Source organism: Alteromonas sp. KUL106 (assembly GCF_009811415.1).
Taxonomy (GTDB): Bacteria; Pseudomonadota; Gammaproteobacteria; order Enterobacterales; family Alteromonadaceae; genus Alteromonas.
Genome location: NZ_BLIG01000019.1, coordinates 113,696 through 171,366 on the forward strand (window position 1 = coordinate 113,696; position 57,671 = coordinate 171,366).

The following is a 57,671-nucleotide window of genomic DNA, read 5'->3' on the forward strand; positions in this document are numbered from 1 at the left end:
TCTTCCAGCGTCCATCAGAACGTTATCATTTCTACGCGAAAGGCGACTATGAACTAGCTGACAACCTAGAAGCCTATGCAGATTTTTCATACATCAACAACACCAGTGATGCCCAGATTGCACCAAGTGCTTCGTTTGGTATCGGCGCCTATGACATTAACTGTGGAAACCCGTTAATTCAAGGCAACAGCGGCATCGCATTTACTGATATTTTTGGTTGCTCGGCTGACGATATTGCGAACGATGTAATTGTGAGCGGAATCACAGCATCTCACCGTAACGTAGAAGGTGGTTCGCGTAATTCACGTCTTGAAAACAGCGCTTGGCGCTTTGTTGGTGGATTAAACGGTTTCATCGACGACATTTGGGCGTGGAATGTATTTGGTCAAGTGTCTGAAACCCGTGACCAGAGTTCGGCAACTAACGATTTCGTTGTAGCAAACCTTCAACAGGCCCTACTAGCAACAACGGATGCTAATGGCAATGTAGTATGTATTGATCAGTCAGGAGGCTGTGTACCCTACAATATTTTCCAACGCCCTGGCGGTGAAAGCTCTGTTACCCAAGCTCAGTTAGACTTCATTCAAGGCATTGGTATAGTAAACGGTGAAACTTCGCAAAAAGTTTTCGGTGCTGATATTCAAGCTAACCTAGGCGATTACGGTATTAAGATCCCTACGGCGAGTGATGGTATTGGCGTGTTGTTCGGTATCGAATACCGCAAAGACGAGCTTGCCTCTTCTCCAGATGAAATTAGCCAAATACAAGGTGGCGGTTTTACCGGTGTCGGCGGCGCTACGCTCGCTGTTGCTGGCAAGATTGAAGTGCGTGAATTCTTTACCGAGGTTCAGGTGCCACTTGTCTCGGGTGCAGAATTTGCTGAAGAACTCGTGTTGAGTGCACAGTATCGTTTCTCTGACTATGACGCAGACGGAAATGGCACTACAAACAGCTTTGACACCAATGCGTATGGCTACCAATTATCGTGGACACCAATAGACGACATTAAACTGCGTGCTCAATACCAACGTGCGGTTCGTGCGCCTAACGTTATCGACTTATTCACCGGTCAAAACACAGGACTACCTAATCTAAGCCCTGCGGGAACCGACGCTAGCGGCGAGCAGTTGTATGATCCATGTGCAGGTGCAAACCCAATTGCTTCACTTGAAACCTGTGCAAGAACAGGGGTTACAGCAGCTCAATACGGTAACATCCTAGACGTTATCTCTGGCCAAACTCAGTCTCTTACTGGTGGTAACCCACAACTGTCTCCTGAAACTGCCGATACCGTCACTTTCGGTATCGTTATCACTCCAGCAAGTATCGAAGGCCTCTCGATTAGTGTGGATTACTTTGATATCGAAGTAGAAGATGCAATTTCAGCGGGTATCCCAGCGCAAACTATCTTCGATAACTGTCTTGAAACAGGCGATCCTACGTTCTGTAGTCTAATCACTCGTTCTTCAGCAGGCTCTCTTGCAGCGGGAACATTTGGTGTTGGTTTCCAACAAACAAACTTGAACATCGCTACACTTCAAACATCAGGCGTAGACGTTCAAATAGGATATAATTTCGACACTAAACTAGGCAATATGAGAATCGACTACGCTGCAACCATGCTAGACGAATTAAGCACTGTACCATTCCCTGGTGGTGATGCCATTGAGTGTGCAGGATTCTTTGGTAACGCATGTGACGCACCAAACCCTGAATACCGTCATAGATTCATGGCTACGTGGAATACGAACCTAGACATTGATATTACTGCTACCTGGAGACACTTTGGTACAACCGATAACGATGATGAAGGTGATACACTTGAAACGGGATTCAGAGCTATCAACTATCTTGATATCTCTGCTACGTATTTCATGAATGAGAACCTAGAGTTCACTCTAGGTGTTCTCAACCTTCTCGGTGAGCAACCTCCAATTTATTCTGGTGCAGGTCCCGCTCTTGGTAACGGTAACACGTATCCAACAGTTTACGACACCAGCACAAACTGGTTTGCATCATTCCGAGGAAAATTCTAATTCCAAACCTCCCTTTGGACCTAAGCAAAAAGTCGTTTACTCTCGTAAACGGCTTTTTTATTTCGGCGTCACGACGTGACCTAACTGGCCTGTTTACTCACTTAAAACACAGAGACTTTGAGAAAACAGGTCTTACCCTATACAAATCATTGCCGCCCGCTTACACCAATTAATCGAGAAGAAACCTCACGCCGTATTTAAAAACCGTGTACCTTAACTTTTGTTTCATTTACTGAAAGCTTAAATTGACAAACACTGTGCTATAGTCATTCTAAACAAGAGATTATTAATATTAGTCCGGATAGATAATTACCCACTCAGCGAGACTTAAATCGTTCGTAGTCGAGGCGTGTTACCGCAGGTATAGTGGTTCTACATCAAGGTGACACACCAAAGAAAACGGAAATTTAAACTCGCCCTTAGGGAAGGTCTGGCAAGCTTCTTAGCTACATTCTGGAAATGTGAAAGGGGACAGCCATCCCTGCATTCCCCTGCTTTGCTAGGAAACGTGCCAGCACCTTCTTAATGAGCAATTATCTATAAGAATTGGTATAACAAAACAAGGACGATGAATGCTGCGATTATTACTCGCATGGTTTGTAATAGCGTGTTTTTTCCGAACGGCTTGCGCGGCCAATTTCAACGATCCACAAACTATTCTCTCTTTAGACAACGACATTGTATTTGCTGTAAGCGACAGCGCAGCACTCACGGGCGATGAGCAATGGTTTTATAGCGACAACATTATCGACAGATCGCCTTCACAGTATTTGCACTTCAAAGTTCGTGTTTATAACCCGCTAGATACACACGTTCCCGTATGGTTTTCTATCGGCTTCCCTGCGGTAAAAGTGTTAACGGTAACAGATGGTTACAACCGGTGGGAAACTGGTGACAATACCCCCTTTCACTCTCGCGCTGTGAATGCCCCGAATTATCATTTCCCTTCTATCTTGAAGCCTTCGTCTTACACTGAATTTAGCGGAACTATGTCAGGTGAAATATTGAGATACAGCTTCTCTGTCGCGACGCCCGAATTTTACAGCAATCTTTATATGAAAACCTTGCAGCGGGATATGGCGTTTTTCGGCGCAATGGGCCTGCTCACTGTACTTTGTGTTTTAGGCTACTTTGCCAGCCGTAATTTGGTTTTTTTGAGCTTTGCGTCATTTATTTTTGCCATCACTTTTTGGTTCTTTCGCGTTTTTGGTTACGCATTTGAGCTGCTTTGGCCAAACACGCCGAGTTTGAATGATATTAGCTATGCTATCAGTGTATATTCTGTTTTGATCACTGCCTTCTGGGTATTGTTTCAAACACTCGCCAGAGAAAACCATGTGGTGTATGGAGCAAAAGCCGTAAAGCGATTTTGCGCAATTTTTCCTCTCATCGGTATTTCACTCTGGCTAGGCGTGGGACTAGATATAGCTTTAAAATTTCCCGTTGTCCTTTTTTTCCCTTTTACACTCATTGCGGGCATCGTTATCACTGTAGAGCACAAGCGAGGCTCGGACAGGGCCAAGTGGCTTGCCGCAGCTATGTTCCCCGTGACGTTTAGTACTCTCATCCTTACTATCATTGCGCTTTTTGAGGTTGATCTTTTTTTAGAGCCCATTGCAACCTTTATGACTGGACTTGTAACGACGTGTCTATTCATGGTCGCGCTTACCGCAAGCTACATGGTTAAGGTTGTTCAAAGAGAAAGAGACGCGCAGAAAGAAACCGCTCAATTAAAAAGCGAACAAGCAACCAGATTAGAGGCATTAGTGGCAGAGCGCACACTTGCACTCGAAAAGACAAACAGTATCTTGGCGGAACTGGCTTCCAAAGATGGTTTAACTGGGCTGCCTAATCGTCGTACGCTGGATTTATTTGTCGACACTACGTTTGATAAAGCCTTATGTGATTACGACATTCTCGCCATTGCGCTAATAGATTTAGACCACTTCAAAATTATCAACGATAGGTTTGGACACGATGTTGGTGACGAAGTACTTAAGGGAATAGCGGGTATTCTCGCGCCCCTCAATAGTGCAGATCAAGTTGCTGCGCGCTATGGTGGAGAAGAGTTTGCCATAGCAAAGCGTATAAAACGGAATGGGGAAATAAACCTAGGCGAGCACATTGACAAAATTACACACAACGAACTGCAGCCCACCGCACAGCCAAGTGAAGCAGACGAGTTTGCAGAGCAATTGAACGCTGTCCACCGCGCCATTAGCCAGTTAGCCATTGCATCCATTGGTGACAGGAAGTTAGGGGCATGTATAGGTTGGACTTTATGCAAAGGCTCCGACGATGTCGTCGAAGCCTTCAGGCGCGCAGATAAAGCCCTTTACGTAGCCAAAGATAAGGGAAGAAACCTAATCATTCCGGCTTTATGACAACGTAACCACTGCCTTTCATTTGTCTTCTTTTGAAAATTGCAGCGCCATAGTATTAAGGCGAAAAAGCGATACATATTGGCTATTTAACTACCTTCATCAACATAGCGCCGTATCGTCTCGTAACTCTGCGTTTTTAGATTTTATACAGCCTCGACTAACGCTTTAACTGAGCTTTATTTCGCGTGGCCTTTACCTAATATCCTTTTAAGTGTGCTTTGAGGAAGGCCATTTACTATTAGCGCAGCTATCATCAATATTGCTCCGGCCATCACCAATGGCAGTAGCGTTTCTTTAAGCAATATCACAGAGCTGACATAACCCACTATCGGCGTGAGTGTACTAATAAGAACAATTTTATCTGGGGGTAATTTAGGCCCCGCCGCTACCATGAGGCCAAAACCGAGACCTGTTGCCACTGGACCAATATAAGCCAGTAACAGCCAGTCACTTACAGCGTAAGCACCAAAATTCGGTGTTGGCTCTACCATTAGTGCGATAGCAAGCATCGCGAAGCCCGCAAAAGTAAACTGCCAGAACACCGCTTCTATTACGCTTCCTTTCCACTTGTGAAAAGACACTCTTCGAATAGCGACCGCCCACAATGCAGATGCCAGCAACATTCCGAAAAGAGGTAGCCATGCACCCGGTTGGCCAGAGGCAAGTAAAATCATTGCGCAGCCCACGGTGGAAATACCGGTTAGGATTAATCGCTTAGAATGCGGACGTTGTCGATACCACAAGGTATCGATAAGCAGCATCCAAAGCGGTGTGGTGTAAATAAGAATACTGGCGGTGCCCGCGGGGATAAACTGTAGGGATACAGTAATAAGCCCCATTGATAAAATAAACTGGAAAAATGCGACAACAAAAACTACCGAGCGATCTTTTCGATTTAATAGCGGTAAACGTTTTTTAGTGATCAGCACAAACAGCGCAAGCACGGGGAGACTTAACAAAAAGCGTAAGCACACCATCCACACAGGCCCTACAATCTCAAGTCCTAACTTCATGCCGGGCCAATTAAGCCCTAAACACAACACCGCAACCAAGAGCATTTTAATACCTTTTGATTGCTGTTTTTCCGCCTCTGATAATGAAGACATGCGCTTTAAGAAATCCAACTGTACGAAATGCGTTAAGAGAAGTTTCACCGCCGGATAAGGAGCCTGTGAGCGGAGAATTTTAGTGGCGCAAATATAAGTGAATTGGTGGAGGATTAAAACCTTCCAAGCCTTAAAACACACCAAATTATCGACCAAATGGTCAACTTTTTAAAAGCCTTGTGGAAACTTTATTATACGGGGGGATTATTACGCAGGGTTTGTCCACTTCATGATTCTAGCGTTTTCTTTATGTGTGCTATTCCCATTGCTTCCGTTGTTGGCGATATCCGTATTCTTCGTGGTGTAGTAGTTTTTGCGGGTCTCGATGTGCTCAAATCCAGAGCTCTCGTAAAGCGCAATGGCGGCGTGATTACTTTCACGTACCTCTAACCACATCTCACACATGTTATTTTTCATCGATGTAGCGACGACAAAATTGACTAAAGCGCGACCTACCCCCTTGCCTCTGGCGGCATTGTCCACCGCAATATCCATGAGCGTAGCTTCATCAACGACTTCAAGCATAATCGCATAGCCAATAACTTCTTCATTTTCAAAAGCAAATACGCCGTAGTAAGGTTTGGTAAAACAATCAGCGAAAGTGCTTAATTTCCAGGGAGCTACTTGCGAACGCTGATGAATAGCGTGAGCTTGTTTGATGTGCCGTTCGAAGCCTTCCGGTGGTACGATTTTTAATTCCATCGCAGAAATTACTGACTGTTAGCGGTGTTGTTCATCATGCGCCCTGCGCTAATGAGTTGGGCCCAGAGCGCCCGCTTTTGCACTGTGGTAAGTTTAAGCGGTGTGGCTGGTAATACTATGGCCGATTCGGTTACTGATAGCCCGCGACCAATCATTATAGTGTTAGCCCAATGTGACGGTATACCTAACTGAACACAAGCTAGCTGCAAATCTTTTAGCCATTGTTGTGATTTCGCTTTCTGTTCGGCGCTTAACGGAATACCTTCTGGCGATACTGATTCTTTTGCTTCGCTTTGCGCTACGCCACTTTTACTTCCACCATCTTCGTTATTTCGTGACGTGCTAAACGATGGCGGTTTTGCTGTATCAGCGTTTTTAGGCTGGATTTTATCTTTCGCGGTACTGCCTACATTTGCCCTTAACTGAGCAAGACGAGACTGCTTCTCTTCTTGAGAAATTGGCGTTGAAGACCGCGTATTCGATTGAGCAGTTTGACTGAAAGACGTTTGGGTTGATGAAAGACTCGACACACCGTGTATGTGCTGTGCTGCACTGTTGTCGCTTTGCTTCGATTGGTCTTCCTGCTTTAGCTCAGCGTAGGCGTCTTTGGTGATCCATACTGGGATCCCCATTTCTTGTAATATCGCCTGCTGATATGAAGTAAGAGCCATAGCGTAAAAACCTATCGTGAAGAATTCATCGAGATTGTTTAGTTTACTAAAGTTATAGGCTTGGTTGAATCACTATCGCGTTATTTTACCTTAATGGCATTTGCTTTAAGTGCAATCAGCCAAAGTCAATCGATAGCTACATAAACTTATGAGACATAAAGTATAAAAATCGTAGTATCAATGATTGAATGTAAGATTATTTCTGAATTGAACGGGGGTATTCACAAGAAAGGAAAGTGGCAGGGGTGGAGGGACTCGAACCCCCAACCATCGGTTTTGGAGACCGCTGTTCTACCAATTCGAACTACACCCCTAGCGCGCTGTGCATTATACGGATGACATTTAAAAGGTAAAGCCTTTTTATCATTACCATGCACTGCATGCTTAATTAACACGCAATACGCTGTTTTTTCAATCTAAAAATTCCATTTATACGTTAATCAAACTCTAAGGCTTGTCTTAGCAAGCCCGTTTTTGAGCCATTTTAATACCAGTCCGCATAGATAATTACCCACTCAGCGAGAGTTAAAATGTTTGTAATCGCGGTGTGTTACCGCAGGTTTAGTGATTCTACATCAAGGTGACACAACAAAGAGTACGGACATTTTAAACTCGCCCTTCGGGAAGGCGCTGGCAAATATCTATGCGGATTGGTATCAGCTTTAAACGCTGAGGTATCTATAACGATTGTTCTTTATTCGCATTAAGCGCAGCAAACCATAAGTTATTCGTGATAGCGACGATCTCGGTGTGCAGATCAAACCTCTCTAACGCATCGCTCTCGTTGATATCCATGCACTTGGCGTAATGTTTAACTAATTCTCTACTGTCATCAATTTCGAGTTTATTGATGAGACAGCAGCTTGCCAAGTCAAAGTAGCGGTTTCCCATTGCTGCATACTCCCAATCAATAATTTTGAGCGTGTTATCTGCGCTTAGCAACAAGTGATTGATGAGTAAGTCGTTGTGACACAAAACATAATCTTCATCGTCTTGTTCGCTTTTTATTACCTTAGTCTGAAATGTTTGCGCTTTTAAATAAAGGTCATTACTTTCGTCGAACTGTGCGATATCACTGTAATGCCGCCATCTAGATGCTAAATCTAATGGCCTGGCGGTAACGGGCAGAGAATGAATGCGAGCGAGAGTTTCGGCCAGATCAAACATTGAAAGCGTCGCACTGTCACTGTTTTTTAGCCATTGTTCTACCCAAATGGTTTCATCATCACTTAACCAAATAGGTTGTGGTGCTATACCCAACTCATACAACTGTTGCTGCAAAGCAAACTGATGCGCACGATTGACACCGCTAAAATCGTCATCGCCCATCCATTTGACTGCCAAATCAATGGGGATATCCCTGCGGTTTTGTTGATCACCATTTTGAAGATGACTCACCCTCCAAGGGAATTGAGCATTGCCAGGATCTCGAACGCGGTAAACACGATTTACCGCGCCAGCAGGGTGAACAGAAATGTTAGCCCTGTCGCTCAGATTAAGCGCCTTTTGCAGCTTGGTGATGATATCCAACCTGTTCACCTTGTTTCTTATATTGCAATAGCCACTGATAGTAGCCAAATACCGCAAAGCCTACATAGCCCAAAAACAAACAAGCAGACAGTGCATAGCCCACTTGTAGATATAAATACGCGGAAGCTAAATTAATGAAAAACCAATAAACCCAGTTTTGCAGGATTTTGTGGGCCACCATAAATGTGGTGACAACACTCAATAAATTTATGCTCGCATCTAATAGTAGGTACTCACTATTAAATTGTGATCCGGCCACTGTAGACAGAAACCAAGCTAGCGTTAACATGCTAGGCACGATAAGTAAATGTGCCCAAAGCGGCCAATGAAGTACAGGCTTAACATCACCGTCTTCCGCACCTTTCGACCACTGATAATAGCCGTACCCCGCCATTATCATATAGAAAAAGTTAAGCGCCGACTGAAACGGCAGAGTCACTTGCCAAAATAGCCACGTGTAAATCGCAGTACTTACAAAGGCGCAAAGCCAACACCAGCTATTTTGTTTCGCAGCCAACAGAACATAGGCGATGGCCAGAACAACCGCTACCCACTCTAGCAGTGAAGTAGCGGCAATTTGCGAGGTGAACTCAGAAAAGAAGCTAGCCATCAAGACGATTTTCTAGATTGCATGGCATCAAAGTTTAGGAACTTGGCCACAAAAATAGCCTGTCCCACCTCTTCATGAGTCCTTTGCATTTCTTCACCCAGTATTTTCATAACCACAACATAGTCTCCAGTCACCTGTGTGCTGGTTGAACTTGTTGAAACTGTGATATCACTGTAGCTATTTAACCTATCAATGAAATCTTGGATGGGTGGAATATATTCGTTGACTAAGGGGTACAAAGACAGTTCAACCATAACTTGCATACTCGTATCCTTTTCTTAAAACGCGTACTTAGCCGTAATACCAAACTGACGACCGTTACCTACTTGGTAATACGGTTCATCAAAGGCATATTCATCGCGAGGGTCATTACTAAAACCACCAAACCCTCTGGTATAGTACTCACGGTCAAAGGCATTTTGGATCCAAAGTGAGGTCTGCCAATCTCCATGTAGCACCACCAGTTCTGAATTAACCAAAGTAGTACTTGGTGCCGTTACATCATGGCCGTCAGAAAAACGGTACTCACTCTTATAATCAACATCTACACGCCAAAGGATGTTATCGGTAAGTGCGTACTCACTATAAAGGTTTGCCGTCCACTTAGGTGACTGCGCCTGTCTTTGCTCAGAAACTTCAGTGCCGTCTGCCAGGGTATATCCTTCAAATGTTGCGCTGAGGTACCCCACGCTCGCGTCTATTTGCCATGCATCATTTGCAACCCAACTAAGCTCAAGCTCTGCACCCTTATTCGTGCCTAAATCAGCGTTGTCAATAATGTCAACGAAGCCTGCGGTGCCGTCATCGCGGGTGATGACATCAAAATCACTGACTTGCGTATCTTTTCTATCCATGTAGAAAATTGCAGCACGAGCGATAAGGTCAGGCGTTAGCAATGGGCCTTTTACACCGACTTCGTAGTTCCAGTTGTATTCCTCATCGAAGAAACGTTGGCTGTCATTTACTCGGCTGTCGGGGTTAAAACCAGCGCCCTTATATCCGCGAGAAATACTGCCGTAGTAGAAATGATTACCCTGTGTATACTGAAGCGCGACTTTGCCGCCAACCATAGTCGTATCAAACGATCGTGCAAGTTGATTGTTATCAGCATAGTCAAAATCGTAGTTTTCTACTCTCAACCCAGCTACAAGCACTAAGTTATCGTTCAATCGGCTTTCTGTCTGAGCGTAGATAGCAGTCGTTGTTGGCGTATACTCACTGGCAAAGTCATTCTCAAGATAGGTGTACTGGCGCAGTAACTTTTCTTCCGTATTTTTATAAAATACGCCTAATGTCCAGTCAGTCATGCCATCAAAAAGCGCCGCATCTTCCGACGATACGAAACGTATCTCACCGGTTTGGGTTTCTACATCACGGTAGTACGCGTCAAACGACGTATAACCCCATGGGTGAAAGCCAGTAAATGTCCAATCTTCATCGTAGCCATAAGCAATGTTGTGAGACGCATGGGTTGCGATAAGAATAAAATCGCCCGCTGCTGTATTTGTTGTAGAGCGCGCGCTGACGGCGTGGGTCTGGTGTTCGTCAAAACCTGGTTCATCAGACAGGGTTTTATTGTCGTTGTCTAGCGAGAACGCATCATAGCCGTTATCAATATCGAACCAGCGGTAGGTAAGAGCTAGAGTGGTTCTTTCATCTACATTGCCCTCTACGGCAAAGCGCAATGCGGTTTCATCAATATTATTGGTGTCGTTTCTACCTAGAAACGTATTTTCTACAAAACCATCGCTACGATTGTGGACCAACGCAACGCGGTAACCCCAATCATTGTTGATATCATCACCAGTGGCTCCTTCAACTCGGTAGCTGTCTTTGTTACCTATACGGGCTTCAATGTAGTTTGGCGCGTCGCTTCCTACTTCATTGCTTGAAAGCTTCACAGCGCCGGCTAATGCGCCTGTGCCGTACAGCGTAGCCTGAGGTCCGCGATATACCTCTAGTTGTTTTGTATCAAAAATAATGCCTGCTGCAGCAAGGCCAGAAAAATCAAACTCATCGACGATAAAGCTCACCGATGGGTTGATAGGCTCGGCGAATTGGCTACGTTCACCAATACCGCGAATTTGAACGAATCGTCCACGGGAGGCGCCCGCAGCAAAGTTTACGTTTGGAATACTGTTTAATACACTGTCGATATGACTAGGTTGTCTACTGCGAAGACGCTCTTGATCCAAGATAGTGGCGCTAGCGCTTAACTGATCCAGGGTAGTTTGACGAAAATCACCAGATACGACGACTCGTTCAATGTCAGAAGGGGCGCTACTTATATTGTCGCTCGTGGCGGTTTCTTGTGCAAAGGCCGCTACAGAACTCGCAAGTAGTGATAATGTGAAAAGTGTTTTATACATAGGATCTCTTATTCTTAGTCAAGAAAAAAGATCCGGGTCTAACGGCAGGTGATAAGGCTATGTTGTAAACCATCCCTACGCCGGTATTATCCGGATCAGGTTTAAGGGTTCCCACAAGTGTGGATCTCAGACCGAAAACGGACACCCCTTGGTACTGTGCTGAGCCGCTCAAACTAGCAAACTCGACATCTGCGACGGAGTCTACCAGTTAGATACACACCGTCAAGCAGATAAAACGTTAAGCTAACGTCATAATTTTTATATGATATAAGGTATTGAGGTCCAAAGGCTATTCAGCGTCAATATTCATATTTAGACGACGAACCTCATCGTCAGTTTGCGCTTTTAGACCTTCCAACGTTTTGCCGTGTGCCGTTGGTTGACGAGTTTCTGGGTCAACTTTCACAAATACAATGTCGTCCGCAAAGCAGATGGTTTTCTTGGTGGCTTTGTTGCGTACTAGGCAGCTTACTGTGATAGACGTGCGGCCTACGGCCTTAGTTTCCAGACCAAACTCTACAATATCACCCTGCATCGCCGGAGATTCGAAACTAATTTCACCAATATGCTTGGTGACCAAGCAGTTAGTTTCTAATTGACAAATTGCCCAAATGGCAGCTTCTTCGTCTATCCATTCCAACGCGCGGCCACCGAATAAAGAATTAGCGTAGTTTAAGTCGTTTGGCATGACTAGACGCCGAGAAAGAAAGCGCATTCGAATTCCTCTTAATAAATCGCTACTATAGCGTTAGATTATACCGAAAAAACTAATTCATGGCGCTAACTCAATTACGCGAATGGCTTCTCGCTCCCTTTAGCAATAGAGGCTTACAGATACCACACCCTCTTCACCGCAGAATGCTTGTTGTGTCTGGCAATGATGATTTTTGTAAAGCGGCGTTATTCATGCTTCGAACCTTAACCGATGAAGTTTCGTCTATAAACGTTGAGAGTTTTACGGGTCACACACTCAAGGGGAAAAAGCGAAAACACATTTTAGGCAGCGAGTGCGATATTGCCATAATTGACTGCCGTGATGCTTTCAAGCCCGGTGATGTAATGGCAGTGGCGGGGATCGTGAAGCGCAACGGCTGTTTAATACTTGTTTGCCCAGCGTTCAGCGAATGGGTTACAAACGTGTCAGTGTCGTTTCTCTCAGAGGGGTTTATACTCCATCGTAGTCGATACCTTGCACGCTTTATTGAGCACCTGCGTAAAAACGCCTATGTTGCATTTCACACTGAAGCGGAAACCTTGCTCCCCGATTTAGCAACTTATCAAATAGACCCAGCGCAATCACAAGACGCTAAAAAGAATTCACTGTTTAAAACGGGCGAGCAAGAATATGTATACAACCTTGTGTATCAGGCTTATTCGTCAAATAGCTTGAACGCCTTAATAACTGCACCAAGAGGTAGGGGAAAATCATCTCTCTTGGGAATTTTTATTGATCGCCTAGTGAAAGAAGGAAATAACGTATTACTGACCAGTGAACAGAAGGATAACGTTACGAACGTAATATCGCGGTTTCAACAAATAGATTTGTCGAATTCTCCGGTGAGTGAATCAAAAGCACTGAACAACGAGCAAGTCTCTGCTATGAAGCCCGCAGCCTCAAAAGGCTTTGTTAAGTGGGTTCCATCAGACAGTGAGTTGTTGTATTGCAAAAAGAAGGGAATTTATGATCTCGTTGTGGTTGATGAGGCCGCATCGATACCGCTTCCGGTAATAGCACGCATAATGGCACATAATTCACAGTGGGTGTTAAGTACGACATTATTAGGCTACGAAGGCTCAGGTAGCGGCTTTATCCACAAACTCATTCCCAACTTACCCAACGGAACTGCTCACCTAACCTTATCAACGCCGTTGAGGTGGGCTGACAAAGACCCTATCGAAGCATTTTTAAACGCTACGTGCTTGTTTGAAGACAACACCGTTGAAGCTGCTATTAGCAATCTTGATGTAGAGCATAACCTCAACTTAAATCAAAAATGCGATTTTTGTATGTGTTCTTTTGAGAAAATGACTGAGCCCATGCTACAGCAAGTCATGTCTTTACTCACATTGGCGCACTATCAAACCACCCCTGATGATTTTATGCGTTTAATGGATAGTCCAGACGTGCTTGTTGCCACACTCCATTGCGATAACGTGGTATTGGCAGCAGCAATAATTAATATCGAAGGTGGAACTTGCTTGAAGGGTGCTTCGTCAGGCATAGCGTCTGGAAGCCGCCGCCCTAAGGGTCATTTAGGTGCACAACGACTGACGCTGCTCTCTGCAGACGCAAACGCCGCCACGTATAAATATTGGAGAATAAACCGTATTGCCGTACACCCCAATCTTCAAGGAAGGGGAACTGGCAGCTGTCTCATTCGGCAGTTGGCTAACAAAGCACGTGAACAAACAATAGATGCAGTATGCACATCATACGGAACTACCACGAAACTCGACAGGTTTTGGTCTCGCAATGGATTTGAGATTGTTGACTATGGCCGCAAACCAAATAAAGCCAGTGGGGAAACAAGCGCATTGGCGGTGTTACCGAATACGTTAAGGGCAAAAGCGCTTGTTACTCACTTAAAAACCTTAAAATCCAGCTTTGAGCGCGATATCAATGTACATGAACTACCCGACTATGCCCTCAAAACCTATAGCAACAAACTATTCCAATTTACTGATGGAACGCGAACGTTGGATGATGTTTGGCCTATTTTATATAAGTTGACGAACGAAGCACAATTTAACGATAACCTTATTGATCATTGCCGTGACAACGAATATCAAAGTTATAACGGTGAAATGTTCGCTGAACGACCTATATCACTAGGCAAGGTGGTGAGGATCATGAGTTCGCAAAGATATTTAAAATCGGTATTTAGTGACTCAGATATAGATATTGAGCGCATAAAAGGAATATTGAAAACTCACGGCATAACAGTAAGTGGCGCGAAAGAGATAACGACTGTAATTAGAACGTTATTAAAGCCCGCTTTCAATTGATCTCAGTAGGCTCTGTAACTCATGCGTAAGGCGTCTAAATTCGCTTATTGCCAGAGTTTTAGGCGATACATATTCACCACTACTCCCATTTCTTACCAATCCGCATAGATAGTTAACAACTCAAAAACAAAAGCTACAGGCAAAAAAAAGCCTCCATAAGGAGGCTTTTCTAAACTATGCCCGGATATTAAATGTTAATACCACGGTTTTTCGCTTTTTCCTTGATATAAGGTTCCCACGCGGCAGCGTTGCGGCGTAGTGAGCGGTCTTTCTTCGCTTCCTGAACGTGCTTAAATGCAGCTCGATAATCACCGGCGTAGAAGTTCGCTTCCATTAATGTGAAATGAACTTTCTCTGGGTTTTCGATACCGCGCTCAAGCGCGTTTTCAAGAGCTTTGACAGCACCCTTATAATCTTCAGCGATCAGTAACAGCGTACCTTGCTTGCGATAATATTCTGGATCAGAAGTCTGAGCAGCAGCTTTCGCATACAACTTAGCAGCAGTCTTGAACTCTTTGGCGGCATGATAAGCATTCGCTATGCTTGCCGTCAGATCTGCATCTTCTTTAAGAACACCAGCTTTGATGAACTTTTCCAGCGTCTTTGCGCCGCGATATGGCATACCATTACTTTGATATAGCTGAGCAAGTGCTTTTGCTTCACTTTCTTTCTTCAAGAAGCCCTGCATGTCGGCAAGTTCGAAAGCCGACAACGCCTTATCATACTTTTCGACTTGAAGATAAAACATACCTAGCTGAGACCACCAACGTGGCTCTTCAGGGAACTTACGTACAAGTTCTTCTGCAACAAGTACCGTTTCATTATACATCTTACGCTCATAATACGAGGTAAGTTTCAGTACATACGGATTCTTGTTTGGCTCTTCATATAAAGCAATTGCTCTATCTGCTGGCTCAATCATTTTATCTAATTGCTTAGATTCATAGTAAGCCTGAGTCAATCGGGTATAAACATCCGGATCTTCTTTACATGTAAAGTCCATCCAGCTGTTATACCACTTAACAGCGTCGTTATACTTTTCTTCCTGCATACTCAAGTCACCTAAAAGCTTAAGTGTTTGAGCGTGCTCTAGGTCGTTTAGCACTTTATTTTTTACAGAATCGACCAGGTAGTTGTAAGCTTTACCGCCCTGTCCTTCCTGCGCCGCAAGTAGGTTTCCAATAAAGCGATTAACATACGCTTTATCAAAATCATCCGACGGATCGATTTCGTAAAGAACGTTTAGCGCTTCGTCGACTAGATCTTCATTGTAAAACTCGAAAGCTTTTTGAACTTTCTTACCGGTACGCTCACCCACAAGTGTCGTTTTGCCCTTTTCATAACCAGGACAAGCAACAGGTGATGTCTGCGCCAGGGCAGCGGGTGCTGAAAGCACCGCACTTGCACCTAACACTAAAGCAACGGCTGACATTTTGAATGTACGTTTCATCATGATCATTGCTCCAGTTTAAAGTCTAGCTGTACGAACATGCCTGGCTGTTTAACGGCTTTACCGTCAACAATTTTAGGCTTGTATTTCCACTTACGCAGAGCACGACGTGCTTCACGGTCGAATATACGCTTAGGTTCAGCATCAATAACTTCAATATCATCCACACCACCAACTTCATTGATAGTGAAAGATAGTCTTACCCAACCCTCACGGCCGTCACGGGCAGCATCAGGTGGATATTTCGGGTCGATACGAACGATAGGTGTCGCTTCACCATCACGCTGCATTGCACCAACACCACCGATGTTTACACCAACACCACCTGTATCGATAGATGGAATAGCTAGGCTAAAGCCATCAGCATCAGGTTCTGCAGCTTCCGGCTCAACTTGCTCCATTTTTGGAGGCTGTGGAGGCGGAGGCGGCGGTGGTGGTGGAACACGAGTACGCGTTTGCGTCTGGTCGTCTGGTTCCTGCATTACGATATCGATAACCGGTGCAGGCGGAACTTCGTCTGCTGGTCTAGATGAATTTTCAATCAACTTAGCCATTAGAACGAAGAGGGCAAATGCGACCGCAGCACCTAATACAATAGATACAAGTATACGTAACATCTTATCCCCTTGCCGCTACCGAGACTCGGTTAACGCCAGCGGCTTTAACCTGATCCATAATTTCAACTACTAAACCATGCTTAGCCTTTACATCAGCTTGAATGATCACGTAGTCAGTTGGCTGCTCGGTAAGCAGTCTTTCAATATTCGCTCTTACGCTGTCCGGCGCTACTTCACGCTTGTCTAGCCATACATTTCCGTCTTCAGTAACGGCGATGAAAATGTTTGCATTTTTGTGAAGTATTGCCTGGCTCGCATCTGGCTTGTTGACTTCGATACCTGCTTCCTTAACGAAAACAGTGGTAACGATAAAGAAGATCAGCATGATAAACACGATATCCAACATGGGCGTCATGTCGATCTGTGCATCTTCTTCCTCGGTTCTGACTTTTCGAGCCATAATCTCTCTCTCTAATGATGTGGCAGGCTATCAACTAGCCCTTCTCTTGCCAGCTTCACTTTCGCTTCAAGACGTGAACTGATGAACAGTCCAGATAGCGCGGCTACCATTCCCGCCATTGTCGGGATAGTCGCCATAGAGATACCAGCTGCCATCAGACGTGCGTTGCTGGTGCCCTGTGTTGCCATTGTCTCGAAAACACTGATCATACCGGTTACTGTTCCCAGTAGACCGATTAGCGGACACATTGCAATAATGGTTCTGATAATCAGCATTCTAGCGTTTAGATCGTCTGACGCCTGAGAAATCCACGCGTCACGGATTCTATGCGCATACCATGATGTGGTATCTGCTCGGGCATCCCAATTCGCGATGATGTTTTTCTTCACCTTTGGGAAGACCGAGGTTAAATACCAGTAACGCTCAATCATTAAAACCCACATAAGAAAGAGCGCGGCAGCAACGAAGTAAAGTACGTCACCGCCGGTAGCGATAAAGTCCCTGACCGATTCGAATAATCCAATCAGGTAATTCATATTACGCTTTCTCCGACTCTGAGTGAGCAGCTATGATACCCGCAGTTTGCTCATCAAGAATGTGGATGATTGACTTGCTACGAGACGCTACGATGCTGTGAGTAAGAATTAGTGGCAGAGCCGCAATAATACCTTGAGCCGTAGTTACAAGAGCCATTGAGATACTTCCCGCCATCATACGTGGGTCACCAGTACCGAATAGTGTAATGGTTTGGAAAGTCTCGATCATACCAAGTACTGTACCTAGTAGACCTAGTAGAGGCGCAATCGCTGCGAAAATCTTGATTACGTTGATGCCGCTTTCAATTTTTGGAAGCTCGCGAAGAATCGCTTCATCAAGTTTAAGCTCAAGGTTTTCTGCATCAGCAGACTTGTTCTCTTGATACACTTTAAGGATACGACCTAACGGGTTACCTTCAGAAGGGTTGTTTACGTTCTTAAGCTGTGAACGCATTTTACCGCCAGTGATTGTAAGCGTGATCATTTTGTACAGGCCGATTAATAGACCTACACCAAGCATCAACGTGATTGTGTAACCAACTGGACCACCAGCGTGATAACGCTCAGACATCGTAGCTTTCTGTTTCAAAAGACCAAGAATACCGCCTTGAGATGGGTCAGCATAGAAAGGCGTGAAACCTGAAGTCGCGTCGATTAGGTCTTCTGCAGAAGCTACAAAATGACCGTCTGGCTGACGACCTAGAGGCTGAACAACTTCAGACTCAGCATCGTAAGCTAAGTAACCGTTTTCACCAACAAGGTTAAATGTACCAACACGTAGTACTTCTTGCTGTGATGAACCGCCATCAAGATTTACAACTTCTGTAGTGAACTTAACTACTTCACCACCTTCAGTCATTTCTTTTTGAAGCGCAAACCATAGGTCTTCTAGTTCTTTGATGTTTGGAAGACCTTTAGAGTCTTCAGACATTTCAGCAAGGAACTGACCGCGACCAGGGAACTGTGCACTGACAATTGATGTAGAGATACGGCCGTAAGCTTCAGAAGATGCTTGACGTACCACACCGAACATTTCACCTAGCGTACCGGTTGCTTGGTCTAACTCTGCTGCTTTTTCATTAAGGGTAACTTCGTTGTCTGAGAATTGCTTCTGTAGACGGTCACCGCGGTCCTGCTCAGCTTTAAGACTTGCTTGAGCTTTACGAAGAAGCGCTTGCTTATCAGCACGAGCTGATTGGAACTCAGCTTCGCGTTGCTTGTCTAGACGAGCTTCAGAAACACGGTTCTGTTGAACCTGGTCTAGAAGATCTTTCAGGCTCTTTGCTTCCTGAGCCTGCGCTCCGGTTGCCGCAACTGCAACTGTCGCAGCGGCTAAAAGAGATTTGAATACTGGTTTCATTAACAATTACTCCGCTGCGCTAATTGGTAGTTTAACAAGAGCCGCAGGAATGGTTCCGTTTGCCATTTTCACTGCGTCAATAGTCGAAGAAAGGTACTCATCACCTAGCTTCTCCCAAGAGCGGCTTTCATTGTTCCAAACCCAAGCGTGAGTCTGGTCAAGAGAAAGAGCTAGTAGAGCTGTACGACCTAGGTTAAAGAAATCAACAGTTACTTCTGTACCTGCATCATCAATAGTACCTTGATAAGAATTAATCTTAGTACCGTATTCAACTTCAACTAGGTAAGCTTCTAGCACCTGACGGAACTGCTCAGAAACAGTAACGTTCGAGTTAGCCATAAGGTCACGAAGACGCTCAACGCGCTGTAGACGCTCTTCCAAACGGATTGGGCGATCTAGCTTGATAAACTTCTCTAGACTGTCAATCATGCGGAACATAAGAGGAACGATGCCCTGCTTAGTTTGTTCGATGCTGTCGATTTGACGCTGAAGTGAATCAATACCACGCTGCTGGTCAGCAACAAGGCTAGCGATGTAATCGTTGTAGATTTTAAGGTTTTCTGTCTCATCTACTGTTTGACGATACTCAACGAGTAGTTCTTGAGACTGTTCAAACAACGTGTTGATTTTTTCTTGAGATTTCGCTGCAGCCGCGTGGATTTTCGCTTCTTCTTTATGAAGATCTTCTAGCGTATCTGCAGAGACTGCACTACCTGTTAGTGCGAATGCACCCATAACAGTAGAAGCAATAAGAGTTCTCTTGCTCATTTTGGACATAGTTCCCAACCAAATTTCTTATTTGAATCCTCGCCGATAAGGAAAATATTCGGGCAAGGGGCGTATAAAACTTTCACAATTTTGTTTCAGGAATGTAGCACTGACGTCAATGGCCAGTACTACGAACGTAGTATACTCACATGGAACGGTGTAACGAGTCAAGTAACGACCTCTTTACATATTAAACTTTTGAGATTAATCGCTTAAATTATATTCACACAAGAAAGTGACTTTTTCTAAATCAATTAAGTCAGTGGATGCCGTTACTATACCGTAGGTGGTTAATTTTTTACCGAGTTCCAAACCATCCCGTCAGCGCATACCGCGGTTTCTTGGCAAACGGTGTCAAATAAGTAACGCTGTGTATGTGCTTTACATCAAATAAGCTCAAAGTATTAAACGATGGTGTCCAGCTTTCTAAGGTCTCACCCTCGTCATTAAAAAATTGGAGCAATCCACCCCAATCAGGATGCCATTCTGGTGATAAGTTAAATACATAGGCTAGCTTTCTCCCTTCAGATTGCACATCATCTTTGTGCCGAGTTAAGAATTGGCCAGGTATGTATTTTGTCGCCTGCATACTTGCATAGTTAATATCGCTCTTACCCGTTAGTTCGCGAATAGTGTCTAGAATTACTTCACTATTAAGAGTGTTGTAAAAATTAAGTAGAAATGGGTCTTTCTCTTCGGCCGTAATATATTTTCGTCCATACGAAAAACCGTTGCCCAAAGCGGCATTTTCCATCAAGTGAAAATAAATCTGTTGGCGCTGTGTGTCTTCTAGGCTATTCCATTCCTTTTTGCTCATTACTGCATTTTTACCGTCAATATACATGGCAGTATCGAATTCTACTCTTTCATTTAACGCTTGAAATGAGTGTGCAGCGAATTCAAAGTCCAATACTTTGCTAGCCCGTACTTTTCCGTCTACGGCGAAGCTAGATTTAAGTTCTTCAAAGTTCAGGTCTTTGTTCCAAAATTTTGTCATTTTTATCTCTTTTAAAATCAATAGGATGAAATATCGAACGCGATAGTTAAACGTTTTTCGTCCGATTGGAAAGGAATAGTACCGTGCCAAAAGTAAGAGGGAAAAATCACCAGCTTGCCAACTTCCGGTCGAACGGTATATTCGTGAGTTAGGTCAGTATTTAGTTTAAAATTTGGGGTCCCGAACGACAGATAGCCTTCGTGCTTTTCATGTTCTAACGTTGAAGGTATATCAATATAAAATACCGCACTTAATTTGCCCTCCGGATGGACATGATTCGTGTGGTACCCCTTGTCTGACAAAAAAACAGACCACGCTCCGACGATTTTGAATTCGTTTTTCGGCAAAACAACAAACTCATGCAGCCCCTCAATAGCACTGACGTCCGATATATATTGTTGAACTGACTCTTCGAAAAAACGACGCAGTGCAATTAAGTACTCGTTATTTGTAGATAAAATATTCCCACGGGTCTGCGTACCACCGTTAACCGTTTGTTGCAGTGGCGCAGACTTCGCATTGTGCAGAAGAGAAACATGATTTTTTAGCGACACGATAAATTCATCACGTGATATACCTGCCATCCCCTCAGGGAGTTGATAGGTTCTTGTTAACATAGAATAGTCACAGTAACTAGTGCGATGTAAATTGCGTTTAGAAAGGCGCTCTGCCACGGTTAAATAAGCCTTAGACATAACCGCTGAATCGTTAAAATGTGCTAATGAAGGCATTGTCTCAAGCACATAGCTGGGCTCATCTATCTGCAAAGCGTACTGAGCCGCCTCTAGCTTTAAAGCAGCTTCAGATTGATCCTTCAAAAGCATAAACGCGTCCTGATGTCTGCCGCTTAAATGATACAAACGGGCTTTACACGACAAATAGGGAACCGATGAACGATCTAGCTGTTGATGGTTATCTAGCAAAGCTTCTGCAGCGGCAATTTCCCCCATGCGTAAATACTTTTGAGCTAAAGCGATAATCATGTCGTCGCTTTTAATGCCATTTTTTATGGCTGACTCAAAAATCGTAACTGATTTGCTAATTGCCCCAGTTTCACTATATATGGATGACAGGTTTTCATAGCTATCGACGTAGTAAGGATTTTGCTGAATAGCCTTTACATATGACGCTACCGCTTCATCAAGCATATTTAAGTCTGAGTACGCATTACCTAAATTATGATAAAGCTGAAAACTATCAAGGCCATATGCTTTAGCGCGTTGTAGAAGGTCAAGAGCAAGCTCGGGTTTATCTAACCTTCTAGCTACTGTCGCTAAATTATGGAGTGCAGTAGTATTGCTGGGATCCGAATTTATGACAGTTTCATATAGCTCCGCTGCCTTCGTTAAGTTTCCCCTATTATCGAAAAGACCAGCAACGTAATTAGTCAACACTTTATCGTTTTGGGGGGTTCTTAACTTTTGATACCAATTGTCTAAATCCGTATCGCTGTATAAACCATCAACAGCCCGCAAAAATAATTTGGATGTATCGACTGTTGCCTTACTATGAGGCGCAAGACAGCGATAAGCCGCTTCGTACTTCTTCAGCGCCAACAGGCATTTAGCATATTCACAAAGGAGCGGTACGTTAGACTGCACCTTTTTATGTGCGAATTCTAAAAGGGGTAAAGCATGAGCGGCTCTTTGCGTATCAAGAAGTAGCTTGCCATAAAGATAATTGAGGTTTATGTCAGACGCATATTTTTTAAAAAGTTGTTTGTAGCCAGCTTCTGCCTCTGCCAATTGCCCCTTTTGATGCAGGCTCATTACGCTTTGTAGGTTTTTCATTGCTATTTCTTTTTAAATCTTAAATTCCATGCTACCGGTAAACTGCTATTTTTCAGTGTGAATGGGCTGGCAGTCCAGCTATCAGAATATTGTCCACTTGTTATCTGTTGAACGTCAGATTCCGATAAAGCCACATCGCATATAGTAGTTACTCTGCGATAAATAATATCTAACTGCAGTTTGAACCCTTTTATCCAAGCCAATATATCAGAATGATCATATTGTTTATAAGCGACAAAAAGTTGCTGAATTCCATTGACGAAATGAAGGCTTCCCGCACACCACTTTTTGTCCAATGTTGCTAGATGAGATAGATAGTCTCTTGCACGAATTTCATATGCGATTGTGTCGTTGTTCATTAGTTCTGCAATCTGCAATGCATTTTCAAAAGCTTCAATAGCAAACAGGGTTTCTATTCCCTCTTTCTCTCTTTTATATCGAGAATAGATGTGTCCCCCGTTATAATGACAAAGAGCAATAAATTCAGCGCCTTGCTTCATCTTCCCGGGTATATCTTTAATTGATTCAGTACCTAAGTACTCTATGCCAAATTGACTTAGAATCAAATCAAACTCAATCAACGTTTCTTTTGGCAACACGGACGTTTCATTAAGTATACCCTCAGCATCAGGTACATTTTTTTGTAATGAGTTAAGTGCATCTGAACTGCAGTCTAACCCAGCCTTACGGCTAAACGCTTTATCACCGAATGTTTGAAAAAGCGCCCCTGAACCACACGCTATATCAATGACGCTCAGGTTTTGTGTGTGATATGGCAAAATTTGAGACCAAAATTTTTCGAAATCTCCGATAGTTTTGCCATCATCTCCTGTGAACAATACTTTGCTGTTAGGGTTTTCTTTCCAATACTCGTTCCAATCGTCTATTGTCGTCATGATACTCCTTAGAAAAAGCAAAAAAAAAGTGGGCAACGCCCACTTTTTTAACAAAGCAATTAGCTATTAGAAGCTTGCAGAGATACCTACGAAGTAAGTTCTACCAAATACATCGTATGTTGCAGGATATGTATTTGACTGCTCAGCGTTGTCACCGAAACGAGGTGCTTCGCGGTCTGCAATGTTACGAATACCTGCATTTAGACGGTAGTTTTCGCCAATGTGGTAAGTACCAGACAGATCGAAGTAGCTGAATGAACCTGTATCTTCTTGGAAGAAAACAGTACCGTTGTCGTCATCTTCCGTTGCACCGATGAAGCGCCATAGAAGTTGAACGTCAAAGTCATCCATGCCCCAAGCAACAGTCATACGGTGAACATACTCTGGAGTAGGCTCGCCACAAGTGTTACCAAATGTACCCGCACAGTCGATAACCTCTGAACCAGCGAATGACTGGAACGAGCTCTCAGTGGTGTAAGTAGCAAGGTAGTTAACACGCATATCGCCACCCGCAACTTCCATTGCGTAGTCAGCAACGATATCCACACCTGTAAGCTTGATTGAACCTACGTTCTGGCTAAGGATTTCAACGAAATCGATAGAGCCATCAGGGCGACGGTTTACAACATCACAGAATGCAGAACCAACACCGCCTAGCTCATTTGATGGGTCGTAACAGGTAGAAAGTACGTTGTTAGTACCGCCACCAAAACCAAATACTGCATCTTCAATTTCAATGTCAAAGTAGTCAACAGACACACTGAAGTCGTCCATTGGCGTAATAACAAAACCGACAGACATTGTGTCAGCAGTTTCTTCTTGAAGATTAGGGTTACCACCGCTTACCTGACGAGTCTGACCAGATACCGCGTCTAGCGTAGGAGTGAATACCGCGTTAGCAGGAACACCAGTCGCTGTACAAATTGCGCGAACTGCATCTGATTGGTTAGATGCTTTAGATGAACATGGATCTTCCGCTGGTGGGAAGCCTTCGTTCTGTGGAGAGAAAAGCTCACCAATGTTAGGCGCACGTACCGCACGGTTGAAGCTTGAACGGAAACGAAGTGTATCGTTAATAGTCCATGAACCGGCTACTTTATACGCATTTACGCCACCTACTGTTGACCAGTCTGCATAGCGGTATGCTAACTCAAGGTCGATAAGTTCAGCGAACTCTACACCTTCAACAAGAGGTAGATATGCTTCTACAAAGTATTCATTTACATCGAAGCTACCAGCAACAGGGCCTGAACCGTTAAATCCAGCGATTGTACCTGCAGCAAGGTCTTGTGATGGGTCGAACGAGAAGCTTTCTTCACGACGCTCGAAACCAAACGCGATTCCGATTGGACCACCAGGAAGTTCTAAGAAGTCCATGGTGTCGCCAGAAATGTTGAAACCGAAAAGTTTCTGCTCGTACTCAGAGGTAGAGTTTACGCGAGTACGAAGGAAGTCAGCAGCTTCTGCTGAGATATTACCTTCACCAAACAGATTCATTGGAGAACAGCTTACTAGTGAGCCATTTGCCGCTGTGTTCGCACAGCTCGGATCACCGTTTGCATCTAGGATAACGTTTCCAGCTTCGTCTGTGGCAAGAATAAGCGCTTGGTCAAAACGTGCACGGTTAACGTTACCTAACTGGATAGAGTTTTGGTTTACACGGCCAGTTTGGAAATACGCGTCGTACGTCCATGCTGAATCGCCAAACGAACCACGTAGGCCAGCAAGCATAGAGAACATTGTGTTGTCGTCTTCAACAATACGAGGACCAACTTCTAACAAACGACGACGAAGGAACGCAGTACCTGTATCAGCAATGCCATCACCGTCGGTATCTACGTCACCGCCAACTGCGTCAGAAAGGATCTGCTGTGCTGTTGGGTCAATGAACGGGTTTCCGTCTAGCGTAAATGTTGACGTCTGGAAAATAGGTGTCGCAGCTAGCTGCTGTGGTACGTCACTGTTAGCAAAACTACCGCGCATGTAAACTTCGGTAGTGTCATTGATTTCAAAGTGACCGATTGCAGTAATGTTGTGACGTTGCTGTGGTAACTGTAGGTAGTTTACTGGAGCAAAGTTATAAAAATCGTTCTCAGCACCGCCTTGAACGAATGGACGAATAGTACCGTCCTGATTGAATATTGCACCGCTATTGAAAGAAGCTGGTAGGCCTGCAGTGAAGATAGATGTACCAGGTACGCCCGATGAACCGAAAGGCTCTAGGAATAGACGGCCGTCATCGCCAACAGCGTCTGTTAGTGCGATGCTAGAAATATCGCGAGAATCAGCAAAAAGCGCTGAACGCTCAGTGTACTGCATGCTCACAACTACGTTACCGCGGTCATCAGCGAAGTTGCCACCTAGCGTTAGTGAGCCGTTCCAAATCTCAGCATCACCTTCTTCAGTAGTTTCAAAACTAGTATTGAAATCTACACCTTCAAAATTCTTTTTAAGTGCGAAGTTAACAACACCCGCTACCGCGTCAGAACCGTATACCGCAGACGCACCACCTGTTAGTACTTCTACGTTTTCGATAAGTGCAGCAGGAATGGTGTTGATATCAACTGTACCGCCAGATGTTGTAGGAACAGCACGAACGCCATCGATAAGAACAAGCGTTCTGTTTGTTCCAAGACCACGAAGGTCAACAGTCGCGATACCGCCACCTGGGTTGTTAGAAGAACGGTCTAGACCTGGAATTGTTTGAGGAAGCGTGTTTAGAAGAGCTTCAGTGTTAACTGAGTTAGTTAACTCGAACTGTTCAATACCAACCGTAGCGACTGGCGCATTGCTGACGAAATCAACTTTACGGATACGTGAACCAACAACCTGCACTTTTTCAACTGCAGCTTCTTCAACTTGAGCATCTTCTTGTGCGTACGCTGGTACGCTAATTCCTGTCGCAGCTACCGCACCAAATGCGCACGCTAACTTTACTGACTTAGCCAGCTTAGAGTTTGTAAACATGTATTGTCTCCCTGGACCACTAAAACTCTTAGTGTGTGTTTCTTAAATCGTTTATATAACGAATTATTATTAGTAAGGTCAAAGCCTCACTTTGATAATAACCACATCCTAAGCATAGGGTCAACCGAGATCAGACGGGTGTTCCGTAAAAGTTCAATTTTTTTTTGTCTTTGTGCCTTCTTTTGTAAATATTAACTTACATTTTACATTTGGAGCACCTAAAACAAACCAATCCGTTCGTTTTTTGTACTATCAATATAAAGGGGCAAGGGCACACTATAAAGTCTACCCACGCCCTTATTAACATCGTTTGCTACACGCTCTTTAGAACGAGTAATTTACGCTGAAACGAACATAGCGCGGGGTTTGCCATGCTGTTGGAAGTCCATAGTTCGGGTTAACATCTGGATTGGTGGGATCAGCTGAGCTCTCGTCATCGTATATTTCGTTCACTTCTGTAACGCGATCGTTATTTAGAAGATTGAAAATATCCGCTCGTACAACCAGCTTTTGGTCTTCACCGATGTCAATATTGTACGATGCAGAAACGTCGATAGAATAGTAACTGCTGGTGCGGCCACGGGAACCTCGAGGCGCTGGCTCACCACCGGCAAAGAACGACTCAGAATCATAAGCTTGAGCAAACAGGTCTGTCGGATGATAACCAAAAGCATTAATCGGACGACCAGTCCAAAACTGGAGGTTAGCGCCAAGCGTTAAATCTTCAGTGACTGCATAAGCGCCGTACAGTTTTACCTGATGACGTCTGTCATTAGGCAAGTCACCATAAGCATTATCGAGCAGACCCGGCTGATCAAATAATGTTGTTAGCCCTGCGTCATCCTGACCGTTGTCAGAACGCACATAACCTTCGTTGTTACCCCAACTGTGTGACCATGTATATGCAGCGTTGAGCATCCATACGCCGTCCCATGCTCTTTGCCACATAAAATCGACTGCAGCATATTTACGAATAGAATCGGGATAGCCCAAATCTTCAGCAGATAGATCCATGTAGACTAACTCACCTTCTGCACCCGGCAATTCTGTAGTACCAATGCGCATATCAGAGTTAGGGTTAGTTAACACATACTGGTGGAACCCATCCCAGATATCAGATACGTCACCGTAGCCATTGGCTGCCGCCCATTCAATAACAGCTGCATCAATCGCCATATCTTCTATAGTGGTAGAAAGCTCACGATATGTACCTTGAATTGACATGCTCCATTCGTCGTTTAACTGGAATTGATAACCGGCGATAAATTCATCTGAGTACATAGAATCCAAGTTTTGATCTACGATTTCATCAGGAGATTTAGCTGTACCATCTGCGAATACATCATCGGGCTGTGTTTTTGCGCCCGTTAGATTCGGAATACCCAATGCTTCATCGGCAAAACCTTCAAACTCATAGTACTCTTGTGTGTAAGTTTCTGCGCCAGCAAGACGAATGTTCGTATTTGCGGCTATAGGTAGGTAGTATCTGCCATAGCTCGCCCATGCTTTGGTTTCTCCGTCACCAAACACATCCCAAACAGCCCCTAACCGAAGGCCCCACTGGTTGTCGAGTTTAGCGAAAGACTCACCATCAGCGTTAAAGTTTTCAAACGTATCGTTACGAAGGCCTGCGTTAATCACCAAGGTATCAGTAACCTGCCATTGGTCTTGAATATAAAAAGCAAAATTTTCCGAATCGAACTGTCCACCTACGTTATAATCACGGTAACGGACTTGATAAATTTCCTCGTTGGCTAGGTCGCTATCATCGACATAGTACAAATAGTATGCACCACCTGAGTTTATGGTATTGCTGTTTGAAGTAAGTTTTTCATAATCAACGCCAAACCGTACTGAGTGATCGCCCGCATACCAGTCTGCATCCAGTCGTATAACCTCACGTTCATCATCGCCTTGCTCTGCAGTGAAGTTAGCCCATGTATTTGTTGGAACGAACGCTGCTGTGCTGTCATAGCGATAATAAACGACCGGGTTGCCGTCTAGCTCACTTCTCACTGTTCTGTCTTGTTTGTTAATGCCATACTGAGCAGAGATTGAGAAGTCATCATTAATGATACTCGTCCATTTCGCCGTATAGTTCAAACCACCTTCATCTTCGTAGCCTACACGACCATCAGTGAACTCACCGCCGTCAACAGAGTCATAGGTGGTGATTTCTGTTGAGCGCTCATCAGAAAAAGCGGTGATTTCAAAAATATTATTTTCTGTAACGTACCAGTCTAGTTTGGCGACCCAAAATGCATCGTCATCTTTTTCAAAAAAGCCATTTTGTGTTACACCTTCACTGGTGTTCGTTTGGTCACTCACGTAATTATTTTCAGCTGAACGAGGGTTAAATAGTGCATAGAAGAACAACTTATCTTCTATCAAAGCACCGCTTGCCCAAACGTTAACGTCCCACTCGTCTATCTCATCGCGTGTATTGTCGATGCGATACAAACCGTTTTTGTTATTACGAGACGAATCTCGCTGTTCACGAAGTGCATCAGGCTCCCAGTAGAAGTTAGCACCAGCTTTGAACTCATTGGTACCACTTTTAGTTTTCGCATTAATAACACCACCAGTTACACGCCCAAACTCTGCTGAGTATCCACCTGTTTTTACCTCGAACGTTTCGTACATATCAAACGGTGGCTCGCTAGAACCCACACCAGTACGGAAATTGGTAATGTTTAGACCGTTAATGTAGTAGCCATTTTCACCAACCGATGCACCGCCAATTGAAGGCAAATCACCGAAGGCTGAGTCACCTTGCGTTGTACCTGGCGCTAATAGCGCTACAGAAGTTAGATTTCGAGGAACCGGAACTCGGTCCAGCGTAACGCTGTCTACAATGATACCGGTACTCGAGCTTGTTACATCAACCAAAGCGATAGTGGTGCCTGTAACTTCAATGCGCTCTACATCATCGCTAGTAAGACGCATATCTAAGTTTGTTTTGCCGCTAATCCCTACTCTCACAGATTCTTGAATTGTGGTGCGAAATCCATTCTTTTCTGCCGTAACTTTGTAGTTACCTGCTGGTAACAATGGAAAACGGAAATCACCTGATTCATCACTTTCAACGGAGCGAGTAAGCCCAGTTTCTAAGTTTTCGATGGTAATGGTAACGTTTGAAAGCGCGCTGCCATTCACTTGAACAGATGTTCCCTGAATTGATCCATTGGTGTTATTTGCTAAAGCTGGTGCAGCCGCACCAATTGACAGTGCAACTGCTAACGCAACTGCACTTCTCTTGATTTGATACATGTACGTATTCCCTGGTTAGTCATAATCTAGTGTTAAACTTTTTTAAAAAATCAATTAAGCAAACCTAAATCTTTGTATTTATTAAAGATAATAAATATTACCCAAAAGGATAATTGACTTACCAAAGAAAAATAATCAATGAATTTTTGCGCCCCTTGCGACGAAAGGAAGCTTTAGCGCGATAACACGTTGAACCCGTTCAAATATCAAGCTAAATATCTAATTTATATGCATTTTTATGAATATTAAAACTACTGCAAGTAGAAACCTAACTGCTTTCTCACAGACTCAGGTAACGCCGGCAGAGCGCTTTTCGGTAATAAAAAAGTCGCCATATTAAAAAAGTCCAAATAAATGCGGTTTGATTCGGTCGTTTTCTTAAGATAATGGTGGCCAGATGAACCGCCTGTACCTATTTTAGTGCCCAGCATCCGCTGAACCATCATTGCATGGCGGTAGCGCCAGATAGTTAGCTGTTCATCTATTTCGGTGAGCGCAGTGATAAGCTGAAATGGGAGATTAAAAATGGGTTCTTCCGAATATTGTTTTATAAATAAGGCTGAGAGCAGTGCCTTATGACTTAAACGGAATTTGTCTTCGCCTCTCAGCTTTTCGAACTTAGCTTCATCAAACAAGGCATCGAAGTTCTCCATAGTACCCTGGAGATCTTTGAGCTCCTGACGCCTTTCCGTCTCAGACAACATATCACTCGTTGAAATAGTGTGATGATCATCTTTCAACATTTCCTCTGCCGCATCTTTATAGTATTGCCAGAAGTCGAAGCCTTCTGTTTTTAAAAGCGGCATTCTCGACAGCCATTTATCAACAAGCTCAAACAAACTCGGCTTATTTTCTAGGTTTTCAAGCAGTGCTCTATCTTTATCAGTGAGGCGGTTATAAAAGCTTTGTTTGTCGAAGTCGATTCTAAAGTCACGTTTTAAGCCGAGAGAAATCTCTAAACGTTTGAACTGAATACTTTGGAAGCCGGATGCAGGTACGAGGTAATCTCTAAATGATAAAAATTGCTGTGGTGTCATCGTTTCCATGATGGCAATTTGGTCATTCATTAATTTTTGAATTTGTATGATTCGCTGTAAGCGATGTACAACTAACGTTAGCTGCTGATCTTTCACTGTTTCTTGATTGAAAGTATCTATGACGGCGTTTAATTCGTGGAGGACCTGCTTAAACCATAATTCGTAAACCTGGTGTACGATTATGAACAGCATCTCTTCATGGGCCACATCACCATATTTTTCACTCTGTAGATCTTGGGCACCCAGTATTTTGTCTAGCTGGAGATAATCGCCATAGTAGCAGGGCTCTATATTTTTTTTCATGTCGTTAATGCCTTATTGCCGTTATATAAGTCTGTAATTCTATCATCGTCACCTCGACATCCACAGAATACAAGCTATACATAATATGGATATACGGCTATGGGTTATGATGCGACATCATGTACGTATAAAAATGTGTCCATTTTGTTCGAGTGAACACTATGTTCTGAAATTCATGGTCGCAACGTAACTATAAAAGCCACTATTACGGCGCTAAACGTTAAATGGGGGAAAATCATGAAGCTAGATGACGATATCCACAACTACTATGAACACCTTGTATTGGAAAGAATTAGCAAGCTTGGAATTGATAAAACTAAAAGCCCAGATTACTTGGCTGACCTATGCTGCCTGGCTTTGAATCAAGTACCGCCTCGCTACATCCGATATGAAGTAGATATGGCATTTTATTTACCGCAAAGCGAGCGCAATCAAATGGAAATGAATGTGGAACATGCCATCAGCAAGGCACTGAAATACTTGGATGAGACCGAAAAAAATAAGATGCGTGAAAACACTGAAGAGTGATGTAATTTGGGTGGCGGGCCTCCAGCCACATCCCGGCACATGAGTCGTCTGCTGCGGCTGCTCCCTTCCAGGCCTGACCGAGTTCACAGAGTATCATTGCGGGAGGACCAAAAGCCCACCATAGAAAATTGCATTCAGCGCAGAATCATTCGCCCCTGCTTGAGTGCGGGGCGCATTATGACCATTTGGCTCAGAGTTTTCAACCCTTTATCTTAAATCTCTCTTCAGCAATAACGTTTGCGACACGGTTAGTGGCTGCTCCCTCTTGTTCTGAGCGAGCATAGATTTCTTTTAACGTTTCACCAATCTTCTCGATATGCGCCCGTAATGCTTCATTTGAACTCGATTCCATACGTTGATGGAAAATATCGATAACTCCACCCGCATTGATGACGTAATCTGGCGCATACAAGATGCCGCGTTGCTGAAGCAACTCGCCAATATCTTCGCGTGCAAGCTGATTATTAGCAGCTCCTGCAATCACTTTCGCTTTAATGGCCGGTAACGTTTGATCGTTTATTGCTGCACCTAATGCACAAGGCGCTAACACATCAACATCCAAGCTTAGAATTTCCTCTGGCGCCACTGCAGTTGCACCGAATTCAGCCACGGCTTTTTCTACCCCTTCCGGATAAATATCGGCAACATAGAGCTTAGCGCCATGCTCATGCAGGTGTTTAGCAAGTCGATAACCAACGTGCCCCATTCCCTGTATAGCCACACTTACACCATCAAGGCTTTGCTTTAAGCCATACTCTACCGTCGCTTTCAAACCTACAAATACGCCGTATGCCGTTGACGGGGCCGGATTTCCATCTGGTACTTCGCCGGCATAATGGTACTGAGCTTTGACACCCGCTATATAGTCCGATTCAGTCGCCATGGTTTGTAAATCGGTAACTGAAATACCTGAGTCTTCTGCGGTAAAATATTTTCCACCTAATGACTCTACAAACTTACCCATTGCCTTCATCATCTCAGGTGATTTTGTTTTTCGAGGGTCGCCGATAATGACTGATTTGCCGCCACCGAGCTCTAGGTTAGCCATTGCCGCCTTATAGGTCATTCCCTTAGATAATCTCAATACATCAGTTAGTGCTTCACTGCTGTTCACATAGGGCCACATACGGCAGCCACCAAGCGCTGGTCCTAAATTGGTGTTGTGTACAGCAATAATGGCACTCAAGCCCGCTTTTTCATCGTGATAAAACGCAACATGTTCATGATTATCGAACTCTGGGTGATCAAACACTGACATATATTCCCTATTAAAACTGTGGTGAGTTAAAGCCTACCCAATATAACGCTGTCACGAAAAGTACACGCTAACATATTGAGCTGATAAGAGAGTCTGATGATATTTTGCGATACACTCGTCGGCCTCGCGAAGATCATCAACATTTTGCCAAGTGTATCCGATTGTTCAGAGGACAGGCCTTGCAAAGTTTGTTAATGAAATTTACAAACTGAAACGCAATAGATTTGAATACAATTTTTCTAGGACAGCTATCCTAGAATTTTTTTTGATATATAATAAACATCATAAAAACGACGGAAGCAGTGTTAATGAAATTGGATAAATTTGACCGTGAAATTTTACGCGTTCTTCAACAAGACGCTACGGTGTCAATGGCTGATTTAAGCCAACGTGTTGGCTTGTCTCATACCCCATGCTGGAGACGAGTGAAGCGTATGGAAGCGGACGGCATTATTCTTGGTAAGGTCACATTATTAAACAGTAAAAAGCTTAACTTGGGTGTCTCTGTGTTTATCTATGTGACACTAAAAAATCACGATGGCGACTCGTTGACCGATTTCGAAAATGCTGTGCAAAACATTGATGAAATTGTGGAGTGCCATACCACCAGCGGTGAGAAGGATTACTTATTAAAAGTCATCGTCGAAAGTATCGAAGAATACGAATTTTTACTTAAGACAAAATTGACTCATCTGCCTTTGGTTGACCATATAAGCTCTACGTTTGCTCTGAAACAGGTTAAGAACACTACTGAGCTTCCAATCAAACGCCAATAACGCGAATAAGAGGGCCAGAGTAAATACTCTGCCCCCACTCAGTCATATTGCATCTATTTGCTTTTCTGGCTTTGCGTTATCAAAAGCACTCAACTCATTACAATTGCTCGCAATTTTGCTGATAAGAGGATAGCGATTCATATCTACATTAAAGCGCATCGCGTTATACACTTGCGGCACAAGACAAATATCAGCAAGCGTTACATCAAAATCAAAACAGTATTTACCGGCTTGAGTTTGAAGGCGCTTTTCAATTCCATCAAAACCAAGCGTGATCCAATGAGCCGCCCATCTTGCAACGTCATCTTGGCTTGCCTCAAAGTTTCCTTTTAGTGCATTTAGCACCCGAAGATTGCCTATTGGCTGAATATCACAAGCGATATCCTGCGCTAGCGCTCTGACTCTTGCTCTCTCTGTTCGGTGTTCTGGAATAAGTCGATACTCACTTTCATATCTCTCATCAAGGTATTCAATAATAGATAGCGACTGATTTAGGATAATATCTTCATCCTCGTCGACGAGGGTTGGCACCAAATGCGCAGGATTGAGACGGCTATACTCGCTGCTGTGCTGCTCACCACCATTATTTACAAGATGGATTGGCACATACTCGTATTCAACATCTTTTAAATTAAGCGCAATACGCACGCGATAAGACGCTGTTGAACGCCAGTAGCCGTAAAGTTTTATACTCATGGTATTAAAACACCTATTATTCATCACACAGTCATCACAGTGCTTAAATAATGTTGCGCCAGTCTGGCTAAACACTTCACTGTCTGAGCATGGGTTAGAAACATCGCGCCGAAATAACTAAAAATCGACCGCTTCAATGGAGGCATCACGCTATCTTGTCTCTGCATCAGACACGGACAGATAGCGTTGAAACTTCCTTTTGTTTATACAATTAGCTAAGAGGCTTTACCTGCTGCTCGATAGCGCCGAATACGGAATTGCCTTCTTTATCTAGCATTTCTATACGAATGCGATCGCCAAATTGCATAAACGGTGTTGAAGGCTTTCCGTCTCTAATTGTTTCAATCATACGCACCTCTGCAATGCATGAATATCCCACACCACCTTCGGCAATGGCTGAGCCATGATCAGTACCTTGCTTATTTGACACTGTTCCTGAGCCAATTATCGCTCCCGCGCCGAGGTTTCTGCTTTTTGCTGCATGAGCAACGAGTTGTCCAAAATCGAAGGTCATGTCTTGTCCGGCTTCAGGTTTTCCAAACAACTCGCCGTTATAAGTAGAACGCAAAGGTAAATGCACTTTACTCTCTTTCCACGCATCGCCCAGTTCATCTGGTGTTACCGCTACGGGTGAAAAGCTTGATGCAGGCTTCGACTGAAAAAAGCCAAAGCCCTTCGCAAGCTCGCCAGGGATCAACCCCCTAAGCGACACATCGTTAACTAACATAATAAGGCGAATCTGTTCTGAGGCTTGCTCAGGCGTGCAGGCCATAGGCACGTCATCGGTGACCACTGCAACTTCACCTTCAAAGTCAATGCCCCAATCATCGCTAGGCAAAATAATGTCGTCTCTGGGTCCAATAAAATCATCTGACCCACCTTGATACATTAATGGGTCCGTCCAAAAGCTTTCAGGCATTTCTGCATTGCGCGCTTTCCTTACTAATTCCACGTGATTAACATATGCGCTGCCGTCGGCCCATTGATACGCTCTAGGTAATGGCGATTCACAGCGGGATTCATCAAACGGAACACTCTCACAGGTATTGTCATTAAGCGCTTGATACTTCATCTGTAATAGAGGCGCTATTTCTTTCCAGTTATCCAATGCATCTTGCATGGTTTTCGCTATGTCTTGCGCACTGCACGCTCGAGAAAGATCTTTCGACACCACCATAAGGCAGCCGTCTCGGGTTTCATTTTTATAGGTGGCTAGTTTCATTTTATTTTCCTCGAAGAGTTTCGATCGCTTGGCTTTACGCTAGTTCATCATTCGGGACTTACCCAGTCGGAAGATAAAAACAGCTTTACGGTGCCAATTAGTCATTACATTTACGTAAACATAGTTATGCCATTAGTTGACATAGATTGAGAAGCGTTCAAGGAATGAAGTTTTATTTCGCTGTAATAAAGGGTGTACGCAGTGAACGAGCGTAGGGCAGAAATAGCCATAACAGGCAGGCGCTGCACAGGATGTAAATTTTTCGTAACAGGAAAACCATGCGGTAATAAAGGTCTCTTAGCGAGGGACAGTAGCGCTTTATTCAGTGTATTATTTAAGCACCAAATAAAGCGCGTTACTTGTCAAACTCAGAGTTTTACTGTGGCTTTGTTTATCCCGTACTCTCGCAGTTTATTAGCAATAGCGGTATGACTTAAACCCAGTTTTTTAGCCAACTGTCGGGTGCTTGGATAAGACGGATACAGTCGCTTCAATAAGTCTTTCTCAAATTTTTTCACCTCTTCGTCTAATGTCCCCTCAAAGTTTTCATCAATGTAGGTAACACTTGGGGCGCAGCTTGGAAGCTGTATATCTTCTTTAGTAATTTCTTTTCCATCGAGCAGTGACAAAGCGCGATACAACGCGTTTTGCAACTGCCTCACGTTGCCTGGCCATGGATACTGCTGAAGAAAGTCTACACACGACTTGCTGAGCTTAGCGGGACGTCGTCCCAATTTGGTGCTGTGTTGAACTATGAAAGATTCGGCCAGCGGAACAATATCTTGCCTGCGGTCTTTCAAAGACGGCATAACAAGACTGAGTACATTAAGACGATAATATAACTCCTTTCTAAACCTACCTTCCTCCACCAGTTGTCCAAGATCACGGCACGTTGTGCAAATAAACCGAACGTCTACTTTAACGGGCTCTGAGTCTCCTACTCTTCTGAACTCGCCATCTTCTAAGACCCGCAATAGCTTCGCCTGCAACTGAGCAGACATGTCGGCTATCTCGTCGAGTAAAAGCGTCCCGCCTTTAGCTTGTTCTAGTAAACCTATTTTTGCATTAGGCTGGTTAAAGGCTCCCGCGGCGTACCCAAACAATTCTGTCTCAGCCACACTATCAGGTAACGAGGCGCAGTTTAATGCTAAAAATGCCCCCTCACTGCGACGACTCGACTGATGACAGGCCCGGGCAATCATTTCTTTCCCCGTGCCGGTTTCCCCAAAAATTAATACCGGGGCGTCAAGGTCAGCAATTCGCTTCGCCTCATGCACGACACGCTTCATAAGCGGTGATTGCGCAACGAAACGGTCGAAGCTGTCTGTCGGAGACTGGTGAAACGCGGTAAACTGTTGACCCAATCGCATTTCTGATTTCAATATGACAACGGCGCCTGCCATGATCATATTTTGCTCGCCATCGGGGACCGTAATTGGCAGCATATCAGCGAGGTAATCCTGTTGGATAAATTTGACTTTTGAAGACTGGGGACCAGGAGATTTGCCATCCATCCACTTAGTAAAATTAAAGCCCTTCACAACTTCGCTTATTTCTGTGCCCTCAATATCACTGTAGGGAATTTCAAGACCTGCACACACGGCCTCGTTACACAGCAAAATGTTACCTTTGGCGTCAATAGAGAAGACAGGATCAGGCAAAGTTCGTAAAATCGCAGAAAGCTGATTTTTCTCTCGCTCACCGGGCATGAATAGCGTTGTTTTGACATCATCAATCCCATCTATTCGCCTAATTTGAGGCATAAGGTGCTGGAAATCGGCAAATTCAATATTGGGAAAATTGAGGAAAATTTTTCCCACTGGGTCAATCTCAATACCGCGCAAATCGATTTCTTTATTGACGAGAATATCTAATACATCTTGTGTTATTCCAAGACGGTCCTGACAGCTTATTTCTAGACGCATAGAGTGTTACAGCTACTTTGTAAACATATATGTACAGAGTATCATACTTTTACAAAAATATAACAAGAAAAATGTTACAGAAGTTTAAAAATTGGAGGTCGTGATAGACAGATTTTAGAAACACGCTGAAATGCGTGTCATCGCACAGCGGGAGTAAAGAAGCCGCAATCAACATGCGGCATCCTATACAAAACACATTTCGTTAACAATATCGTTAACTTGCTTTTTTCTCTTTCGGAGGGAAAAGTGGGGAAAACAAACCGAGAGATTTGGCCTTTTCTACAAGTGCCATTATATCCATTTCGGCAAGCTCAAATAGGTAATCGAATTCTTGTAGCACGTAATACAGTGGTTGCATTATATCAATGCGATACGGTGTGCGAAGCGCATCAATTGCTGTAAGGGGGTTGCGCAAGGGCGTATCACTATCTAAAGCATAGATTGTCTCACCCGGTGAAGATAAGATCCCACCGCCATATATTTTTAGTTCATCTTTGGCTCTCACTAAACCAAACTCTACGGTGAACCAATAAAGACGGGCTAAGTAAACTCTGTCTTCTTTACTTGCAGCAAGACCTAACTTTCCATAAGTGTGGGTAAAATGAGCAAACGCAGGGTTCGTTAATAGCGGGCAATGGCCAAATACTTCATGAAAAATATCGGGTTCTTGCAGATAATCAAACTCTTCTCTCGTACGAATAAAGGTTGCAACAGGAAACTGTTTATTCGCCAGCAACCGAAAAAACTCACCGAAGTTGATCAATGCCGGAACTTCCGCGGTTTGCCAACCCGTTTTTTCCAATAAAACTTTGTTGATATCGGGCAATTGAGGGATGGCCTTTTCGTCGAGTTTGAGCAATTCAAGCCCATCCAGATACTCCTGGCACGCTCTTTCCCTCACTAACGGAATTTGTCTTGCGTAGAGCTCTGACCAAATTTGATTCTCTTCTTCTGACCAATGAATGATGCCATTGTCATCAGATTGTCTCGACTGGTATTGCGTAGCTTTTGGCATAACTTCTAAAACCAACACGTGTTCAAAAAACTTACCTATTAGTGTAATGAAATTCGCGACGGCGAAAAGCAGCGGACCCAATGAGCCGTATTATTTAGCTGTAACAAGAGTTTTACAATGCTTGTAGAAGGTATTGTTTTAAATACTAAAAAGCCGCTTTAAAGAAGCGGCTTGGATGTGTCTATCTGTTGGTATCACGTGCTTGTTAGAGACGACTAATTTCTTTGTTGAGCTGATATTCACGAGAAGTCACATATGTTTCCATTTTGCGAAGACGCACTTCAGCTTTCTCGAAACGATTGCGAATATCGTGAAACGCTTGTTTAGGTGGCTCTCCAGCCTGCCAAACTTTAGTTTTTACCTCTACCTTCGCACTTTTTACCTGGCCCGCATTGGGATTTGTCCAACCTTTACCCTTCGAAAAAACAGGAGAAGGGGTATTGTCTTTCAATCCAGCAGGTTTTTTATCAAGAATAAACCAAGCGGCAATATACGCGACGAAGATGAAAGGGCCTGCGAGTAAAAAGAACCCAGTAACAACCAATATTCTCACTAACCACGTTTCTAAACCAAAGTATTCTGCAATTCCTGAACACACCCCGGCTATTCGTGCGTTGTCTGGGTTACGATAGAGCTGCTTACCATTTCTCATGCTCTATTCCTCCACTCAGGTGCCTCACTATCCAAAATCGCTTCTAGCGTTTCAATCCGTTCGCTCATCTTTTCTGCTTTTTCAGCTAAGTCTTGTAAAGCTGCATGCTCTTCTGCACTTAGCCCTTGATTAACTTGCTTTTTACTACGGTAATGCAAAATAAGCCAAATGGGAGCAACAAATATTGAGAACACCACAAGGGGCATGACCAACACTGCTATTGTACCTTCATCCATCTCAATCTCTCCTACAAACTCTGATGTCATAACCCTCCTTCAATAGGAACATCGGGAGGGTCCACCTTATTTATTATTCTGATTTTTCGGTGCTTTTATTCGCACCTTTAACCTTCGCTTTAAGCGCGGCAAGTTCGTCTTCTACTTTGTCGCTTGCTTCAAGCTCAGCGAACTCATCTTGCAGTGTCTTCTTACCTAAATCGTAAGCGTCAACTTGAGACTCAAGGTCATCAATTTTACGTTCGTATTGCTCAAAGCGCCCCATCGCACTATCTACTTTAGTGCTATCCAGCGTCTTTTTCACTTCAAGTCGTGAACTGGCTGTCTTCTGGCGCATGATAATCGTTTTTTGACGACTTTTAGCATCAGCAAGCTTTTCTTGAAGTTGGCCAATTTCATCCTGAAGTTTGCTGATCTGTTCTTCAACAATCGCCAACTCTTTACTCAATACCTCAGCAGCTTCTGCAGATTTTTTCTTTTCTTGCAGTGCAGCGCGGGCTAGGTCTTCCCTGTCTTTACTCAAAGCAAGCTCGGCTTTTGCTTCCCAATCGCTTGCGTCGCTTTCATACTTTGCAATTTGATTAACGATTTCCTTTTTATTGGCCAAGGTCTTTGCAGATGCAGAGCGCACTTCAACCAATGTGTCTTCCATTTCCTGAATGATTAGTCTAACCATTTTCTCAGGATCTTCTGCCTTGTCTAAAAGCGCATTAATATTTGAATTCACAATATCTGTAAAACGCGAGAAGATACCCATAATAATTACCTCTTGCTAAAAATAGTCAGTGTTAAAAACACCACTCTTGATAAATAGATTACTCTTGGTATAGGTAGTATTCAATATACTTGCCAACTTTACACTTCGGCTAACCTGCTATTTTTAATAGCTTTTTCACACTTTCAAATAATACTCGTTTCTCAACATGTTTTGCACTACACTATTAATTGGTCGAAATGACTAACTTTTGAGGGATTTAATGAGTAGGTACCGACAACAGGATAATTTGCTAGGTCAAGCGAATAGTTTTTTAGAAGTACTAGAGCAAATATCACAGATAGCTCCGCTTGATAAACCTGTGCTGGTCATTGGTGAGCGTGGAACGGGCAAAGAGCTGATCGCAGCACGTCTACACTTCTTATCGAAACGCTGGGACCAAAACTATATTAAGCTCAATTGCGCTGCGTTAAACGAAAGCCTTCTTGAGAGCGAACTCTTCGGTTACGAGGCGGGCGCATTTACCGGTGCAGCTAAACGTCGAGAAGGTCGATTCGAAGTGGCGCACAACGGCACCCTCTTTCTAGACGAACTGGCCAATACGTCGGGCCTTATACAAGAAAAACTTCTACGTGTAGTGGAATACGGTGAGTTTGAGCGTGTAGGTGGCAGCAAATCCGTTAAAACAGATGTCCGCCTTATTGCAGCGACAAATGAAGATTTGCCTGCGCTTGCCGAGGCAGGCGAGTTTCGCGCTGATCTACTCGACAGGCTAGCCTTTGACGTAATCACTATTCCCCCACTTCGCGAGCGTCGCGAAGACATCATGATGCTTGCAGAAAATTTTGCTATCAACATGGCCCGTGAAATGGAAATGGAGTTGTTTAGCGGTTTTACGGAAAAAGCAAAACGTACGCTTTTAGATTACGACTGGCCAGGTAATATCCGAGAGCTTAAGAATGTCGTTGAGCGTGCGGTCTACAGAACGAACAACCCTCATCTACCTGTACATGAAATTATTCTGGACCCATTTGAATCGGCATTCCGTCCAAAAGGCAGAATCAAAACCAATGACAGAGCGAATAACTCGGATTCACCTCAGCCGCCTATTCAAAAGGATGTCACTTCGACGAACGATGCTGCTGAAATCGCTGACGCCCCCAGCTTGAGGCCAAATAATCAGCAAGAAACAATAGAATATCCCATAGATTTGAAAGAACGCTCTCAACAATATGAGATAGATATGATAAAAAAGGCTTTGGCTGACAGTCAGTTTAATCAAAAGAAAACCGCTGAAAAATTAAGCCTGACATACCATCAGCTACGAGGCTATCTCAAGAAATATAACTTACTTGATTCTTCCGCTGAAAACGTTGAGGCGTAGAGCATGTCCCATGGTTTAGTAAAGCGTCTGTCATTGTGTTTATGTTCAGCGCTTCTTGTTGCATCCTGTGCAAAACAGAATAAACAGGCGTTTTACAATACGGGCATTATTTACTGCTCGGAAAGCAATCCAGTGACGTTTAACCCTCAGCTAGATACGTCAAGTACAACATCAGATGCCTCTTCTCACCAGCTCTACGATAGGTTACTGGATTTTGATCCTGAGTCAGGCCGCATAGTGCCAAGCTTAGCAAGTAGCTGGTTAGTGTCTGACGACGGGCTGACTTACGCCTTTCAGCTGAGAAAAGATGTGTGGTTTCACACAACTAAATACTTTACGCCTTCAAGAAATTTCAACGCTGATGACGTCATTTTCAGTATAGACAGGTGGAGACTGACTTCTCATCCCTATCATTATATCTCAGGTGGTCGCTATCCCTACTTTGAGAGTATAGGGCTAGCTCAAAATATTGCGGCAGTAGAACGCATAAATGGTTATCGTGTAGAAATCACGTTGAAACGCAGAGACAGCTCTTTTTTGGCCAATCTAGCCACTGATTTTGCTGTGATACTTTCAGAGGAATACGCGACTCAGCTATCCCAAGCCGGAACGCCAAGTAAAATTGACGAACTCCCTATTGGCACCGGCCCGTTTAAATTTGAGAGCTATAGAAAAGACCATTTCATAAAATACCGTCGACATGACAACTACTGGCGTTCATCGTTATCAACAGCTGAAGATGACACGGCGCCTCCCGATAATAATAGAGAAAGTGAAGTACGTGTAGACGACCAAAACCAAGCATTCGGTAACAATACACCAAACGATGGCGAACAAACGACCGTCGAACAGCTCATCTTTGATATTACGCCGCGAAGCTCGCTTAGGTTGGCTAAATTAATGACTGGTGAGTGTGATGCCACCGCTTTTCCTGCACAAACTGAGCTTGAAGTTATTCGTGCAAAAGACGACCTTATATTGGCAGAGAAACCGGGATTAAACATCGGTTTTTGGGCTTTCAATACCCAACGCCCACCTTTCGACAATCCTGATGTAAGACGGGCACTAGCGGCGGCTATCGATAAAAACACCTTGTTAGAGGCCGTGTATTTTGATAGCGCTATTCGGGCTAAAACACTGCTACCGGCGGCAAGTTGGGCGTTTCAAAATGACGCCGATGATACTGCTTACAATCCTGTACTCGCGCGCAAACTGCTTGCCGATGCTGGGATTGAAACTGGGTTTTCAATGACAATTTGGGCCATGCCCGTAGAGCGAGCCTACAATCCGAATGCAACCAAAATGGCTGAGCTGATTCAGCGATACTTGCGGGACGTGGGCGTAGAGGCAACTATTGTGAGCTATGATTGGACCACGTTCAGGAGACACTTGCGAGAGGGCTTACACGACTCTGTACTAATAGGTTGGTCTGCCGACAACGGTGACCCTGATAACTTTTACCGCCCTTTGTTGAGTTGCGGCGCGATCCCTTCTGGAACTAACAGAGCCATGTGGTGTAATCAGGATTATGATAGATTAATAAACGATGCCCTTGAGACTGACGACATTGAAGCACGTAAGGCCATTTACCGACAAGTAAACCGACTACTGTATGAACGTCTGCCTTTGGTTCCCATTGCGCATGCCTATCGCTATCAGGCATATAGAACTGAATTAGAAGGTATAAAGATAAACCCCTTTGGCGGCGTACGCTTTGGTGGAGTAAAAAAAGCACTGTGACTCAAATTCTTGTTAGATACTGCACTTTATTAATATTAACGCTCCTTGTGTTGACGATTATTTCGTTCTCATTAGCTTACCTGTTTCCCGGTGACGTTTTAGAAAACTTAACAGGCTTGGTACCGCAAAATGATATTCAGCGAGCGGCGCTGGAAAAACAATTTAAGTTAGATCAATCCTATGTGCATCAGTTTGTCTACTATGTGAGCAATTTATTGACGGGGGAATGGGGATACAGTTTTACTTCCGGCCTTCCCCTGAGAGAAGAAGTAGGCATAGCTATGCCTGCCACAATAGAATTAGCAACGTACGCGATGCTAATGGCGTTATTTATTGGCATACCGCTAGGTTACTATGCGGGCATTCGTTGTTACTCAACGTCAGATTATGCGATTAACAGCGCAAGTATTACGATTTATTCTTTCCCTGTGTTTTGGTTTGCGTTATTGCTTATCCTAATATTCAGTTTACAACTAGACGTAGCGCCTTTATCTGGCCGTATCAGTTTGCTATATCATATCGAGCCTGTATCGGGCTTTATTCTTATCGATATATTGCTGGCAGACACAGAAAACAAATCGCTAGCATTGAAAGACGCGCTATCACATTTAGCATTACCTACCTTTGCAATTGGCGCAATTGCGACAGCCTCGATGGCTAGAATGGCAAGACGCTCTGTTATAGATGTAAAACACCGTCCGTATATCGCAGCGGCGATCTCTAGAGGTCTTTCAAGTTGGCAGATATTTTTTCGGCATATTTTGCGGAATGCATTGCTTCCCATCTTGCCGTTAATGGCAATTCAAATTACCACGCTAATAACTAACGCCATGATTGTAGAGACCTTATTTTCCTGGCCCGGTATTGGTAATTGGCTTATTCAAGCGATATATCAGCGGGACTACCCCGCCCTAAGAATTGGAATGATGGCGGTTTCAACCGTAGTTATTACGTTAACAATCCTTGTTGATTTGTTTAATCGTGTCATTGATCCCAGCAGAGAGAAATACGAACGTGCCGCAGTTTAGTCTATACGACGAAGAGTTTCATCCGTCTCCGTGGCAACGGACTTGGGCGTCATTTAGGGCAAGCCATATATCAATGCTAGGCTTGATCATGCTGGCCCTTTTTGTGGTATTCGCGCTGTTCGCCCCGATTATCACCCCCTATGATGCATTAGAGCAAAACATTGATGGTCTGCTGATACCACCTAGCTGGATGGCTAATGGCTCTATTTCATATCTCTTTGGTACCGACGCACTAGGCCGTGATTTATTTACCCGGATCATTTATGGCTGTCGTGTAACACTAGGGTCAGCCTTTATTACCGTTGTACTTGCCATGTTAGTCGGTGTGAGCCTGGGGGCTTTTGCCGGTATGCTTCGCGGCGTGCGATCTAGCGTAGCAAATCACCTTTTAGATGCATTAATGGCTATTCCAACATTACTTATCGCCATTATCATTGTGGCAATCCTCGGGACAGGCCTAGTCAATAGTATGTGGGCAATTACCCTAGCTCTTATTCCCCAGTTTGTTCATCATACCCGTAGCTTTGTACGCGGTGAGATGAAAAAAGAATACATCATAGCGTCAAAACTAGATGGGGCGAGCAAATGGCAGCTATTCGTGCACTCTATTCTACCCAATATGACTGAGATGTTAGTGGTACAAGGTACGCTTGCGCTTTCCATTGCGGTTATCGACATTTCCGCGTTGGGGTTCCTCAATTTAGGCGCTCAATCGCCCCTTCCTGAATTAGGTGTAATTCTGGCCGATGGTTTAGATGTCACTTATTTGGCCCCATGGAACGTGGCTGTTCCGGGTATGGCAGTATTTTTCATGGTCTTATCAATTAACATTGTGGGCGATGGATTACGTTCTGCACTGAGAAAAAGAGTGAGTTATTAATATGCCAATGCTTGATATTAAAAATCTCACGCTGGAAATGCAGAGCAGTGAAGGCATGATAAAAGCACTAGACAAAGTGAATTTATCTGTAAGTAGCGGCGAAATTCGTGCATTAGTGGGAGAGTCTGGCTCAGGTAAAAGCCTAATTGTGTCTGCGATTTGTGGCGCTCTCCCCAATCAGTGGCATTTGACTGCAGATAGAATGAGTTGGAATGGTGAAAACCTTTTGGGGATGTCATCACAACAGCGCCGTGAAGTGATGCGACGTGAAATTGCCGTGGTGTTTCAGAACCCGCAGTCGAGTCTAGATCCCTCAGCCACCCTCGGAGAGCAGTTAGAAGAGAGTATCCCAGACGAATTTGTAGAAGGCAGCTGGTTCTGGCAGAGAGCACAGCATCGTAAAAAAATCGCCATTAGTACCGTTCACAAAGTAGGGATTAAGCACCACAAACATTACTTAAGTGCATTCCCACACCAAATTCCAGCGGATATAGGCCAGAAATTTATGATAGCCATGGCATTAGTATCGCAGCCGAAGTTACTTATTGCTGACGATCCTACCCGCGGTATGGAACCCACAACCAAGACTCAGATTTTGAAGCTTTTTACTCGCTTGAATCAAACCCGTTCACTGTCGATATTATTCGTAAGCCATGACTTATTGGCCATAGCCAGTATGTCGCATTCTATGACGGTACTCTACGCCGGCCAGACTGTTGAATCGGGAAAAATGAAACATATTAAAAAGCGCCCGCTTCACCCTTACACAAAAGCGCTACTCGACAGCGCACCAAGTTTCAGAAAAGACTTACCCCCAAAATCGCTTTTACCGACATTAAGCGGCTCTATTCCAACGCTTCAGCATTTACCGATTGGCTGTAGATTAGGTCCTCGCTGTCCTCGGGCACAGCGAGCATGTGTTCAAACACCGGCCGTACGAAAAATTCATGACCACAGCTACAGCTGTCACTTCCCATTACATATGGAGAAACTGTAATGGATATTATGGAGGTCAGAAACCTCACGTTTATTCACAATGAAAAGAAACGTTGGTTAAAACGCCCAGAAGTATTTCAGCTTGGTCCTGTGAATCTAAGCGTTAAGCGAGGAGAAACTATCGCTATTATTGGTGAAAACCGCTCTGGTAAATCACTGCTTGCTAAACTTTTGGTTGGCGCATTACCTGCCGATGCGGGTGAAATCGAAATTAATACCCACAAGTATTTAGCGAAGTATCAGTCAAAAGATAATAAGCAAAAACGCACTCACGATATCCGGATGATCCTTCAGCACAGCAGCGAATCTATGAATCCTGCTGTACCGGTAGGAAAAATTTTAGATGAGCCACTGCGATTAAACACGGGGCTTTCCGAAGCGGAACGTAAGCCAATCATTGAAGACATGTTGGTCAAAGTTGGCCTCTTAAGGGAGCATTACTATTTCTATCGCCATATGCTTTCGGATGGACAACAGCAAAGGGTCGCTCTTGCCAGAGCTATCGTACTAAAACCCAAAGTGTTAGTGGCCGATGAACCATTTGCTGCGCTAGACCCCTCAATTCGCTCTCAAACGGTCAACTTGATTTTACAACTTCAACAAGAGCTCGGTTTGGCTTTTGTATTTATCAGTCACAACCTCGGTATTGTAAGACATATCGCAGATAAGGTTATTGTGATGGAAAACGGAGAAATTGTAGAAGAAGGAAAAACAGAAACTATTTTCAGATGGCCGCAGCATACGTGTACGAAGAAGCTGGTCACGGCCTATCAATCGCTTGTCCCTCAGCACACTATTCGATAGTACGCCATCGCGTTGAAAAGCTCAGATGCCCCTTTTTAAAAAAGGGGCATCTCACCTCTCATTGAACTGAGTGCTGTTCACCCAACCAAAGCCAGCAGGATCCCTGCCGCTACAGCACTTCCTAATACACCGGCCACATTCGGGCCCATTGCATGCATTAGTAAAAAGTTGTGCGGGTTGGCCTCTAAACCAACTTTATTCACTACACGTGCGGCCATAGGCACCGCAGAGACGCCAGCCGCGCCAATAAGTGGATTAATGCTACCGCCTGACAGCTTACTCATCAACTTAGCCATTAGCACACCTGCTGCTGTACCTATGCCAAATGCTATGGCACCCAATCCAAGAATACCCAGGGTTTCCACTGTCAAGAATGCCTCTGCTGACAGCTTAGAGCCAACCGCCAAACCCAAAAATATGGTAACGGTGTTAATAAGCTCGTTTTGCGCCGTTTTGCTGAGTCGGTCGACGACACCACACTCTTTCATTAAATTTCCAAAGCAAAACATACCAACAAGAGGCGTTGCGGCGGGCAAAAACAAAATAGTCATAAACAAAACCGCAAGGGGAAATATAATTTTTTCACGCTTAGACACCGGACGTAGTTGTGCCATCGTTATCTCGCGCTCCGCTTTGCTGGTCAAAGCTTTCATTATTGGAGGTTGGATAATAGGTACCAATGCCATATATGAATAGGCGGCTACAGCAATAGCCCCAAGCAAATCTGGCGCAAGTCGCGACGCTAAGAAAATTGCCGTCGGTCCATCTGCACCACCGATAATGGCTATAGCACTCGCATCTTTGAGCGTGAACTCAAATCCAGGGATGAGGTTTAACGCAATTGCTCCGAACAATGTCGCAAAAATCCCGAACTGCGCAGCAGCCCCAAGTAGCAACATCTTTGGGTTTGCTATTAATGCGCTAAAGTCCGTCATAGCCCCCACCCCCATAAAAATGAGCAGCGGGAATACGCCTGTATCAATACCTATTTTGTAAATGTAGTGCAGTAAGCCACCCGCTTCCGAAAACCCTGCGATAGGGATGTTGGTTAGCAGTGCACCAAAACCAATGGGCAGTAAAAGCAATGGCTCAAACTTTTTAACAATAGCCAAGTACAAAAGACCAAAGCCCACTGCCATCATGATCAACTGGCCTGCTTCAAAATGCGCAAGCGCGGTACTATCCCAAAGTACCATTAACTTATCCATGCTTTACCCCAATATAATCAGAGGTTGGCCACTTGCGACGGCATCACCTTCACCCACTTTAATCTCAGAGACCGTTCCGGTGAATGCCGAGCGGATCTCTGTCTCCATTTTCATAGCTTCAAGGATAATCACCACATCACCTTCTGACACACTGTCACCATTTCTCACTAATACTTTGAAGACATTGCCCGCTAGGGGGGCATCAATGGAATGAGAAGAGCCAGCAACTAACGGAGCTTTATCATCACTCGCTTGGGCTTGGGGTGCGCTAGCAGGTGTAACGCTTGTTAAGCTCCCAGAGGGAGCCACTTCTACTCGATAAACCTTGCCATCTACGTTGACGTCATAAATCTCTGACGTGGATGAGGTTTGTGAGTTTGATTTAGCGTCAACAGGCTTCGGTGCACTTGCACTGAGTGTATTTTGCGCGCCAGGTGCAGGTTCGAAGGCATCTGGATTGCCGCGATTTTCAATAAACTTAAGGCCTATTTGTGGAAATAGCGCGTAAGTAAGTACATCATCAATCTTATGCTCTGACAGAGTTAGCTGCTTTTTCTCTGCTAAAGCATCAAGCTCCTTGCTTAGCGTATCGAGTTCTGGCGCAATATTATCAGCCGGACGACAGGTGATTGGCGCAGCCCCATCAAGTACGCGTTCTTGCAATGCTTTGTTCACGGGAGCGGCAGTAGCACCGTATTCACCTTTTAGTACGCCAGCCGTTTCTTTTGTAATGCTTTTGTAACGTTCACCCATTAACACGTTCAGTACAGATTGCGTGCCGACAATTTGTGACGTTGGCGTGACAAGCGGAATAAAGCCCAAATCTTCACGTACTCTAGGAATTTCTTTTAATACTTCTTCGAACTTATCTTCAGCACCTTGCTCTTTAAGCTGACTTTCCATGTTGGTCAGCATTCCCCCCGGAACTTGCGCTAGCAAAATGCGTGCGTCTATGCCTTTAAGACTGCCTTCGAACTGGCTGTACTTCTTTCTTACTTCTCTGAAATAGCTTGCAATCTCTTCAAGTTCAGGCAGTGAAATGCCCGTATCGCGCTCAGTACCCTCTACAATAGACACCATGGTTTCAGTTGCGCTGTGGCCATACGTCATGCTCATAGAAGAGATAGCCGTGTCCAGCATATCAATACCGGCATCGATAGCTTTTTGATACGTCGCCGTACTTAATCCTGTTGTTGCATGGCACTGCATGGCGATAGGCACATCAACCGTTTCTTTTAAACCACTAATTAATGCCTCGCATTCATAAGGCTTTAAAAGCCCAGCCATGTCTTTAATGCAAATAGAGTGGACGCCTAAATCTTCAAGTTGTTTCGCCATTTCAAGCCATAGCTTAAGGTTGTGCACAGGGCTCACCGTGTAAGAAATGGTCCCTTGCGCGTGAGCGCCACTCTCTATGGTCGCTTTAATTGCGGTTTTCAAATTTCTAATGTCATTCATGGCATCAAAAATTCTAAACACGTCAACGCCACTTTCGTGAGCCCGCTCAACGAAGCGCGTTACTACATCATCGGCGTAATGGCGATACCCCAAGAGATTCTGCCCGCGAAGGAGCATTTGCTGTTTGGTATTGGGCATTGCTGCCTTCAGTTTTCGAATGCGTTCCCAGGGATCTTCGCCCAAGTAACGAATGCACGCATCAAAAGTCGCTCCTCCCCAAGACTCTACCGACCAAAAGCCAGCTTTATCGAGTTTTTCCGCTATGGGAAGCATATCTTCAATACGCATACGCGTGGCAAGAAGCGATTGGTGGGCATCACGCAGGACCAGCTCAGTAAGGGCCAGAGGCTTTGACATGGTAACTCCTGATTAGGCTTAATTTTTTGAATTATGACGATGGGTATGAATGGCTGCGGAAATAGCTGCGATAACATTTCCGTCTATTCCTGGTTGTACCGCTTGGTGGTTTCGTTTTACGTTCGCCGCGGGTTCTTCTATTTCACCAGGGAACGCTTCGCAGAAGCGTGCGATGAGGTGAATGCCAACAATAAGAAGCCCTAAAAACGAAAAAACAAATAGCATCCCTATAAGCATGAGAGAGCCGGCTTCTACAAGCAAGCTAGCGACGGATTCCGAATTCATATTCAATCCTGTTGTTATTTTGTACCTGAATAAGTATCACGTGGATTTTTAAAACACAATAAACCAGCATAAAAAACCAATTAAAATCGTATAAAACCAATCACAATGAAACTTAATGCACTATTTTTTAATAACTTTGCAATACTAGAATCTCGACGAAATTAGATCAGGATTCGCAAATTCCAGCCAGAGTTGCTCATATCTATTGAAATAACAGGTTTTAATGCAAGCCGATATTCTCGGTAAAGTCACTGTCTAGCTGTTTAGCGAAATCTTTCGCGTGCATTGCGACTAATACACGTCCGCATAAATAATACAAAGAACAAAGATGTGGGACTGTGAACGACCCATGACGTAATTGGGTATCGAAGAGTAGCGTTTATCGGGATATTTCGATAAAAATGAAAAAGCCCACCGTAAAGGTGGGCTTTTCAATGTGGCGCGTGTGGAAGGATTCGAACCTCCGACCGCCTGGTTCGTAGCCAGGTACTCTATCCAGCTGAGCTACACACGCGTTAACTTGTATACTTTCGAATTTTACTCCGAAAGGTGACGCTTTAAATAGATGGCGCGTGTGGAAGGATTCGAACCTCCGACCGCCTGGTTCGTAGCCAGGTACTCTATCCAGCTGAGCTACACACGCGCAAAAACTTGTTGTCGACCGTCACTATCAACGAATAATAATGGCGGAGAGGGAGGGATTCGAACCCTCGATACGCGTAATGCGTATGGTTCCTTAGCAGGGAACTGGTTTCAGCCACTCACCCACCTCTCCTTGACTGCGGGGTGCATTTTACGGATTCGTTGGCGTGAGTCAAACCTTTTTTATAAAGAAATTGTTTGCCCGCTGTCATTTTAAACGATTCGAGCAAAAAACCAGTAATATGTTCACAATACAAGCAATTAAACAAAAGACTCGCTATTTTTTATTAGTTCTCTCACAAGCACCTGAGAAAAGATTTAAGCAACGTCACATGAAGTATAGCTAAAAAAGCACGTTCTATTTGTTTTTATCGTGATGACTTCATTTACGCAATAAAAGCGTAAAACAAAAAAGGCCAGCGTAAGCTGACCTTTCCCTGCAAAGTATATAATGCAATTATTCCGCTGAACCTGGCTGACCGCCCTTTTCTGCTTGAATGCGCATATATATTTCTTCACGGTGCACAGAGACTTCTTTTGGTGCATTAACACCGATACGTACCTGATTCCCTTTTACACCCAGAACGGTGACGGTTACATCATCACCAACCATAAGCGTTTCACCAACTCGACGAGTCAAAATAAGCATTCTCTTGCTCCTGTTCCTTAATACTGAACGTCATCCCTAAGATTTGCAGACCCATCGGCACGACCCGACGGGAGCGACAGTGATTCCATGTTTCCGCGTCACTTCAAAAACTCACTGTTATATACAAAAATAATTATAGCTTATCTTGTAACCAAACGTTAACCGAATCTAGTGCTTGGCCCAAGTTTTCAGGCTTGTCACCGCCAGCTTGTGCCATATCTGGACGACCACCGCCTTTACCGCCTACTTGGGATGCGACAAAGTTAACCAGTTCACCGGCTTTAACCTTGCTAATTAAGCTCTTCGTAACGCCTGCAATCAAATTAACCTTTGATTCATTCGCTACACCTAATACTACGACCCCTTCGCCAATTCGGTTCTTTATATCGTCCATCATTGAACGCAGTGATTTTGCTTCGACACCTTCCAAATTCGCTACAAGCACTTTCGTGCCATTTATCTCTACTACACTACTAAGCATATCAGCACCTTGCTGACTCGCCAGTTTTTGTTTAGCAGAATTTAGCGATTTTTCTAATTCTTTAGTCTGATTTTGTAGAGAAACTACGCGATCGAGAATATTTTGGCTATCTGTTTTCAATAATGCAGACAATGAAGACAGTGTCGCTTGTTGCGCTTGCACGACATCAAGTGCGTGCTCGCCAGTGACCGCTTCAATGCGTCGAACGCCTGATGCAATACCCGCTTCACTGGTAATTTTAAATAAACCAATGTCACCAGTACGCGTAACGTGAGTACCACCACATAACTCAACAGAGAATGGGCCCATGGTTACCACGCGTACTTTTTCGTCGTACTTTTCACCAAATAGCGCCATGGCACCTGATGCTTTGGCTTCATCCAAATCCATTAGTTCAGTTGCTAACGTGTGATTTGCACGTATTTCTTGGTTTACTCGTCTTTCAACTTCAGCAAGTTGCTCTGCCGTTACAGCCTCGAAGTGCGAGAAGTCAAAACGCATGCGAGGCGCCTCAACCAGTGAACCTTTCTGCGTTACGTGTTCACCTAGAATTTCACGTAATGCCGCGTGAAGTAAGTGTGTAGCACTGTGGTTCTTTTTAATGGCTTCGCGATTCGCTAAATCAATCGCTGCGGTCGCCGTATCACCTTTAGATACCGAACCTTTAACGGTACCTTTGTGCGCAAATGCATTACCCATTTTTTGGGTGTCTGTCACAATGAATTCACCGTTGGCGACACGAAGCACGCCCTTATCACCGGCCTGACCACCGCTTTCAGCATAGAACGGCGTGCTGTCTAAAACCACAACGCCTTCTTGACCGTCTTCAAGCTTCTCAACAAATGCATTGTCGGCGATAAGTTCAACGACATTCGCCTGACCTTCTACATCGGTATATCCGGTAAATGAGGTGGTGTGGTCGATGGCAAGTTTGCTGTTGTAGTCTGCCCCAAAGTTACTTGCCTGCTGTGCGCGGGCACGCTGAGCCTGCATGGCTGCTTCAAAACCCTCTTCGTCAATCTTTAGGTCGTGCTCACGCGCTACATCGTTTGTTAAATCAGTCGGGAAGCCATAAGTGTCGTAAAGCTTAAACACCACGTCACCTGGTACTGTGTCGCCTTCAAGGGATTCTAGCGTATCGTTAAGAATAGCCATACCACGGGCTAGCGTTTTACTGAACTGCTCTTCTTCAACACGCAGTACTTTTTCAATTACCGGCAGCTGGTCTACGAGCTCTGGATACGCATCCCCCATTTCTTTGGCAAGTGATGCGACCAATTTATAGAAGAAGATATCGTCTGCGCCAAGCTGATAACCATGGCGAACCGCACGGCGAATTATGCGACGCAATACGTAACCACGGCCTTCGTTCGAGGGCATAACGCCATCGCAAATTAAGAAGCTGCACGAACGAATATGGTCGGCGATAACTCGTAGGGATTTGTTTTCAAGATCGTCAGTGCCAACAATCGACGCTGCCGATTTGATCAAGTTTTGGAAAAGGTCAATCTCGTAGTTACTGTGCACGTTTTGTAAAATAGCAGAGATACGCTCAAGCCCCATACCGGTATCAATTGAAGGCTTAGGTAGTGGCTCCATGGTACCGTCAGCGTGTTTGTTAAACTGCATGAATACCAGGTTCCAAATTTCGATAAAACGGTCGCCGTCTTCTTCAGGTGTTCCTGGAGGACCACCCCAAATGTGCGCACCGTGATCGTAGAAGATTTCAGAACAAGGACCACATGGGCCGGTATCCCCCATAGACCAGAAGTTATCTGACGTGCTGATGCGAATAATCTTGTCTTTTGGCACTCCAATATGGTTTTCCCAGATATCAAAAGCTTCGTCATCTTCAGAATAAACGGTAACTAGCAGCTTTTCTTTTGGCAAACCAATTTCCTTGGTAAGGAAATTCCACGCAAACTCTATCGCTTCTTTTTTGAAGTAATCGCCAAAACTAAAGTTACCTAACATTTCAAAAAAGGTATGGTGACGAGCAGTATAACCTACGTTCTCAAGGTCATTGTGCTTACCACCAGCGCGAACGCAGCGCTGAGACGATACTGCACGGGTATAGCTACGCTTTTCTGCACCTAAGAAGCAATCTTTAAACTGGTTCATGCCCGCGTTGGTAAAAAGAAGTGTGGGATCATCTGCCGGTACCAGTGACGAGCTTGCTACCGCTTGGTGGCCATGGCTTTTAAAATAATCGATAAACTTGTTACGTAAGTCAGCAGTTGATAATGTCATTGAAAACCTAACTTCCTTTATTCTGTTTTTGAAACGTGCGATTTGCCTGTTCTAATGAGCCTTATAGTCGGGGCGATTTGCAAATACGCAATACGCCAATCCTCGCTATACTTCTCTGGATAATTAAAATGCACACAAATTTGCGCAACGATACCATGGATAGCGCAATTTTGTTAAGTATAACGGGGGGAAGATAGGCTCAAATTTCACTTTAAATCGACGAAAATAACCAATATTCACAAAACGAATCGACAAAAACAGACATAGAGAAGAAAACCCGCGTGTTTGCGCTAAAGCCATTTAGCTAGATTCGTTTGCGCTTACCGCATAATCAATATGTTCTTGGTAAAAACCGCGATACTGAAGAAATTGTTTCTGTTTCTGCCTCAAGCCGAACTCTGTTTCATAGAACTCACCAAACTTTTTCTCTTTGACTTTTTTCGCGCTTTCAAACCAATCAGCATCAATCTCTCTCATTGCATATTCTGCAGTGCTCTCATCCACACCATATTGCTGTAGGTCTAATTTTATCGCGCGGGGCCCCTTCCCTTTCATATACAGAGCACGAGCTCGGCTCTCGGCAAATCGAGCGTCACTTTGAATATCAGCGTTCTTAAATTCCTCTAGAATAGGCATGAAAGCATCACTTGCAATTCCCTTTTGCTGCAACTTTCGCATGATCTCATCAAAGCTATGCTCTCGTCGTGCCAGCATGCGAGTAATCGCGTCGGTAATGATTTTTCGATCGAACTCTGACATTTTTGTAAACTTACTCTTCTGTATTAAACGTAGAAACCGCGTTATTTTAGCGCTAAAGATGCGTACATTGCGACTATCTCGCTTTTTACGCACAAAACCTCTACATAATGTAAATTGCATGACAGCATCTGACTATCGCATAACTATAATAGATTCGATTAAACAGTTCTCTAAAGGGAACTGGCAACAACTCGCAAAAGATGCGGGCCCTTTCCTATCTTATGAATTTCTGCATGCCTTAGAACACAGCGGCTCATGTGGTAGTGAATCTGGATGGCAACCTTGCCATATTGCTATATCGCAAGGTCAACAAGAAGCCGTCAATATGATTATTCCTGGCTACCTGAAAACCCACAGCTATGGTGAATACGTTTTCGACCACGCATGGGCAAACGCTTATGCACAGCATGGTCTCGACTATTATCCAAAATGGATATCGGCCATTCCTTTCACGCCTGTAACAGGCCCAAGGCTACTTTGCGATGATCACATTGTGCTTACTCCGGCGCTTTTACACGAACTAGAAGATACGTTGGCAGCGTATGTAGAGTCTGTTTTTGGTGAGACCTTATCTTCTTTTCACTGGCTATTCCCAAATGAAAGCACATCGGCACAACTTACCAGTATCGACAACCACAAGACCAGTGATTTAATCGATTATATAGCCAGTGTTCCCAGCCGCTACCTTACCCGTTATGCGGTTCAGTTTCAGTGGCATAACTACCGCTATACCGATTTCGATGATTTTCTCGATGCGCTCACGTCCCGCAAAAGAAAAGATATCAAAAAAAGTCGACGCAAATTGAACGAAAAAGGCGTGCAATTTATTCATCAGACGGGAAATGAAATTAGTCCAGAGACGCTGCAGTTTTTCACAAAATGTTACAAAGCAACCTATTTAAAACGAAGCGGTCACGTGGGATATTTAAATGATGCCTTCTTTGAGCAACTGGCCGAAAAAATAAGCGATAAGATGCTTATCGTAACTGCAATAGACAATGAGATACCAGTAGCCAGCGCTCTGTTTTTGTATGATGAAACGGGACTATACGGCAGATACTGGGGAGCGCTCAAAGAAATAGACGGGCTACATTTTGCCTGCTGTTATTTTGAAGGCATTGAATTTGCCATCGCGAAAAAGCTACCACTTTTTAATCCCGGAACCCAAGGTGAACATAAGATACTTCGAGGCTTCGAGCCCATTTATTGCCGTTCACATCACAAATTACAACATGCGTCGTTTCACACTGCTGTAGCAGACTTTTTACAGCGGGAAACGCCACATATCGCAAGCTATTTTAATCAGGCACGGAATGCTTTACCGTTTAACAAGGAATTTGTGCCTACTTTAAAAACAACAAGTGTCACTGCACCTAACGACGACACTTATAATCACAACGAGAAAAACGATGAAATATAAACTTCTTGCCGTAGCGATTGCGGCATCTTTAGGCCTTGCAGGCTGTAGCCAACCTGAACAAGCAAAAGACCAAACGAGCAAAGTTGAAGCGCCAGAGATGAAGGGGGAAGCTGAGCTAGGTTCTTTCGGCGTAGACTTAACCGCGCGAAATGAAGCGGTAAAACCTGGTGACGACTTCTTTATGTACGCAAGCGGTACATGGTATGACAACTATGAGTTACCCGCTGATAAAACTCGCTACGGTGCATTCACTGGCCTTGCTGAGCGCAGTGAAGAGCAAGTAAAAAACATCATTGATGGCCTAATGGAAAAGTCTTCGCTAAATGCGGAAGAAAAGCTGGTTCACGACTTTTTCGTTGCTTATATGGATACCGACACCATCAACGAAAAAGGGATAGAGCCAATCAAAGACGTGTTGTCGACCATCGATACTATTGAAAACAAAACTGACCTTACCAAAGCATTTGGTAACAGCTGGTTAGTAGGTTCAAACACTCCAATTGGCGGCGGCATGTGGTACAACCGCCTTGATCCGAATGAATACCAGTTAAGTGTTGGTGTTGGCGGTTTAGGTCTTCCTGATCGCGATTACTATCTAAGTGATAGCGAGCGTTTTGTTAAGATACGTGAAGCTTATGTAGCACACATCGAGCAAATGCTTAATTTTGCAGGCGAAGAAAACGCAGCAGAAAAAGCGGCAAACATTCTTGCCCTTGAAACACAAATTGCAGAAATTCAGTGGCCTCGCGAAAAACGCCGTGACCGCGATCTTACGCTGAATCAAATCGAGCGTAGCAAGCTGTCTGACGAATACCCTGGCTTTGATTGGGACACCTATTTTGCTCAAACCGGTTATAAAGTACCTGAGCTTAATATCACTCAGCCTGAACCTGTGAAAGACGTCATCAAAATCATTAACGAGGCTGACTTGGCTGATTGGAAGTCGTATTTGAAGTACCACACGATTTCAAATAATGCGGACTTCCTTTCTGAAGACATCTATCTCGCCAATTTTGACTTCTTCGGTCGCACACTAAGCGGGCAACAAGAGCCTCGTCCTCGCTGGAAGCGCGCAGTGAGCCAAATGTCTGGTACTGAGTCACTGGGTTTTGCTATCGGTAAGATTTACGTGAATGAATACTTCCCAGAAAGCTCAAAAGAGCAAATGGCAGAATTGGTAGAAAATTTGCGCACCGCACTAGGTCAGCGAATTGACAACCTAGACTGGATGAGCGAAGAAACCAAGGTTAACGCGAAAGAAAAGCTGATGGCGTTTAACCCTAAAATTGGCTACCCGGACGAATGGCAGTCTTTCGACGGCTTAACCGTTAGCGACAAAGACTTAGTGGGCAATGTTCGCAACCTGCGTACCTTCTTCCAAGACCAGTCAGTAGCGCGCGAGCTAGAGAAAACGGATCGCAATCGCTGGGGTATGACACCACAGCGCGTGAATGCCTACTACAACAGTTCGTTCAATGAGATTGTATTCCCAGCGGCCATTT

At 44.2% G+C, this 57,671-nt stretch carries 47 protein-coding genes, 4 tRNA genes, 1 other RNA gene and 1 riboswitch (2 of these 53 running past the window's edge); of the genes, 13 read left to right on the top strand and 39 right to left on the bottom strand.

What is annotated here, in order from left to right; genetic code table 11:
* Together GVO63_RS07175 and GVO63_RS07180 are read left to right on the top strand one after the other, a co-directional pair.
* Positions 1–2,036, top strand: the 3' portion of a protein-coding gene (locus GVO63_RS07175) for a TonB-dependent siderophore receptor (RefSeq protein ID WP_159578795.1). Its footprint begins 949 nt before the window's first position; only the last 2,036 of its 2,985 coding nucleotides appear in the window; the start codon falls outside the window, past its left edge; the stop codon is at positions 2,034–2,036.
* Positions 2,037–2,608: 572 nt separating this feature from the next.
* Positions 2,609–4,420: a diguanylate cyclase gene (locus tag GVO63_RS07180; RefSeq protein ID WP_159578797.1), complete on the top strand. Its 1,812-nt coding sequence runs from the start codon at positions 2,609–2,611 to the stop codon at positions 4,418–4,420.
* 176 nt (positions 4,421–4,596) lie between these two features.
* Here the strand turns inward: GVO63_RS07180 and GVO63_RS07185 are convergent, their stop codons facing one another.
* The 9 genes from GVO63_RS07185 to GVO63_RS07225 all read right to left on the bottom strand — a co-directional run bounded on the left by GVO63_RS07185 (position 4,597) and on the right by GVO63_RS07225 (position 12,123).
* Positions 4,597–5,526: a DMT family transporter gene (locus tag GVO63_RS07185; protein WP_159578799.1), complete on the bottom strand. Its 930-nt coding sequence runs from the start codon at positions 5,524–5,526 to the stop codon at positions 4,597–4,599.
* A 207-nt stretch (positions 5,527–5,733) separates the two neighbouring features.
* On the bottom strand, positions 5,734–6,228 hold the full coding sequence (gene rimI / locus GVO63_RS07190; RefSeq protein ID WP_159578800.1) for a ribosomal protein S18-alanine N-acetyltransferase: 495 nt from the start codon (positions 6,226–6,228) through the stop codon (positions 5,734–5,736).
* 8 nt (positions 6,229–6,236) lie between these two features.
* Complete coding sequence (locus GVO63_RS07195) at positions 6,237–6,899, bottom strand: alanine acetyltransferase (protein ID WP_159578802.1); 663 nt, start codon at positions 6,897–6,899, stop codon at positions 6,237–6,239.
* Between the two features lie 237 nt (positions 6,900–7,136).
* Positions 7,137–7,213, bottom strand: a tRNA-Trp gene (locus tag GVO63_RS07200).
* Between the two features lie 364 nt (positions 7,214–7,577).
* The gene (locus GVO63_RS07205; RefSeq protein ID WP_159578804.1) at positions 7,578–8,429 is read right to left on the bottom strand and encodes a phosphotransferase; all 852 of its coding nucleotides are present in this window, start codon (positions 8,427–8,429) and stop codon (positions 7,578–7,580) included.
* Positions 8,395–9,039: a nicotinamide riboside transporter PnuC gene (gene pnuC, locus GVO63_RS07210; protein ID WP_159495178.1), complete on the bottom strand. Its 645-nt coding sequence runs from the start codon at positions 9,037–9,039 to the stop codon at positions 8,395–8,397. Before pnuC ends, GVO63_RS07205 begins: the two co-directional genes overlap by 35 nt.
* A complete protein-coding gene (locus tag GVO63_RS07215; RefSeq protein WP_159495177.1) occupies positions 9,039–9,302 on the bottom strand; it encodes a hypothetical protein in 264 nt (87 codons plus the stop codon). Before GVO63_RS07215 ends, pnuC begins: the two co-directional genes overlap by 1 nt.
* Positions 9,303–9,317: 15 nt before the next feature.
* Entirely contained in the window at positions 9,318–11,408 is a 2,091-nt protein-coding gene (locus tag GVO63_RS07220) for a TonB-dependent receptor (protein WP_159578806.1), read from the bottom strand.
* A gap of 55 nt (positions 11,409–11,463) precedes the next feature.
* A riboswitch (TPP riboswitch) is annotated at positions 11,464–11,567 on the bottom strand.
* Between the two features lie 130 nt (positions 11,568–11,697).
* Positions 11,698–12,123, bottom strand: a complete 426-nt coding sequence (locus GVO63_RS07225) for an acyl-CoA thioesterase (protein ID WP_159495175.1) — start codon at positions 12,121–12,123, stop codon at positions 11,698–11,700.
* Positions 12,124–12,182: 59 nt separating this feature from the next.
* On the opposite strand from GVO63_RS07225, the gene GVO63_RS07230 reads away from it, so the two are divergent.
* The gene (locus tag GVO63_RS07230; RefSeq protein WP_159578808.1) at positions 12,183–14,414 is read left to right on the top strand and encodes a GNAT family N-acetyltransferase; all 2,232 of its coding nucleotides are present in this window, start codon (positions 12,183–12,185) and stop codon (positions 14,412–14,414) included.
* A gap of 187 nt (positions 14,415–14,601) precedes the next feature.
* Here the strand turns inward: GVO63_RS07230 and GVO63_RS07235 are convergent, their stop codons facing one another.
* The 12 genes from GVO63_RS07235 to GVO63_RS07290 all read right to left on the bottom strand — a co-directional run bounded on the left by GVO63_RS07235 (position 14,602) and on the right by GVO63_RS07290 (position 30,805).
* On the bottom strand, positions 14,602–15,867 hold the full coding sequence (locus GVO63_RS07235; RefSeq protein ID WP_159578810.1) for a hypothetical protein: 1,266 nt from the start codon (positions 15,865–15,867) through the stop codon (positions 14,602–14,604).
* Positions 15,868–15,869: 2 nt separating this feature from the next.
* Positions 15,870–16,481 carry an energy transducer TonB gene (locus tag GVO63_RS07240; protein WP_105931775.1) on the bottom strand — a complete coding sequence of 204 codons (612 nt, stop codon included), beginning with the start codon at positions 16,479–16,481 and terminating at the stop codon, positions 15,870–15,872.
* Between the two features lies 1 nt (position 16,482).
* The gene (locus tag GVO63_RS07245; protein ID WP_012517737.1) at positions 16,483–16,881 is read right to left on the bottom strand and encodes a biopolymer transporter ExbD; all 399 of its coding nucleotides are present in this window, start codon (positions 16,879–16,881) and stop codon (positions 16,483–16,485) included.
* An 11-nt stretch (positions 16,882–16,892) separates the two neighbouring features.
* Entirely contained in the window at positions 16,893–17,417 is a 525-nt protein-coding gene (locus GVO63_RS07250) for a MotA/TolQ/ExbB proton channel family protein (protein WP_012517736.1), read from the bottom strand.
* Between the two features lies 1 nt (position 17,418).
* On the bottom strand, positions 17,419–18,777 hold the full coding sequence (locus GVO63_RS07255) for a MotA/TolQ/ExbB proton channel family protein (RefSeq protein ID WP_159578812.1): 1,359 nt from the start codon (positions 18,775–18,777) through the stop codon (positions 17,419–17,421).
* 6 nt (positions 18,778–18,783) lie between these two features.
* Positions 18,784–19,545 (bottom strand): DUF3450 domain-containing protein, encoded by a 762-nt coding sequence (locus GVO63_RS07260; RefSeq protein ID WP_159578814.1) that lies wholly within the window; start codon positions 19,543–19,545, stop codon positions 18,784–18,786.
* 298 nt (positions 19,546–19,843) lie between these two features.
* On the bottom strand, positions 19,844–20,542 hold the full coding sequence (locus GVO63_RS07265) for a 2OG-Fe(II) oxygenase family protein (protein ID WP_159578816.1): 699 nt from the start codon (positions 20,540–20,542) through the stop codon (positions 19,844–19,846).
* Between the two features lie 17 nt (positions 20,543–20,559).
* On the bottom strand, positions 20,560–22,332 hold the full coding sequence (locus tag GVO63_RS07270; protein WP_159578818.1) for a putative 2OG-Fe(II) oxygenase: 1,773 nt from the start codon (positions 22,330–22,332) through the stop codon (positions 20,560–20,562).
* A 2-nt stretch (positions 22,333–22,334) separates the two neighbouring features.
* Positions 22,335–23,228, bottom strand: a complete 894-nt coding sequence (locus GVO63_RS07275) for a class I SAM-dependent methyltransferase (protein WP_159495167.1) — start codon at positions 23,226–23,228, stop codon at positions 22,335–22,337.
* A 66-nt stretch (positions 23,229–23,294) separates the two neighbouring features.
* Positions 23,295–26,195 carry a TonB-dependent receptor gene (locus GVO63_RS07280; RefSeq protein ID WP_159578820.1) on the bottom strand — a complete coding sequence of 967 codons (2,901 nt, stop codon included), beginning with the start codon at positions 26,193–26,195 and terminating at the stop codon, positions 23,295–23,297.
* 324 nt (positions 26,196–26,519) lie between these two features.
* Complete coding sequence (locus tag GVO63_RS07285; protein WP_159578822.1) at positions 26,520–29,465, bottom strand: TonB-dependent receptor; 2,946 nt, start codon at positions 29,463–29,465, stop codon at positions 26,520–26,522.
* Between the two features lie 251 nt (positions 29,466–29,716).
* On the bottom strand, positions 29,717–30,805 hold the full coding sequence (locus tag GVO63_RS07290) for a tryptophan 2,3-dioxygenase family protein (protein ID WP_159495164.1): 1,089 nt from the start codon (positions 30,803–30,805) through the stop codon (positions 29,717–29,719).
* A 237-nt stretch (positions 30,806–31,042) separates the two neighbouring features.
* On the opposite strand from GVO63_RS07290, the gene GVO63_RS07295 reads away from it, so the two are divergent.
* Positions 31,043–31,333 (top strand): late competence development ComFB family protein, encoded by a 291-nt coding sequence (locus GVO63_RS07295; RefSeq protein ID WP_159495163.1) that lies wholly within the window; start codon positions 31,043–31,045, stop codon positions 31,331–31,333.
* A gap of 16 nt (positions 31,334–31,349) precedes the next feature.
* Here GVO63_RS07295 and ffs read toward each other — a convergent pair.
* An RNA gene (ffs, locus tag GVO63_RS07300) (signal recognition particle sRNA small type) lies at positions 31,350–31,446 on the bottom strand.
* Positions 31,447–31,532: 86 nt separating this feature from the next.
* On the bottom strand, positions 31,533–32,591 hold the full coding sequence (locus GVO63_RS07305; protein ID WP_159578824.1) for a Glu/Leu/Phe/Val dehydrogenase dimerization domain-containing protein: 1,059 nt from the start codon (positions 32,589–32,591) through the stop codon (positions 31,533–31,535).
* A gap of 308 nt (positions 32,592–32,899) precedes the next feature.
* On the opposite strand from GVO63_RS07305, the gene GVO63_RS07310 reads away from it, so the two are divergent.
* On the top strand, positions 32,900–33,367 hold the full coding sequence (locus tag GVO63_RS07310) for an Lrp/AsnC family transcriptional regulator (RefSeq protein ID WP_071817410.1): 468 nt from the start codon (positions 32,900–32,902) through the stop codon (positions 33,365–33,367).
* Between the two features lie 42 nt (positions 33,368–33,409).
* Here the strand turns inward: GVO63_RS07310 and maiA are convergent, their stop codons facing one another.
* From maiA to pspA, 7 genes are all read right to left on the bottom strand, one after another.
* Positions 33,410–34,063, bottom strand: a complete 654-nt coding sequence (gene maiA, locus GVO63_RS07315; RefSeq protein ID WP_159495161.1) for a maleylacetoacetate isomerase — start codon at positions 34,061–34,063, stop codon at positions 33,410–33,412.
* Positions 34,064–34,274: 211 nt separating this feature from the next.
* The gene (locus GVO63_RS07320) at positions 34,275–35,285 is read right to left on the bottom strand and encodes a fumarylacetoacetate hydrolase family protein (RefSeq protein WP_159495160.1); all 1,011 of its coding nucleotides are present in this window, start codon (positions 35,283–35,285) and stop codon (positions 34,275–34,277) included.
* Between the two features lie 368 nt (positions 35,286–35,653).
* Entirely contained in the window at positions 35,654–37,210 is a 1,557-nt protein-coding gene (tyrR, locus tag GVO63_RS07325; RefSeq protein WP_159495159.1) for a transcriptional regulator TyrR, read from the bottom strand.
* 214 nt (positions 37,211–37,424) lie between these two features.
* Positions 37,425–38,225 (bottom strand): phenylalanine 4-monooxygenase, encoded by an 801-nt coding sequence (gene phhA, locus GVO63_RS07330; protein WP_159495182.1) that lies wholly within the window; start codon positions 38,223–38,225, stop codon positions 37,425–37,427.
* Positions 38,226–38,430: 205 nt separating this feature from the next.
* Positions 38,431–38,877 (bottom strand): envelope stress response membrane protein PspC, encoded by a 447-nt coding sequence (pspC, locus tag GVO63_RS07335; RefSeq protein ID WP_159495158.1) that lies wholly within the window; start codon positions 38,875–38,877, stop codon positions 38,431–38,433.
* A complete protein-coding gene (pspB, locus tag GVO63_RS07340) occupies positions 38,874–39,113 on the bottom strand; it encodes an envelope stress response membrane protein PspB (RefSeq protein ID WP_159495181.1) in 240 nt (79 codons plus the stop codon). The genes pspC and pspB overlap by 4 nt, the downstream gene beginning before the upstream one ends.
* 73 nt (positions 39,114–39,186) lie before the next feature.
* Entirely contained in the window at positions 39,187–39,870 is a 684-nt protein-coding gene (gene pspA / locus GVO63_RS07345; RefSeq protein WP_159495157.1) for a phage shock protein PspA, read from the bottom strand.
* A 220-nt stretch (positions 39,871–40,090) separates the two neighbouring features.
* On the opposite strand from pspA, the gene pspF reads away from it, so the two are divergent.
* From pspF to GVO63_RS07375, 6 genes are read left to right on the top strand one after another with little or no spacing between them, the layout of a single operon-like run.
* Positions 40,091–41,212, top strand: a complete 1,122-nt coding sequence (pspF, locus tag GVO63_RS07350; protein WP_159578826.1) for a phage shock protein operon transcriptional activator — start codon at positions 40,091–40,093, stop codon at positions 41,210–41,212.
* 3 nt (positions 41,213–41,215) lie between these two features.
* Positions 41,216–42,952, top strand: coding sequence for an ABC transporter substrate-binding protein (locus GVO63_RS07355; RefSeq protein WP_159578828.1), 1,737 nt, complete (start codon positions 41,216–41,218; stop codon positions 42,950–42,952).
* Between the two features lie 47 nt (positions 42,953–42,999).
* Positions 43,000–43,980 carry an ABC transporter permease gene (locus GVO63_RS07360; protein WP_201285115.1) on the top strand — a complete coding sequence of 327 codons (981 nt, stop codon included), beginning with the start codon at positions 43,000–43,002 and terminating at the stop codon, positions 43,978–43,980.
* Entirely contained in the window at positions 43,967–44,860 is an 894-nt protein-coding gene (locus GVO63_RS07365; protein ID WP_159495154.1) for an ABC transporter permease subunit, read from the top strand. Before GVO63_RS07360 ends, GVO63_RS07365 begins: the two co-directional genes overlap by 14 nt.
* Position 44,861: 1 nt before the next feature.
* Positions 44,862–45,857 (top strand): oligopeptide/dipeptide ABC transporter ATP-binding protein, encoded by a 996-nt coding sequence (locus GVO63_RS07370; RefSeq protein WP_159495153.1) that lies wholly within the window; start codon positions 44,862–44,864, stop codon positions 45,855–45,857.
* The gene (locus tag GVO63_RS07375) at positions 45,857–46,660 is read left to right on the top strand and encodes an ATP-binding cassette domain-containing protein (protein ID WP_159495152.1); all 804 of its coding nucleotides are present in this window, start codon (positions 45,857–45,859) and stop codon (positions 46,658–46,660) included. Before GVO63_RS07370 ends, GVO63_RS07375 begins: the two co-directional genes overlap by 1 nt.
* 77 nt (positions 46,661–46,737) lie before the next feature.
* Here the strand turns inward: GVO63_RS07375 and GVO63_RS07380 are convergent, their stop codons facing one another.
* The 9 genes from GVO63_RS07380 to GVO63_RS07420 all read right to left on the bottom strand — a co-directional run bounded on the left by GVO63_RS07380 (position 46,738) and on the right by GVO63_RS07420 (position 54,749).
* Positions 46,738–47,868, bottom strand: a complete 1,131-nt coding sequence (locus GVO63_RS07380; RefSeq protein WP_159509191.1) for a sodium ion-translocating decarboxylase subunit beta — start codon at positions 47,866–47,868, stop codon at positions 46,738–46,740.
* Positions 47,869–47,871: 3 nt separating this feature from the next.
* Positions 47,872–49,683: a sodium-extruding oxaloacetate decarboxylase subunit alpha gene (gene oadA / locus GVO63_RS07385; RefSeq protein WP_159578830.1), complete on the bottom strand. Its 1,812-nt coding sequence runs from the start codon at positions 49,681–49,683 to the stop codon at positions 47,872–47,874.
* Between the two features lie 18 nt (positions 49,684–49,701).
* Complete coding sequence (locus GVO63_RS07390; RefSeq protein ID WP_159495060.1) at positions 49,702–49,968, bottom strand: OadG family protein; 267 nt, start codon at positions 49,966–49,968, stop codon at positions 49,702–49,704.
* Positions 49,969–50,405: 437 nt separating this feature from the next.
* Positions 50,406–50,482: transfer RNA gene (locus tag GVO63_RS07395), tRNA-Arg, on the bottom strand.
* Positions 50,483–50,534: 52 nt separating this feature from the next.
* Positions 50,535–50,611: transfer RNA gene (locus GVO63_RS07400), tRNA-Arg, on the bottom strand.
* A 41-nt stretch (positions 50,612–50,652) separates the two neighbouring features.
* Positions 50,653–50,743 (bottom strand) — tRNA-Ser (locus tag GVO63_RS07405).
* A 324-nt stretch (positions 50,744–51,067) separates the two neighbouring features.
* The gene (csrA, locus tag GVO63_RS07410; protein WP_012517705.1) at positions 51,068–51,259 is read right to left on the bottom strand and encodes a carbon storage regulator CsrA; all 192 of its coding nucleotides are present in this window, start codon (positions 51,257–51,259) and stop codon (positions 51,068–51,070) included.
* Positions 51,260–51,392: 133 nt separating this feature from the next.
* Entirely contained in the window at positions 51,393–53,990 is a 2,598-nt protein-coding gene (gene alaS, locus GVO63_RS07415) for an alanine--tRNA ligase (protein ID WP_159578832.1), read from the bottom strand.
* 300 nt (positions 53,991–54,290) lie between these two features.
* Positions 54,291–54,749 (bottom strand): regulatory protein RecX, encoded by a 459-nt coding sequence (locus GVO63_RS07420; RefSeq protein ID WP_159578834.1) that lies wholly within the window; start codon positions 54,747–54,749, stop codon positions 54,291–54,293.
* 118 nt (positions 54,750–54,867) lie between these two features.
* Here GVO63_RS07420 and GVO63_RS07425 point away from each other — a divergent pair, with 118 nt between their 5' ends.
* Together GVO63_RS07425 and GVO63_RS07430 are read left to right on the top strand one after the other, a co-directional pair.
* Positions 54,868–56,169, top strand: coding sequence for a GNAT family N-acetyltransferase (locus GVO63_RS07425; RefSeq protein ID WP_159578836.1), 1,302 nt, complete (start codon positions 54,868–54,870; stop codon positions 56,167–56,169).
* On the top strand, positions 56,159–57,671 hold the 5' portion of the coding sequence (locus tag GVO63_RS07430) for a M13 family metallopeptidase (protein ID WP_159578838.1). It continues 563 nt past the right edge of the window; only the first 1,513 of its 2,076 coding nucleotides appear in the window; the start codon lies at positions 56,159–56,161; its stop codon lies off the right edge, out of view. Before GVO63_RS07425 ends, GVO63_RS07430 begins: the two co-directional genes overlap by 11 nt.

Bases quoted from the DNA above. Each gene is read 5' to 3' on its own strand.
- GVO63_RS07250 (WP_012517736.1), bottom strand. From the start codon at position 17,417: ATGAATTACCTGATTGGATTATTCGAATCGGTCAGGGACTTTATCGCT.
- GVO63_RS07220 (WP_159578806.1), bottom strand. From the start codon at position 11,408: ATGTATAAAACACTTTTCACATTATCACTACTTGCGAGTTCTGTAGCG.
- alaS (WP_159578832.1), bottom strand. From the start codon at position 53,990: ATGACATTATCAACTGCTGACTTACGTAACAAGTTTATCGATTATTTT.
- GVO63_RS07245 (WP_012517737.1), bottom strand. From the start codon at position 16,881: ATGGCTCGAAAAGTCAGAACCGAGGAAGAAGATGCACAGATCGACATG.
- GVO63_RS07420 (WP_159578834.1), bottom strand. From the start codon at position 54,749: ATGTCAGAGTTCGATCGAAAAATCATTACCGACGCGATTACTCGCATG.
- GVO63_RS07215 (WP_159495177.1), bottom strand. From the start codon at position 9,302: ATGCAAGTTATGGTTGAACTGTCTTTGTACCCCTTAGTCAACGAATAT.
- GVO63_RS07185 (WP_159578799.1), bottom strand. From the start codon at position 5,526: ATGTCTTCATTATCAGAGGCGGAAAAACAGCAATCAAAAGGTATTAAA.
- maiA (WP_159495161.1), bottom strand. From the start codon at position 34,063: ATGAGTATAAAACTTTACGGCTACTGGCGTTCAACAGCGTCTTATCGC.
- GVO63_RS07355 (WP_159578828.1), top strand. From the start codon at position 41,216: ATGTCCCATGGTTTAGTAAAGCGTCTGTCATTGTGTTTATGTTCAGCG.
- pspF (WP_159578826.1), top strand. From the start codon at position 40,091: ATGAGTAGGTACCGACAACAGGATAATTTGCTAGGTCAAGCGAATAGT.
- GVO63_RS07255 (WP_159578812.1), bottom strand. From the start codon at position 18,777: ATGAAACCAGTATTCAAATCTCTTTTAGCCGCTGCGACAGTTGCAGTT.
- pspA (WP_159495157.1), bottom strand. From the start codon at position 39,870: ATGGGTATCTTCTCGCGTTTTACAGATATTGTGAATTCAAATATTAAT.
- csrA (WP_012517705.1), bottom strand. From the start codon at position 51,259: ATGCTTATTTTGACTCGTCGAGTTGGTGAAACGCTTATGGTTGGTGAT.
- GVO63_RS07230 (WP_159578808.1), top strand. From the start codon at position 12,183: ATGGCGCTAACTCAATTACGCGAATGGCTTCTCGCTCCCTTTAGCAAT.
- GVO63_RS07240 (WP_105931775.1), bottom strand. From the start codon at position 16,481: ATGTTACGTATACTTGTATCTATTGTATTAGGTGCTGCGGTCGCATTT.
- GVO63_RS07390 (WP_159495060.1), bottom strand. From the start codon at position 49,968: ATGAATTCGGAATCCGTCGCTAGCTTGCTTGTAGAAGCCGGCTCTCTC.
- GVO63_RS07370 (WP_159495153.1), top strand. From the start codon at position 44,862: ATGCCAATGCTTGATATTAAAAATCTCACGCTGGAAATGCAGAGCAGT.
- GVO63_RS07425 (WP_159578836.1), top strand. From the start codon at position 54,868: ATGACAGCATCTGACTATCGCATAACTATAATAGATTCGATTAAACAG.
- GVO63_RS07225 (WP_159495175.1), bottom strand. From the start codon at position 12,123: ATGCGCTTTCTTTCTCGGCGTCTAGTCATGCCAAACGACTTAAACTAC.
- GVO63_RS07180 (WP_159578797.1), top strand. From the start codon at position 2,609: ATGCTGCGATTATTACTCGCATGGTTTGTAATAGCGTGTTTTTTCCGA.
- GVO63_RS07290 (WP_159495164.1), bottom strand. From the start codon at position 30,805: ATGAAAAAAAATATAGAGCCCTGCTACTATGGCGATTATCTCCAGCTA.
- rimI (WP_159578800.1), bottom strand. From the start codon at position 6,228: ATGGAATTAAAAATCGTACCACCGGAAGGCTTCGAACGGCACATCAAA.
- pspC (WP_159495158.1), bottom strand. From the start codon at position 38,877: ATGAGAAATGGTAAGCAGCTCTATCGTAACCCAGACAACGCACGAATA.
- GVO63_RS07235 (WP_159578810.1), bottom strand. From the start codon at position 15,867: ATGATGAAACGTACATTCAAAATGTCAGCCGTTGCTTTAGTGTTAGGT.
- GVO63_RS07195 (WP_159578802.1), bottom strand. From the start codon at position 6,899: ATGGCTCTTACTTCATATCAGCAGGCGATATTACAAGAAATGGGGATC.
- GVO63_RS07275 (WP_159495167.1), bottom strand. From the start codon at position 23,228: ATGACGACAATAGACGATTGGAACGAGTATTGGAAAGAAAACCCTAAC.
- pnuC (WP_159495178.1), bottom strand. From the start codon at position 9,039: ATGGCTAGCTTCTTTTCTGAGTTCACCTCGCAAATTGCCGCTACTTCA.
- GVO63_RS07285 (WP_159578822.1), bottom strand. From the start codon at position 29,465: ATGTATCAAATCAAGAGAAGTGCAGTTGCGTTAGCAGTTGCACTGTCA.
- GVO63_RS07270 (WP_159578818.1), bottom strand. From the start codon at position 22,332: ATGAAAAACCTACAAAGCGTAATGAGCCTGCATCAAAAGGGGCAATTG.
- GVO63_RS07310 (WP_071817410.1), top strand. From the start codon at position 32,900: ATGAAATTGGATAAATTTGACCGTGAAATTTTACGCGTTCTTCAACAA.
- GVO63_RS07380 (WP_159509191.1), bottom strand. From the start codon at position 47,868: ATGGATAAGTTAATGGTACTTTGGGATAGTACCGCGCTTGCGCATTTT.
- pspB (WP_159495181.1), bottom strand. From the start codon at position 39,113: ATGGATGAAGGTACAATAGCAGTGTTGGTCATGCCCCTTGTGGTGTTC.
- GVO63_RS07280 (WP_159578820.1), bottom strand. From the start codon at position 26,195: ATGTTTACAAACTCTAAGCTGGCTAAGTCAGTAAAGTTAGCGTGCGCA.
- GVO63_RS07320 (WP_159495160.1), bottom strand. From the start codon at position 35,285: ATGAAACTAGCCACCTATAAAAATGAAACCCGAGACGGCTGCCTTATG.
- tyrR (WP_159495159.1), bottom strand. From the start codon at position 37,210: ATGCGTCTAGAAATAAGCTGTCAGGACCGTCTTGGAATAACACAAGAT.
- GVO63_RS07375 (WP_159495152.1), top strand. From the start codon at position 45,857: ATGGATATTATGGAGGTCAGAAACCTCACGTTTATTCACAATGAAAAG.
- GVO63_RS07260 (WP_159578814.1), bottom strand. From the start codon at position 19,545: ATGAGCAAGAGAACTCTTATTGCTTCTACTGTTATGGGTGCATTCGCA.
- oadA (WP_159578830.1), bottom strand. From the start codon at position 49,683: ATGTCAAAGCCTCTGGCCCTTACTGAGCTGGTCCTGCGTGATGCCCAC.
- GVO63_RS07295 (WP_159495163.1), top strand. From the start codon at position 31,043: ATGAAGCTAGATGACGATATCCACAACTACTATGAACACCTTGTATTG.
- phhA (WP_159495182.1), bottom strand. From the start codon at position 38,225: ATGCCAAAAGCTACGCAATACCAGTCGAGACAATCTGATGACAATGGC.
- GVO63_RS07305 (WP_159578824.1), bottom strand. From the start codon at position 32,591: ATGTCAGTGTTTGATCACCCAGAGTTCGATAATCATGAACATGTTGCG.
- GVO63_RS07265 (WP_159578816.1), bottom strand. From the start codon at position 20,542: ATGACAAAATTTTGGAACAAAGACCTGAACTTTGAAGAACTTAAATCT.